The 57671-nt window shown below is 31.7% G+C and carries 48 protein-coding genes, 1 tRNA gene and 1 rRNA gene (2 of these 50 cut by a window edge); 31 read left to right on the top strand and 19 right to left on the bottom strand.

The features are described 5' to 3' along the window. The 3 genes from bsdE14_RS17985 to bsdE14_RS17995 all read left to right on the top strand — a co-directional run. Nucleotides 1-2184, top strand: a 23S ribosomal RNA gene (locus bsdE14_RS17985); it begins 724 nt to the left of the window's first position. A gap of 122 nt (nucleotides 2185-2306) precedes the next feature. Beyond that, a tRNA-Asn gene (locus tag bsdE14_RS17990) sits at nucleotides 2307-2381 on the top strand. 223 nt (nucleotides 2382-2604) lie between these two features. Further along, nucleotides 2605-5061, top strand: coding sequence for an ABC transporter substrate-binding protein (locus tag bsdE14_RS17995; RefSeq protein WP_264851377.1), 2457 nt, complete (start codon nucleotides 2605-2607; stop codon nucleotides 5059-5061). 26 nt (nucleotides 5062-5087) lie between these two features. Here the strand turns inward: bsdE14_RS17995 and bsdE14_RS18000 are convergent, their stop codons facing one another. Continuing rightward, nucleotides 5088-5966: a ComEC/Rec2 family competence protein gene (locus bsdE14_RS18000; protein ID WP_264852297.1), complete on the bottom strand. Its 879-nt coding sequence runs from the start codon at nucleotides 5964-5966 to the stop codon at nucleotides 5088-5090. Between the two features lie 129 nt (nucleotides 5967-6095). Here bsdE14_RS18000 and bsdE14_RS18005 point away from each other — a divergent pair, with 129 nt between their 5' ends. Then, nucleotides 6096-6809, top strand: a complete 714-nt coding sequence (locus bsdE14_RS18005) for a lysophospholipid acyltransferase family protein (RefSeq protein WP_264851378.1) — start codon at nucleotides 6096-6098, stop codon at nucleotides 6807-6809. Between the two features lie 26 nt (nucleotides 6810-6835). Here the strand turns inward: bsdE14_RS18005 and bsdE14_RS18010 are convergent, their stop codons facing one another. Both bsdE14_RS18010 and bsdE14_RS18015 read right to left on the bottom strand, forming a co-directional pair. Then, a complete protein-coding gene (locus bsdE14_RS18010; protein WP_264851379.1) occupies nucleotides 6836-8287 on the bottom strand; it encodes an NADP-dependent glyceraldehyde-3-phosphate dehydrogenase in 1452 nt (483 codons plus the stop codon). Between the two features lie 77 nt (nucleotides 8288-8364). Next, complete coding sequence (locus bsdE14_RS18015) at nucleotides 8365-8658, bottom strand: hypothetical protein (protein ID WP_264851380.1); 294 nt, start codon at nucleotides 8656-8658, stop codon at nucleotides 8365-8367. Nucleotides 8659-8738: 80 nt separating this feature from the next. On the opposite strand from bsdE14_RS18015, the gene bsdE14_RS18020 reads away from it, so the two are divergent. Further along, complete coding sequence (locus bsdE14_RS18020) at nucleotides 8739-9215, top strand: hypothetical protein (protein ID WP_264851381.1); 477 nt, start codon at nucleotides 8739-8741, stop codon at nucleotides 9213-9215. 5 nt (nucleotides 9216-9220) lie between these two features. Here bsdE14_RS18020 and bsdE14_RS18025 read toward each other — a convergent pair whose 3' ends face one another. Further along, entirely contained in the window at nucleotides 9221-9817 is a 597-nt protein-coding gene (locus bsdE14_RS18025; RefSeq protein ID WP_264851382.1) for a DUF1836 domain-containing protein, read from the bottom strand. A gap of 447 nt (nucleotides 9818-10264) precedes the next feature. Between bsdE14_RS18025 and bsdE14_RS18030 the strand changes: the two genes are divergently transcribed. The 5 genes from bsdE14_RS18030 (at nucleotide 10265) to nifJ (ending at nucleotide 18821) form a co-directional block, all read left to right on the top strand. Then, a complete protein-coding gene (locus bsdE14_RS18030) occupies nucleotides 10265-11725 on the top strand; it encodes an aminoacyl-histidine dipeptidase (protein WP_264851384.1) in 1461 nt (486 codons plus the stop codon). A 162-nt stretch (nucleotides 11726-11887) separates the two neighbouring features. Next, nucleotides 11888-13165, top strand: a complete 1278-nt coding sequence (locus tag bsdE14_RS18035) for an Nramp family divalent metal transporter (protein ID WP_264851386.1) — start codon at nucleotides 11888-11890, stop codon at nucleotides 13163-13165. Between the two features lie 73 nt (nucleotides 13166-13238). Next, complete coding sequence (locus bsdE14_RS18040) at nucleotides 13239-14393, top strand: amidohydrolase (protein WP_264851387.1); 1155 nt, start codon at nucleotides 13239-13241, stop codon at nucleotides 14391-14393. Between the two features lie 240 nt (nucleotides 14394-14633). Next, complete coding sequence (locus tag bsdE14_RS18045; protein ID WP_264851388.1) at nucleotides 14634-15173, top strand: hypothetical protein; 540 nt, start codon at nucleotides 14634-14636, stop codon at nucleotides 15171-15173. Between the two features lie 123 nt (nucleotides 15174-15296). Then, complete coding sequence (gene nifJ / locus bsdE14_RS18050; RefSeq protein WP_264851389.1) at nucleotides 15297-18821, top strand: pyruvate:ferredoxin (flavodoxin) oxidoreductase; 3525 nt, start codon at nucleotides 15297-15299, stop codon at nucleotides 18819-18821. A gap of 73 nt (nucleotides 18822-18894) precedes the next feature. On the opposite strand, the gene bsdE14_RS18055 is transcribed toward nifJ, so the two are convergent. After that, the gene (locus bsdE14_RS18055) at nucleotides 18895-19032 is read right to left on the bottom strand and encodes a CDIF630_02480 family spore surface protein (protein ID WP_494337214.1); all 138 of its coding nucleotides are present in this window, start codon (nucleotides 19030-19032) and stop codon (nucleotides 18895-18897) included. A gap of 202 nt (nucleotides 19033-19234) precedes the next feature. On the opposite strand from bsdE14_RS18055, the gene bsdE14_RS18060 reads away from it, so the two are divergent. The 3 genes from bsdE14_RS18060 (at nucleotide 19235) to bsdE14_RS18070 (ending at nucleotide 20980) form a co-directional block, all read left to right on the top strand. Continuing rightward, nucleotides 19235-20104, top strand: a complete 870-nt coding sequence (locus tag bsdE14_RS18060; protein WP_264851391.1) for an SDR family oxidoreductase — start codon at nucleotides 19235-19237, stop codon at nucleotides 20102-20104. Between the two features lie 93 nt (nucleotides 20105-20197). Beyond that, nucleotides 20198-20323, top strand: coding sequence for a hypothetical protein (locus bsdE14_RS18065; protein WP_264851392.1), 126 nt, complete (start codon nucleotides 20198-20200; stop codon nucleotides 20321-20323). A 330-nt stretch (nucleotides 20324-20653) separates the two neighbouring features. Beyond that, nucleotides 20654-20980: a DUF4870 domain-containing protein gene (locus bsdE14_RS18070; protein ID WP_264851393.1), complete on the top strand. Its 327-nt coding sequence runs from the start codon at nucleotides 20654-20656 to the stop codon at nucleotides 20978-20980. A 103-nt stretch (nucleotides 20981-21083) separates the two neighbouring features. Here the strand turns inward: bsdE14_RS18070 and bsdE14_RS18075 are convergent, their stop codons facing one another. Further along, nucleotides 21084-22040 (bottom strand): alpha/beta hydrolase, encoded by a 957-nt coding sequence (locus bsdE14_RS18075; protein WP_264851394.1) that lies wholly within the window; start codon nucleotides 22038-22040, stop codon nucleotides 21084-21086. A 294-nt stretch (nucleotides 22041-22334) separates the two neighbouring features. Here bsdE14_RS18075 and bsdE14_RS18080 point away from each other — a divergent pair, with 294 nt between their 5' ends. Then, nucleotides 22335-23147 carry a ribonuclease H family protein gene (locus bsdE14_RS18080; protein ID WP_264851395.1) on the top strand — a complete coding sequence of 271 codons (813 nt, stop codon included), beginning with the start codon at nucleotides 22335-22337 and terminating at the stop codon, nucleotides 23145-23147. A 64-nt stretch (nucleotides 23148-23211) separates the two neighbouring features. On the opposite strand, the gene bsdE14_RS18085 is transcribed toward bsdE14_RS18080, so the two are convergent. From bsdE14_RS18085 to bsdE14_RS18095, 3 genes are all read right to left on the bottom strand, one after another. Next, nucleotides 23212-23514: a hypothetical protein gene (locus tag bsdE14_RS18085; RefSeq protein ID WP_264851396.1), complete on the bottom strand. Its 303-nt coding sequence runs from the start codon at nucleotides 23512-23514 to the stop codon at nucleotides 23212-23214. Nucleotides 23515-23675: 161 nt separating this feature from the next. Then, entirely contained in the window at nucleotides 23676-25562 is a 1887-nt protein-coding gene (locus bsdE14_RS18090) for a YgiQ family radical SAM protein (RefSeq protein ID WP_264851397.1), read from the bottom strand. A 217-nt stretch (nucleotides 25563-25779) separates the two neighbouring features. Then, nucleotides 25780-26535: a DUF3298 and DUF4163 domain-containing protein gene (locus bsdE14_RS18095; protein WP_264851398.1), complete on the bottom strand. Its 756-nt coding sequence runs from the start codon at nucleotides 26533-26535 to the stop codon at nucleotides 25780-25782. A 315-nt stretch (nucleotides 26536-26850) separates the two neighbouring features. Between bsdE14_RS18095 and bsdE14_RS18100 the strand changes: the two genes are divergently transcribed. The 10 genes from bsdE14_RS18100 (at nucleotide 26851) to bsdE14_RS18145 (ending at nucleotide 38685) form a co-directional block, all read left to right on the top strand. After that, nucleotides 26851-27552, top strand: coding sequence for a phosphatase PAP2 family protein (locus bsdE14_RS18100; protein WP_264851399.1), 702 nt, complete (start codon nucleotides 26851-26853; stop codon nucleotides 27550-27552). After that, nucleotides 27498-28193, top strand: coding sequence for a response regulator transcription factor (locus tag bsdE14_RS18105; RefSeq protein WP_264851400.1), 696 nt, complete (start codon nucleotides 27498-27500; stop codon nucleotides 28191-28193). The genes bsdE14_RS18100 and bsdE14_RS18105 overlap by 55 nt, the downstream gene beginning before the upstream one ends. Then, nucleotides 28183-29751 carry a sensor histidine kinase gene (locus bsdE14_RS18110; protein WP_264851401.1) on the top strand — a complete coding sequence of 523 codons (1569 nt, stop codon included), beginning with the start codon at nucleotides 28183-28185 and terminating at the stop codon, nucleotides 29749-29751. Before bsdE14_RS18105 ends, bsdE14_RS18110 begins: the two co-directional genes overlap by 11 nt. 165 nt (nucleotides 29752-29916) lie before the next feature. Next, entirely contained in the window at nucleotides 29917-30696 is a 780-nt protein-coding gene (gene lgt, locus bsdE14_RS18115; RefSeq protein ID WP_264851402.1) for a prolipoprotein diacylglyceryl transferase, read from the top strand. A gap of 162 nt (nucleotides 30697-30858) precedes the next feature. Then, entirely contained in the window at nucleotides 30859-31998 is a 1140-nt protein-coding gene (locus tag bsdE14_RS18120; RefSeq protein ID WP_264851403.1) for a cysteine desulfurase family protein, read from the top strand. Beyond that, nucleotides 31995-33143, top strand: coding sequence for a tRNA uracil 4-sulfurtransferase ThiI (thiI, locus tag bsdE14_RS18125; RefSeq protein ID WP_264851404.1), 1149 nt, complete (start codon nucleotides 31995-31997; stop codon nucleotides 33141-33143). The genes bsdE14_RS18120 and thiI overlap by 4 nt, the downstream gene beginning before the upstream one ends. A 155-nt stretch (nucleotides 33144-33298) precedes the next feature. Continuing rightward, nucleotides 33299-34378: a C40 family peptidase gene (locus bsdE14_RS18130; RefSeq protein ID WP_264851405.1), complete on the top strand. Its 1080-nt coding sequence runs from the start codon at nucleotides 33299-33301 to the stop codon at nucleotides 34376-34378. A gap of 122 nt (nucleotides 34379-34500) precedes the next feature. Then, on the top strand, nucleotides 34501-35325 hold the full coding sequence (gene larE, locus bsdE14_RS18135; RefSeq protein WP_264851406.1) for an ATP-dependent sacrificial sulfur transferase LarE: 825 nt from the start codon (nucleotides 34501-34503) through the stop codon (nucleotides 35323-35325). A gap of 158 nt (nucleotides 35326-35483) precedes the next feature. Continuing rightward, the gene (locus bsdE14_RS18140; protein ID WP_264851407.1) at nucleotides 35484-36512 is read left to right on the top strand and encodes a molybdopterin-binding protein; all 1029 of its coding nucleotides are present in this window, start codon (nucleotides 35484-35486) and stop codon (nucleotides 36510-36512) included. 589 nt (nucleotides 36513-37101) lie between these two features. Beyond that, entirely contained in the window at nucleotides 37102-38685 is a 1584-nt protein-coding gene (locus tag bsdE14_RS18145) for a glycosyltransferase family 4 protein (RefSeq protein WP_264851408.1), read from the top strand. A 112-nt stretch (nucleotides 38686-38797) separates the two neighbouring features. Here bsdE14_RS18145 and bsdE14_RS18150 read toward each other — a convergent pair whose 3' ends face one another. After that, nucleotides 38798-39373, bottom strand: a complete 576-nt coding sequence (locus bsdE14_RS18150) for a flavin reductase family protein (RefSeq protein ID WP_264851409.1) — start codon at nucleotides 39371-39373, stop codon at nucleotides 38798-38800. A 114-nt stretch (nucleotides 39374-39487) separates the two neighbouring features. Next, on the bottom strand, nucleotides 39488-40144 hold the full coding sequence (locus bsdE14_RS18155; RefSeq protein WP_264851410.1) for an undecaprenyl diphosphate synthase family protein: 657 nt from the start codon (nucleotides 40142-40144) through the stop codon (nucleotides 39488-39490). A gap of 233 nt (nucleotides 40145-40377) precedes the next feature. Here bsdE14_RS18155 and bsdE14_RS18160 point away from each other — a divergent pair, with 233 nt between their 5' ends. Further along, nucleotides 40378-40797, top strand: a complete 420-nt coding sequence (locus bsdE14_RS18160) for a hypothetical protein (protein ID WP_264851411.1) — start codon at nucleotides 40378-40380, stop codon at nucleotides 40795-40797. 50 nt (nucleotides 40798-40847) lie between these two features. On the opposite strand, the gene bsdE14_RS18165 is transcribed toward bsdE14_RS18160, so the two are convergent. Continuing rightward, the gene (locus tag bsdE14_RS18165; RefSeq protein WP_264851412.1) at nucleotides 40848-41369 is read right to left on the bottom strand and encodes a 2'-5' RNA ligase family protein; all 522 of its coding nucleotides are present in this window, start codon (nucleotides 41367-41369) and stop codon (nucleotides 40848-40850) included. 268 nt (nucleotides 41370-41637) lie between these two features. Between bsdE14_RS18165 and bsdE14_RS18170 the strand changes: the two genes are divergently transcribed. Further along, a complete protein-coding gene (locus tag bsdE14_RS18170) occupies nucleotides 41638-44028 on the top strand; it encodes a VIT and vWA domain-containing protein (RefSeq protein WP_264851413.1) in 2391 nt (796 codons plus the stop codon). Between the two features lie 250 nt (nucleotides 44029-44278). Next, nucleotides 44279-44869, top strand: coding sequence for an ECF transporter S component (locus bsdE14_RS18175; RefSeq protein ID WP_264851414.1), 591 nt, complete (start codon nucleotides 44279-44281; stop codon nucleotides 44867-44869). A gap of 18 nt (nucleotides 44870-44887) precedes the next feature. Here bsdE14_RS18175 and bsdE14_RS18180 read toward each other — a convergent pair whose 3' ends face one another. Next, entirely contained in the window at nucleotides 44888-46246 is a 1359-nt protein-coding gene (locus bsdE14_RS18180) for a CCA tRNA nucleotidyltransferase (protein ID WP_264852298.1), read from the bottom strand. Between the two features lie 93 nt (nucleotides 46247-46339). On the opposite strand from bsdE14_RS18180, the gene bsdE14_RS18185 reads away from it, so the two are divergent. Both bsdE14_RS18185 and bsdE14_RS18190 read left to right on the top strand, forming a co-directional pair. Next, nucleotides 46340-47206, top strand: coding sequence for an aldose epimerase family protein (locus bsdE14_RS18185; protein WP_264851415.1), 867 nt, complete (start codon nucleotides 46340-46342; stop codon nucleotides 47204-47206). Between the two features lie 189 nt (nucleotides 47207-47395). Then, nucleotides 47396-48484: a S8 family peptidase gene (locus bsdE14_RS18190; RefSeq protein ID WP_264851416.1), complete on the top strand. Its 1089-nt coding sequence runs from the start codon at nucleotides 47396-47398 to the stop codon at nucleotides 48482-48484. 55 nt (nucleotides 48485-48539) lie between these two features. Here the strand turns inward: bsdE14_RS18190 and bsdE14_RS18195 are convergent, their stop codons facing one another. The 3 genes from bsdE14_RS18195 to bsdE14_RS18205 all read right to left on the bottom strand — a co-directional run bounded on the left by bsdE14_RS18195 (nucleotide 48540) and on the right by bsdE14_RS18205 (nucleotide 51137). Beyond that, entirely contained in the window at nucleotides 48540-48710 is a 171-nt protein-coding gene (locus bsdE14_RS18195) for a hypothetical protein (RefSeq protein ID WP_264851417.1), read from the bottom strand. A 140-nt stretch (nucleotides 48711-48850) separates the two neighbouring features. Beyond that, on the bottom strand, nucleotides 48851-50416 hold the full coding sequence (locus bsdE14_RS18200) for a DEAD/DEAH box helicase (protein WP_264851418.1): 1566 nt from the start codon (nucleotides 50414-50416) through the stop codon (nucleotides 48851-48853). 229 nt (nucleotides 50417-50645) lie between these two features. Next, a complete protein-coding gene (locus bsdE14_RS18205) occupies nucleotides 50646-51137 on the bottom strand; it encodes a QueT transporter family protein (protein ID WP_264851419.1) in 492 nt (163 codons plus the stop codon). A gap of 219 nt (nucleotides 51138-51356) precedes the next feature. Between bsdE14_RS18205 and bsdE14_RS18210 the strand changes: the two genes are divergently transcribed. Both bsdE14_RS18210 and recX read left to right on the top strand, forming a co-directional pair. Next, entirely contained in the window at nucleotides 51357-52604 is a 1248-nt protein-coding gene (locus tag bsdE14_RS18210) for a M16 family metallopeptidase (protein WP_264851420.1), read from the top strand. A 6-nt stretch (nucleotides 52605-52610) separates the two neighbouring features. After that, nucleotides 52611-53447: a recombination regulator RecX gene (gene recX, locus bsdE14_RS18215; RefSeq protein WP_264851421.1), complete on the top strand. Its 837-nt coding sequence runs from the start codon at nucleotides 52611-52613 to the stop codon at nucleotides 53445-53447. 72 nt (nucleotides 53448-53519) lie between these two features. On the opposite strand, the gene bsdE14_RS18220 is transcribed toward recX, so the two are convergent. The 3 genes from bsdE14_RS18220 to hypF form a co-directional block, all read right to left on the bottom strand. After that, on the bottom strand, nucleotides 53520-54740 hold the full coding sequence (locus bsdE14_RS18220) for a 6-phosphofructokinase (protein WP_264851422.1): 1221 nt from the start codon (nucleotides 54738-54740) through the stop codon (nucleotides 53520-53522). Nucleotides 54741-54985: 245 nt separating this feature from the next. Next, nucleotides 54986-56014, bottom strand: a complete 1029-nt coding sequence (gene ltaE, locus bsdE14_RS18225; protein WP_264851423.1) for a low-specificity L-threonine aldolase — start codon at nucleotides 56012-56014, stop codon at nucleotides 54986-54988. 282 nt (nucleotides 56015-56296) lie between these two features. Next, nucleotides 56297-57671: the 3' portion of a carbamoyltransferase HypF gene (gene hypF / locus bsdE14_RS18230; protein WP_264851424.1), read on the bottom strand. 932 nt of this gene lie beyond the right edge of the window; the window shows 1375 of its 2307 coding nt (coding positions 933-2307); the start codon falls outside the window, past its right edge; it ends in the stop codon at nucleotides 56297-56299.

A 57671-nucleotide genomic window follows, 5' to 3' on the forward strand; every position in this document is an offset into this window, starting at 1 on the left:
TATCCATGGACAGGTTGAAGCGGAAGTAAAATTCCGTGGAGGACCGAACCACGTTGGTGTTGAAAAACCATGGGATGAGCTGTGGATAGCGGAGAAATTCCAATCGAACTCGGAGATAGCTGGTTCTCCTCGAAATAGCTTTAGGGCTAGCGTCGGGTAAAATAAGTAATGGAGGTAGAGCACTGAATGGGCTAGGGGGCATTGCGCTTACTGAACTCTATCAAACTCCGAATGCCATATACTTGTACCCCGGCAGTCAGACTGCGAGTGATAAGATCCGTAGTCAAAAGGGAAACAGCCCAGATCATCAGCTAAGGTCCCAAAGTGTAAGTTAAGTGGAAAAGGATGTGGGATTTCTAAGACAACTAGGATGTTGGCTTAGAAGCAGCCACTCATTCAAAGAGTGCGTAATAGCTCACTAGTCGAGAGATCCTGCGCCGAAGATGTCCGGGGCTAAAACTTACCACCGAAGCTATGGATGTACCGTAAGGTACGTGGTAGAGGAGCTTCCTGTATGGGCAGAAGTCATACCGAAAGGAATGGTGGACTGTACAGGAGTGAGTATGCTGGCATAAGTAGCGAGAAATGAGTGAGAATCTCATTGGTCGAAAACCTAAGGTTTCCTGAGGAAGGCTCGTCCGCTCAGGGTTAGTCGGGACCTAAGCCGAGGCCGAAAGGCGTAGGTGATGGACAATCGGTTGATATTCCGATACCAGAAGTGGCGTTATTAGAGATGGAGTGACACAGTAGGATAGGATGTGCACACTGTTGGATTAGTGTGTCTAAGCATTTAGGTTTGCAGATAGGCAAATCCGTCTGCAGTAACTGAGGTGTGATGGGGAGCGAAATTTAAGTAGCGAAGTATCTGATTCCACACTGTCAAGAAAAGCTTCTATCGAGGTAACTTCTGCCCGTACCGCAAACCGACACAGGTAGGTGAGGAGAGAATCCTAAGACCAGCGGAAGAATTGTTGTTAAGGAACTCGGCAAATTGACCCCGTAACTTCGGGAGAAGGGGTGCCTACGCAAGTAGGTCGCAGAGAATAGGCCCAAGCAACTGTTTAGCAAAAACACAGGTCTCTGCTAAAGCGAAAGCTGATGTATAGGGGCTGACGCCTGCCCGGTGCTGGAAGGTTAAGGGGACTAGTTAGCGCAAGCGAAGCTATGAACTTAAGCCCCAGTAAACGGCGGCCGTAACTATAACGGTCCTAAGGTAGCGAAATTCCTTGTCAGGTAAGTTCTGACCCGCACGAATGGCGTAATGACTTGGGCACTGTCTCAACAACAAATCCGGCGAAATTGTATTGCGAGTGAAGATGCTCGCTACCCGCGATTGGACGGAAAGACCCCGTAGAGCTTTACTGTAGCTTAGCATTGAATTTCGGTATTGTCTGTACAGGATAGGTGGGAGACTGAGAAGTAGGGGCGTCAGCTCCTATGGAGTCACCCTTGGGATACCACCCTGACAGTACTGAAGTTCTAACCACAGTCCATGAAACTGGTCGTGGGACATTGTTAGGTGGGCAGTTTGACTGGGGCGGTCGCCTCCTAAAATGTAACGGAGGCGTCCAAAGGTTCCCTCAGAGCAGTTGGAAATTGCTCGTAGAGTGCAAAGGCAGAAGGGAGCCTGACTGCGACACCCACAAGTGGAGCAGGGACGAAAGTCGGGCTTAGTGATCCGGTGGTACCTCGTGGGAGGGCCATCGCTCAACGGATAAAAGCTACCTCGGGGATAACAGGCTGATCTCCCCCAAGAGTCCACATCGACGGGGAGGTTTGGCACCTCGATGTCGGCTCGTCGCATCCTGGGGCTGAAGTAGGTCCCAAGGGTTGGGCTGTTCGCCCATTAAAGCGGCACGCGAGCTGGGTTCAGAACGTCGTGAGACAGTTCGGTCCCTATCCGTCGCGGGCGTAGGAAATTTGAGAGGAGCTGTCCTTAGTACGAGAGGACCGGGATGGACTGACCTCTGGTGTACCAGTTGTTCCGCCAGGAGCACGGCTGGGTAGCTATGTCGGGACGGGATAAACGCTGAAAGCATCTAAGCGTGAAGCCCACCTCAAGATAAGATTTCCCATAGCGTAAGCTAGTAAGACCCCTTGAAGAACACAAGGTTGATAGGTCAGGGGTGTAAGCGCAGTAATGTGTTTAGCTGACTGATACTAATAGGTCGAGGGCTTGACCAAATATTCTTAATCTGTTCAGTCTTGAGAGAATAATATTCTTTCAAAGGAAACTCGCTCAACAGAGTTGAGGAGTACTGATTTGTTACCAAAATCGAAGATTTTGACAAATCATGCATACATATTCCGTGGTAGCTCAATGGCGGAGCATTCGGCTGTTAACCGAAGGGTTGGAGGTTCGAGTCCTCTCCACGGAGCCAGTTCTTTTTTTGTGGATTAACTCTAATGATACTTTGTATTGTTAGAGTTTTTTTATATTATAAAGCCGAAAAGTTTTGAATTTTGTTAAAAAAACTCAAGTATAGTAGTTTGTTTGGGACATTTATGGTATTATATATTAGATTGGATTAATTGAAAAAGTATAGCCTTATTGAGAAATACACTCATTTTGTATAGTACAATATATAATATAGGAGGATAAATATGTTTTTTGATAAGAGTAAGAAACAGAATGTTTTAGAGACAGAAAGAACAATACATGAAAAAACTATAGTAAAAAATGCTAAGGACTTAAAAGTAGTTAATAGGCAAAAATATCAAAATTTAATATCTTTAAGATTGTTTAATGAAGCAGAAGAAGTATTGGATATGACTAAAATGCTTCTAAAATCTGTTGAAGATATAAATATTGAAATGGAAAAGCATGGGGAACATGTAAATAAAACAGTTCAGGTATCTTCTGAAGTAGGTGCTTTTTCTGAGGAAGTAAGTGCAAGTGTAGAAGAAACTATGAATGAGATTGAAGATACATTAGAAAAAGCAAAACTTGGACAAATTGCAGTTAATAATGTAATAAGTAGTATAGATGTAGTTCAAAATACAGTTGAAAGCATGAAGAATGTAATATTGGAATTAGAGGAAAAGTCTAATAAAATTAAAGGTATAGTTGATACAATAAAAGGTATAGCAAAAACTACACACCTACTTTCTCTAAATGCAAATATTGAAGCTGCTCGAGCTGGTGAAGCTGGAAGGGGATTTTCAGTAGTTGCAGGAGAGGTTAAAAAACTTGCAGAAAATAGCTCAAGTTCTGCTGATGAAATAGACTTTATTATTTCAGAAATAACGAAGGTTACTGATGAAACACTCAATATTATTATGAAAGGTATTGAGAAGGTTAATGAAAGCTCATGTGTAGCGGAAGATGCAGTAACAGCAATAGATGAAATGATGAGTTCAGTGGAAAGAACGAGAAACATATCAAACAATATACATACTGCAGTAAAGGATCAGGCTGATAAAAATCAATTTATGATATCTGTAATAGATGATTTAGTTGAAGTATCAGAAAAAGTAAGGAATTTTAATGAAAATATATCTGTTAACGTTGATAGACAAAAGGCATCATTAAATACACTAAAGGGTACAATAACTAATTTAACAGAAATGTGCACTAATGATAAAAGTGAGGAAGCTTCAAAAACTATGTTCACTTTAAGTGTAGAGAGTCCAAAGTTTTTTGACCCTGCAAAGATTACAGAAATAAACGACACAAATATTGTACAAGCTATTTATATGGGCTTAGTGAGATTTGGAAGCAGTACTGAAGTTATAGGCGCAATTGCGAGAAACTGGCACTTAGAAAGTGATAATGTAACATGGAATTTTAATTTAAGAAAAGATATGAAATTCCATAATGGAAGAAATATAACTGCCAGGGATGTAAAGTATTCCTATGAGAGATTGTTAAGTAAGGAAGTTGACTCACCAAATAGATGGTTTTTATCAGTTATAAAAGGAGCAGATGATTTTTATAAAGGGAGGAGCAAAGAAGTAGCTGGTATAGTAGTTGTTAATGACTATAATATTAAACTAGTATTAGATTTCCCATATAGTTCATTTGTTAACAATTTGGCACACTGCTCTTGTTCTATACTTCCAAAGGAATGCATAAATAAAATAGAAACTGAACCAGTAGGGGCAGGACCATTTAAATTTGTAAAATGGGATAAAATAAATAAAGAAATTATATTAGAAAAATTCCAAGGATATGCACTTGGTGAGGCTTTAGTTGATACAGTTAGACTTAAAATGGAACTTGAAAATCCTGTAAATAGCTTTATTGAAGGAAATTTAGACTATATTTCTGTTAATGGAGCAAATATAAATAAAATTAAGGAAAGCAGCTATAATATAAATTTAGCGCAGTGTATAGGTTCTAGATTCATTACATTTAACTACAGAAGCAGCAATCCGCTTATTTCTAATAAAGAAGCAAGACAAGCTATAAGCTATTGTATAGATAGAGAGAGAATTATTAAAGAAGCTTTAGGAGGCAATGAAGTACTTGCAAAAGGACCATTCCCAACTAGCGTATTAGATAATCCTAATGCAGTGACTTATAGCAGAAATGTAAATAAAGCAAAGGAATTATTAAGAAGAAGTGGAGTAACATCAAATAATTTAACTTTAAATATAAATAAAACGGGTTCAAACTCTAATTTCCAAAGCATATTAGCAGGTATCCTAGGAGAAAACTTAAAAGAGATTGGAATAAGTTTGAAGGTTGTTGAAATAAACTCCAAGGAATATTATGCAGAGGAGAATTTAACAAAGTGTGATATGTTTATATATGGATGGTTAGGTGATTCTGGAACAGCAGATAATTTTATAGAACCTCTAATTGATATTAATAATGCATCTAATAGGAGTAAATATAATAATCCAAAGCTGATGGAAATGCTAAGCGAAGCTAAGAAAACTAAAAATCCATATAAATATAAAGAACTGTTGTGTAAATTAGAAAATATAATGATTGAAGATGCTACATGGGTTTACTTGTCAACAATTTGTACTTCTTTTGCATGTCAAGAAAATGTAAAAGGATTAAGAATAAATCCATTAAATTTAATAAAGTATGAAGATATGTGGATTGAATAAAAAATAGCCTGATGAATCTCATCAGGCTATTTTTTTTCAACTTTATTTCCATCACTGATTAAAAGTATACTTCCATCTAAATCAGTTCTATATATTTTAGAATTTATGCTTTTAAGGGAGGTTAAAGTTTCTTTATGAGGATGACCATAATCATTATCTTTTCCACAGCTTATAACTGCAATTTTAGGTTTTACCTTTTCTAAAAATTCCTTTGAAGTTGAAGTAGAACTACCATGATGTCCTACTTTTAGCACATCACAGGATAAATCAGATTTGTTAAGAAGAATTTCTTTTTCACTTAGTTTTTGAGCATCTCCGGTAAATAGAAATTTTGTATTACCATATGTTAGTTTAATTACTGCTGAATAGTTATTAACATCATCATACTTACTGCTATTAGGAGCTAACATCTCACATTCTACTTTGTCATCAAGCTTAAAAGAAACACCAGTCTTAGCAACATTTATTTTATTATTTTTCTTTTTTAGTGCATCAACCATGTTTTCAAAAGCGTTTGTAGAACTAGTGATCTTAGGTGCGTAAAACTTTCCAACTTGAAAATTATTTATTATTTCAGCCATACCTCCAATGTGATCTTCATGTGGATGAGTTGCAACAATGTAATCAAGTTTATTTACTCCTTGCTTTTTTAAGTAGGACTTTAACTTTTCTTTATGGTCTTTATCCCCAGCATCGATTAAGAGGTTCTTATTATTGATTTGAACCAAAATAGAATCACCTTGACCAACATCAATATAATGAACTCGCAATATGTTGCTAGGATAACTTTCATTTGATGTAGTGCTTGCCTGTTTATTTGCTGAGCATCCAGCAAATAAAATAACAGATATTAGAAAGTAAATAAGTATATTAGTAATTTTACTATTAATTTTCAAATATTTCATCTCCATCTTTAAAATGTCATAAATAGTTTATCATTAATCTCTATATTTTTAAAGGGATTTGAGCAACTTGAAAAAAATTGTACAAACTAGTATAATTTTAAGTAGATTATATTAGAGAGGAATAGAGAAATGAGGACAGTTTTATTCTTTTTATATTTAGCTGGATATTTAGTCATGACTTTATTTAAGGCTTTAAAATTGAGATTTAAGCTAAAAAGTGGAAAAGTAGAAGCGGATAAATATTTATTTGAAACTACCCGTAAATGGGGACAGGCAATGATGAAAAATATAGGAGTAGACGTGGAAATGGTTGGCATGGAAAATATTCCTGAAGGTACTTGTTTATTTGTAGCTAATCATGAGAGTTATGCAGATATTCCGTTGATGCTGGGATATCTAGAAAAGCCTATTGGTTTTATTGCTAAGAAGGAGATGGAGAATGCTCCTATAATCAGTTTTTGGATGAAAAAACTTCATTGTATTTTTATGGATAGAAGTAATATAAGAGAATCTGTTAAATCAATAAACGAAGGGATAGAAAATCTAAAAAGTGGTTATTCTATGGTTATTTTTCCTGAAGGTACAAGAAGTAAAGGAAAAGGCATGAACGAGTTTAAAAAGGGTAGTATGAAGCTTGGTATTAAAGCTGGTGTTCCAATAGTTCCAGTAGCCATTGATGGAAGCTATAAGGTATATGAAGGAAATGGCAACAAAATAAAACCTGCTAATGTAAGAATTAAGATTTTTAATCAAATAGATCCTAAAAGCCTTTCAAAGGAAGATCAAAATAATTTGGCTGAAACAATTGAAAACATGATTAAAGGTGAGTTAAGCAATAAATAAGAGTTATGCAAATGCATAACTCTTATTTATTGAATATTTAACACAGTAACCTTTGGTCTAGTCATAGCTTCAATACTGTATTTAATGCCTTGGGTTCCTAAGCCAGAGGATTTTATTCCAAGGAAAGGAAAATGGTCTGGACTTCTTTCTGGTTTATTATTTATTTGTACAGTTCCTACTTCTAGCTTTTCAGAAATTATAAAAGCATGGTTTATGTTGTTCGTGAATACTGATGATTGAAGTCCATATTTTGATTTATTGGCAATATCAATAGCCTCATCTATACTACTTACTCTTATAACTGGTAAAACGGGACCAAATGGCTCTTCCCAAGCGACCCTCATATCAAGAGAAACATTATCAAATAAAGTTGGATAGATTAGATTGCCAACTCTTTTATTTCCAGTTATAAGTTTAGCGCCTTTAGCTAGAGCATCATTAATTAAATCCTGTACGTAATCTGCAGCTTTATCATCAATGAGAGGAGTTATATAAGCCCCTTCTTGCGGCAATCCAACTTTAAGTGTTGAAATTTCTTTTACCATGCTCTCAATAAGCTTATCGGCTACATCATTCATTACTAAAACTCTTTTAACTGCAGTACACCTTTGACCAGAATTGCTAAAAGCTCCAGAAACAATTGACTTTGCTGTATTTTCTATGTTAGCATCAGATAATACAATGGCAGCATCTTTACCACCTAGTTCCATTATCATGGGCACCATTCCTGCAATGAGAGCTATATGTTTTCCAACCTCTGTGCTTCCTGTAAAATTGATAAAATCTATGGCATCACGTGTAACAAGGTAATCTCCTATTTCAGAAGATTTACCAGTTATCGAATTGAGAACTCCTTTAGGAACACCAGCTTTATTAAATACTTCACACAGCATCAAGGAGCTTATTGCACCTTGTGTAGCAGGCTTTAATACTACACTATTACCAGCAATTAGAGCTGGTGCAATTTTAGAGGCTGCTAAGTTTATAGGATAATTGAATGGAGATATAGCAAGTACAACCCCTACAGGGTGCCTAGTTATTAAAGATATTTTATTTTTATTAAAACCAGGAAAGGTATCCCCAACTAGAGTCTTACCTTCTAAATTTTTACCTGCATCAGCTGTATATCTAATAAACTCAGCAGTTCTTTTTACTTCTGACTCGGAAGATGCTTTATCTTTTGAAACCTCAAGTTGAAGCATATTTGATATTGGCTCTAGATTTTCTTCAAGTATATTAGCGGCTTCATGTAAGATTTTTGCTCTTTCATATAGTGGAACTTCAGCCCAAGCCTTTTGTGCAGCTCTAGAGTTTGTAAGTACTGTATCTACTTCATCTTTGCTTAGAGCTTGAATTTTGCCAATTGGTAAGTTATTGCATGGTGAAAAAATTTCGATTAAGTTGCCATTCTTTGAATTTATCCATTGGCCATCATAGAGAAATTTATACACGTTTTCCTTCATTATATTTTCAAACATAAAAACACCTCAATTCTATACCTTATTATCTGCAAATAATTGACTTTTATTATGCAAATAACAAATTTCTCATAGAATTAAGGTCTTTTAAGAAGTAATTCTTGAAGTATTGATATTTTTTTATTTAGGTTTTTATTGTTTTTATCTAGTAAGCCTATTTCGTTTTCAATCAAAGCATTTTCTTTTCGAATTTGTTTTAGCTCGAATAAAAGCTTGTTGTTTATTTCTATTTTATTGTTCACAATAGGCTTTAACATTTCCTGAATTGTTCTCTGTTTATTGAATATAAAGCATAATCTATTGTAAAATCTATTTATATATATAAATATTAACTTTGGAATACTAAGTATAAAATGATATAAGTTTTTCATAATATCACCACCATATTAATATAATCGGACAAAATTCATAAAAGTAAAGATAAAAAATAAATTTAGATTGGAGGTAAGGAATGGATAAGAAGGGTGCTTTTGATTCTAGAAGGGTTAATGACTATTACATAAGGGCAAAAGAGAATGAGATAAAGAAACTTGATGAAAAAAGGATAAGCTTAGAAAAACAAATTTTAGCTGGAAAAGAGAAATGTGATGAAAATAAAAAACTACTAAACAGGATAGAAACGGAAAATCAGGCACTTAAACAGCAGTATGTGAACTTGGTACGAATGGTTGAAAGCAAAGGATTAACTTTTGATATTGCTAATAACAATTATGATGTAAAAGAATGGGATAGCCTTATTCTAGCAAAAAGGGGATTAAGTTATATTGTTTTATCAAAAAAAGGTGATGAATTAGAAATACTAGATAAAGATACAAGTATTATTTTAAAAGATTTACTAAAGGAAAAAACGAACTATAGTTTTGTTGTTGTTAGGGTAACGAGTAAAACTATAAGGGCTCAGCTTAGGATAAATAAAGTATCAGAATAGATACCTTATTTATCCTTTGGGCTAAAATAATTGTCTATAAGCCTTTCTGCCATCCTTTTTTGAAGATTTGCAGAATCAACAAGCATAAATATAGTCAAAAGTAGCTTTGAAAGCTCTGCATTAGAACTATTAAATTGTGATAATTCATCTTCGATAGATTCAAACTTTTTTAAAGAATCTTCCATGAATATTTCTACATCTTTTTTTTGAAGATTTAAAAAGGCTGAATAAATGCTATCAAGATTTTCTGACTTGTTGTTTTCATCTAACGTATCAATCAAAGGGGATAGTAATTGTCCAATATCATTAATTGATAAAGTCTGCTTGAGATTATATATTAGTACTAGAAGTATGATTTGATTCTTATTGTACTTTTTTCCTTTAATTGGAGTCAAAAGCTTGTCTTTAGTATAATTGTTTATCATAGTTTTTGTCAGAATTTTATCAGTTTCATAGCGCTTAGAAGCCTTTAGTTTATCATCGAATAGAGTTGTTACTTGATCCATATAAAGATCAACACAAGGAATATCAGTTGGCTTAATTTCACCTTGATCAGAAATTTCTTTTAATAAATTTATTAGTGTAGCTTTATCTATATTCAAGTTTATCACTCCTAATTTCTTATATTATAAAAACTAAGGTAAATTCTAATGAATAAATATTAATCATAGTTAATTATAGATTTTTTTTGAAAAGTTTACAAGTAAATAAAGTGTAATAAAATATTATAAAACTGATTACAATATAAACCAAAAGTTTATAATATTTTATAATAATATTATAATGAGATAGTTTGCAAAATATAAATGAAAGAAATACAACATTATTTGTAAATTTTATATTGAAAAGCAGTAAATTTCATATGTTTCTTACTTATTATTTAAAACAAGTCTTGATTTTTGTGCAAGATTGTGTTCAAATAGAAGTTGAAGGGGTATATACTACAGACTATTTAAGCTGAATTTATCTGTATTGTAAAATACCTTTTTATTAATGTGAAGTTTTTCCTTCACAATTATAATTATTTCTGTAAGGAAAGGATGATTCGAATGAGCGGAAATGTTTTAAAAGATCTAAAGCCATATGAGGTTTTCAAGTTTTTTGAAGAGATGTGTCAAATACCAAGAGGCTCAGGAAATGAAAAGGGTATAAGTGATTACCTAGTTAATTTTGCAAAGGCAAGAAATTTAGAAGTTATTCAGGATGAAGCCTTAAACGTTATCATAAAGAAACCAGGAACTGCTGGTTATGAGAATGCTGCTCCAATAATATTACAAGGTCATATGGACATGGTGTGTGAAAAAAATACATCAACAGTTCATGACTTTGAAAAGGATCCACTACAGCTTAGAATAGATGGTGATATGATATATGCTACAGGAACTACTCTAGGAGCTGATAATGGAATAGCAGTAGCTATGTCTTTAGCTGTACTTGATTCTAATAATTTACAACACCCTCCTATAGAAGTACTTGTTACAACTGAAGAAGAAACAGGTATGGGTGGAGCTGTTGCATTAAATCCTGAACATATCAATGCTAGAACATTGATAAACATAGATTCTGAAGAAGAAGGAAAGCTTTTAGTTAGCTGTTCAGGTGGACTTAGAGCTAGAACTTCATTAAACATAGCTTGGGAAAATGTTCAAGGAAATTTTGTTCCAGTTGCAGTAAGAATAAGAGGACTTAAGGGTGGACACTCAGGTATGGAAATACATAAGCAAAGAGGTAACTCAAATAAATTGCTTGGACGTTTCTTACTTGATCTTATGTCAGCAGTTAGTTTTGACATTTGTGATATAAGTGGAGGAGCAAAGAGTAATGCAATACCACGTGAAGCTGATGTAACTTTATTAATTAATGCTGCTGATGAGGCAATAGTTAAGGAAAAGATACAAGAGTGGAATAATACATTTAAAAATGAATTTAAAGTATCAGATCCAGATGTAAATATAGAATTTGAACTTTTATCTTCAGTTCCATCAAAGAAATTCTCAAATGATACTAAAGAAAAAACTATAAAACTATTAACACTTATACCAAGTGGTGTTCAGACAATGAGCATGGAAATAGCTGGACTTGTACAAAGTTCTACTAATTTAGGTGTTGTAGCTATAGAGAATAATCAACTAAACTTTGATAGTGCTGTAAGAAGTTCAGTTAAGAGTTTAAAAGTTGATATAGTTAATCAATCAAGAGTTATATCTGAAACATTAGGTGCAGAATTCTCTACAGAGGCAGATTATCCAGATTGGCAATACGATGCTAATTCAAATATTAGAAAAGTATTTGAAAAAGTTTATAAAGACATGTATGGAACTAATCCAGAAATAGTTGCTATTCACGCTGGAGTTGAGTGCGGATTATTTAAAGAAAAATTTGGCGAAATTGATATGATTTCCTTTGGACCAAATCTATATGATGTTCATACTCCAGATGAACACATGAGTATTTCATCAGTTGAAAGAAGCTGGGATTATTTGGTTAACGTTCTTAAAGAAATAAAGTAATATATATACGACCTCAAGCTTTAGGCTTGAGGTCTTTTTTCTTGTTTGCATAATACCAAAATTAGCATTATTATATAATTATACTTTTGTATTTATTTACTTTATTAATTATGTGCATACTAAAATTATAGATTAATAGTATATATATGTATGGGGTAATATATGAGAAAACTTAGCATAAAAAAGAAAATAAAACAATATTTTGATGGTGAACACAAACCAGAATTTAGTGCAAGAGATTTTGTAAAATATATAGGACCAGGATTACTAGTTACTGTTGGATTTATAGATCCTGGAAACTGGGCTTCAAATGTATCGGCTGGAGCAGATTTTGGTTATAAGCTGCTTTGGATGGTTACGCTTTCAACAATTATGTTAATAATTCTGCAGCACAATGCAGCGCATCTTGGAATAGTAAGCGGACTATGCTTATCTGAGGCAGCAACACTTAATATGAGTAAAAGAGTATCAAAACTCATACTTTTTTCAGCAGTTTTGGCAGCAATATCTACTGCTATGGCTGAAATACTTGGAGGTGCCATTGCTCTAAATATGCTGTTCAATATTCCTTTGAAGCTTGGATCAATTTTAATTTTAATAGTTGTCATGTGGATGCTTTTTGTAAATTCATATAAAAAGCTTGAAAAGTGGATAATAGGCTTTGTTTCAATAGTTGGTCTATCTTTCATTTTTGAGTTAACTCTAGTGCATATAAATTGGGGAGAAGCTGCAAGAGGCTGGTTTATACCAGCTGCACCTAATGGGTCAATTTTAATAATTATGAGTGTTCTTGGGGCTGTAGTAATGCCGCATAATTTGTATCTGCACTCAGAGATAATTCAAAGCAGACAGTGGAATTTGCAGGACGAAAAGATAATAGCAAAACAATTAAAATATGAGTTTGCTGATACATTATTCTCAATGATAGTTGGATGGGCTATTAATAGTGCTATGATTTTAATTGCTGCAGCAACATTTTTTACTAAGGGAATTAAGGTAACAGCTTTGGATCAAGCTCAAAGTATGCTTAAACCTCTTCTCGGAAATTCTGCTGCAGTTATATTTGCTTTAGCTCTATTATTCTCAGGCATGAGTTCCTGTGTAACTGCTGGAATGGCAGGTGGAAGCATTTTTGCAGGTCTTTTTGGAGAGCCATATGATATTCGCGATAGACACACAAAAGTTGGTATTGGTATAACTTTAATTGTTGCAACTGTAGTAATATTCTTTATTAGTGATCCTTTTAAGGGACTTGTTTATTCACAAATGATTTTAAGTATACAGTTACCAATTACTATATTCCTGCAAATATATTTAACTTCCTCAAAGAAAATAATGGGAAAGTATGCAAATAGCCTTCTAGATAAAATAGCATTGTGGTCAATTGGAATTATAGTAACTATTTTAAATATAATGCTTTTGATAAGTATATTTAGGTGAAAGTGATAAAGCATGATGAAATATGAGGAGATATAAATCCTATAATTAAAAATCGGTATATGGGGGGAGAAAAATGCTATTAATAAAAAACGGTAAAATAATTACAATGACTGGAGTTACACATGAAAATGGTTGTGTATTAATTGAAAATGGGAAAATCAAAGCTGTTGGTACAAAAATTGAAGAATCAAAAGAGTATGAAGTAATTGATGCTTCAGGTGCCTGGGTATTACCCGGTTTTATTGATGCACATTGCCATATTGGAATTTTTGAACAGGACATGGGGTTTGAAGGCAGTGATGGTAATGAATCAACTGATCCAGTTACTCCTGAATTAAGAGCTATAGACGCCATAAATCCTATGGACAGTGCCTTTAAAGAAGCAGCTCAAGCCGGAATAACAACTGTAATGACAGGGCCAGGAAGTGCAAACGTAATAGGTGGCCAATTTGTAGCAATGAAGACAATGGGGGTAAGCATTGATGACATGATTATTCTTGAGCCCGCCGCAATGAAAGTAGCATTTGGAGAAAACCCTAAAAGAATATATTCATCAAAAAAACAAATGCCATCCACTAGGATGGGCACTGCAGCTAAACTTAGAGAAACACTCATAAAGGCCCAAAATTATAGAATGAAGAAAGAAAGGGCCTCTAAAAAAGACGAAAGCTTTGATATAGATTTTAAAATGGAAGCACTTATCCCTGTATTAGAAAAGAAAATACCTATAAAAGCACATGCTCATAGGGCAGATGACATACTTACTGCTATTAGAATTGCAAGAGAATTCGACTTAAAGATGACACTTGACCATTGTACAGAAGGACATTTAATAGTGGATTATATAAAAGATTGTGGTTATCCTGCGCTAGTTGGACCTACACTTACAGCAAGAAAAAAGGTAGAAACTAAAAACAAGACATTTAAAACTCTAGGAATATTATCTAAAGAAGGAATAAAGACTGCGATTATTACAGATCACCCAGTTGTTCCAATTAATTATTTACCTCTATGTGCTGCTATGGCTGTGAAGGAAGGAATGGATATGGACGAAGCGTTTAAAGCTATTACTATAAATGCTGCTGAAATATGCAATATCGAAAAAAGGGTAGGTAGTATTGAAGTTGGAAAAGATGCAGATATAGCAATTTTTGATGGAAATCCAATGGAGATATTTACTAATACGCTTTATACAATCATTAATGGAAAAGTAGTATATAATAGATAATTTTAGGTTCATATTGATTATAAAGCATTAGAATTTTATCATAATATCAATATGGCAGCGAAATGAGGATTAAATCTAATTTTTTAGTAATAAAAGGGATAGGAGTTAGAAAAATGAAACTCCTATCCTTTTGTTTTTATGCTTTACTGTTATATATAAAGATGGACAAACATATACTTAGGTATAAACGTTTATTATTAATTACTGATTGAGGGTAAGTGAGTAATAGGAGGAAAGAGAATGAACAGTGAGAAAATTACATTGAAGTGTACATTAACAGGCATTTTGGGGGAATTAATAAAAAAAATTGTGGCGTTTATTTTAATTATAGTGGGTTGTATTATAACAAACGGTATAAGAAGCTCATTACTTAAAAAGCATGGTTCAACGCTTTTTTCACTTGATGCCTCAAAGTTTGGTGCATTAATAGTTACAATTTTAGTACATATATTATTAATAGCTTTTATTATTGCTGCTATAATCATATTTTTGAAAATTATTGGACTGCTCTATGAGCTTAATACTGTAACAATTATTGACTTTGCTAGAGAAAAGATAATAGTAGAAAAGACACTTTTTCCATTTTCTAAGGAAGTAGACGAGAATAAATTTAATGAGATAATTGAAGTTGGAATATGTCAGAAGGGAATTGACAGGTTAGTAAACTCCGGTGCTTTATATGTTGAATATCTAGCCTATAATAGAATTGATTCAAAGATGCGTTCAATTTATATCCCATATATAGAAAATCCCTATGAAAAAAAACAGATTTTATTTTAGTACCATCCAAAGGATGGTATTTTTTATTAAAAATTAATGAAAACATGTATAGGAATTTTTTATGAACAAATAATAAAAAATGATGTATAAATGAAAATATTATTTGATATGGAGGCCAATTATATGAAAAAACATATGAAAACCATGGATGGAAATCAAGCAGCGGCATATGTTTCCTATGCATTTACGGATGTAGCAGCTATCTATCCTATTACCCCATCTACTCCTATGGCAGAGGGGGTAGACGAATGGTCTGCACATGGAAAGACAAACATATTTAATCAAACTGTAAGAGTTGCAGAATTGCAGTCTGAAGCAGGAGCAGCAGGTGCTGTTCATGGCGCTCTTCAAGGAGGAGCCTTAACTACTACATATACAGCATCTCAAGGACTATTACTAATGATACCTAATATGTATAAAATGGCTGGTGAATTACTACCAGCAGTATTTCATGTTAGTGCTCGTGCTGTGGCTGCTCATGCACTTTCAATATTTGGAGATCATCAAGATGTAATGGCAACAAGACAAACCGGATTTGCCATGTTGGCATCTTCAAATGTACAAGAAGCTATGGATCTTGGAGCTGTTGCTCACTTAAGTGCTATAAAAGGAAGAGTACCATTTCTTCACTTTTTTGATGGTTTTAGAACTTCTCATGAAATACAAAAGATAGAAGTTCTAGAATATGAGGATTTAGCAAAGATAGTTGATCATAATGCTATAAAAGCTTTTAGAGATAGGGCATTAAATCCAGAACATCCAGTAGTAAGAGGAACTGCTCAAAACCCAGATATATATTTTCAAGGAAGAGAAGTTTCAAACCCATTTTATCTTGCGGTTCCAGACATAGTAGAAAATTATATGAAGGAAATAAAAAATATTACTGGTAGAGAATATCATCCATTTGATTATTATGGAGATCCTAATGCAGAAAACATCATAATTGCAATGGGTTCTGTATGTGATACTATAAGCGAAGTAATAGATTATTTAAGGGCAAAGGGAGAAAAAGTTGGTCTTTTAAAGGTGCATTTATATAGGCCATTCTCTGAAAAGTACTTTTTTAATGTATTACCAAAGTCAGTTAAGAAAATTGCAGTTCTTGATAGAACCAAAGAACCAGGATCTATTGGCGAACCACTATACTTAGATGTAACTAAGCTTTTCTTTAATAATCAAAATGCTCCTGTTATTGTTGGAGGACGATATGGACTTGGTTCAAAAGATACCACTCCTTCACAAATAATTTCTGTCTATAATAATCTGAAGCAGCAAGCTCCTAAGGATGAGTTTACCATAGGCATAGTTGATGATGTTACTAATACATCACTAAAAGAAGAAGAAATTGTTGAAACCAGTCCTGAAGGAACTATCAGCTGCAAATTCTGGGGATTAGGTTCAGATGGTACGGTAGGAGCTAATAAGAGTGCAATTAAAATTATAGGTGATAACACAGAACTATATGCACAAGCGTATTTTTCCTATGATAGTAAAAAGTCAGGTGGAAGTACTGTTTCCCACTTAAGATTTGGGAAACAGCCTATTCGTTCTCCTTATTTAGTTTATCATGCAGATTATATTGCATGCCACAATAAGTCTTTTATATACAATATAGAGGTTCTAAAGGGACTTAAGAGTGGAGCAACATTTGTATTAAATTGCCCTTGGAATAAAGAAGAACTTGAAGATAAGCTTCCAGGACATATGAAGAGATTTTTAGCAAATAACAATATTAATTTTTATACCATTGACGCAGTATCTATAGCCCAGGAAATAGGACTAGGAGCAAGGATAAATATGATTATGCAGTCAGCATTCTTCAAACTATCAAAGGTTATACCAGTTGAGGATGCTGTAAACTATCTTAAAAATTCTATTGAGCATATGTATGGTAAAAAAGGTGAAAAGATAGTTGAGATGAATAAAGCTGCAGTAGATAGAGGACTTGATGGTCTAGTTAAAGTTGATATACCTGCAGAGTGGTCAAATGCAAAAGATGTTAATGAAACAACTAAAAAAGTTCCAGACTTCATTAATAAAATACAGGCACCAATCGCAAGACATGAAGGAGATGAACTTCCAGTAAGCGCTTTTGTTGGCATGGAAGATGGAACATTCCCATTAGGTACTGCAGCCTATGAAAAACGTGGAATTGCAGTAATGGTACCTGAATGGCAAATAGATAAGTGCATTCAATGTGGTCAGTGTGCTTACGTATGTCCACATGCTACAATTAGACAATTTCTTGTAACAGAAGATGAAAAGAATAAAGCACCGGAAAGATTTGTCTCAAAGAAAGCAGCAGGAAAAGGATTGGAAGGCTACGAGTATAGGATACAAGTAGCACCACTAGATTGTACTGGATGCGGAAATTGTGCAGATGTATGTCCTGCTCCTGGAAAAGCTCTAATAATGAAGCCGGCTGAAGAACAAATTGTTGAACAAACAGAGAATTGGGAGTATGCAATGTCTCTTACTCCTAAGGAAGATGTTATGGATAGAAACACCCTTAAAGGAAGTCAATTTGTAAGGCCGCTGCTTGAATTCAATGGTGCTTGCCCAGGCTGTGGAGAAACTCCATATATAAGACTATTAACTCAATTATTTGGAGAAAGAATGATGATTGCTAATGCTACTGGATGTTCATCAATTTGGGGAGCAAGTGCACCTTCTATACCATATACTACAAATCATGAGGGAAAAGGTCCATCATGGGCAAATTCATTATTTGAAGATAATGCAGAATTTGGTTATGGCATGTTCCTAGCAGTAGCTCAAATGAGAAATAGGTTAGCTGACATTATGAGAGAAGGGCTTCAGTCTGACTTAGATGATGAAGTTAAAGCACTGTTTAATGAATGGCTGGATAATATGTATAAGGGCCAGGAATCTAAAGTGGTTAGTGCTAAATTATTAGACTTAATAAATGACAGTAAATATAATAGTAATACTATTATAAAAGAAATCTTAGATAAAAAGGATTTTCTTGTTAAGAAGTCTCAATGGATGATTGGAGGAGATGGATGGGCTTATGATATAGGCTTTGGCGGATTAGACCATGTATTAGCTACGGGAGAAGATGTAAACTTGTTTGTTATGGATACAGAGATTTATTCAAATACAGGTGGTCAATCCTCAAAATCCACACAAACTGGAGCAGTGGCAAAGTTTGCTGCAGCAGGTAAAAATGTTAGAAAGAAAGATTTGGGACTCATTGCAATGAGCTATGGATATGTTTATGTTGCTCAAATAGCAATGGGAGCGAATATGAATCATGCTATAAAAACAATTATTGAAGCTGAAAAATATCCGGGTCCATCACTTATAATAGCGTATGCTCCATGTATAAGTCATGGAATCAAAGTGGGAATGGGAAGCAGTATAAAAGAAGAGAAGAAAGCTGTTGATTCAGGATACTGGCACCTTTACAGATATAACCCGGTATTAAAAGAAGAAGGGAAAAATCCATTTGTGCTTGATTCAAAAGAGCCTACTGAATCTTATCAGGATTTCATAAAAGGAGAGATTAGATACGCATCTCTAATGAATGTATTCCCTGAAAGAGCAGAAGGATTATTTAAGCAATCTGAAAAGAATGCAAGAGAAAGATATGAGACTTACAAGCGTTTAGCTGAAATGAAATATTAGAAGATTCATATTTTATAAATTAAATATGAACTCAAACAAAAATAGTAAGGATTTTGTCCTTACTATTTTTGTTTTACTTTTCGTTGCTGTCAACATATTCTTTAGCGTTTCTAACTTCAGTTTCACTTGGAATACTAACCCTAGATACTGGTTTTAAGTTTTCCATGTTTGCCCATGAAGCTGTATCATGTTTTTCAATAGGAACAGTCATTGATTCCCTTTTTATTGTATCGTTTATATTACTTTCATCTTTCATTTTATCTCCTCCTCAAATATAGTATCTCTATTTATATAGCAAGATATAAATAATTTAAAAAATAATTAAAGAATAATTTAGGAATTTTTATAAAAACTATATTTGATATTTAATAGAAAATTAAATTATCATAAACACTTAGAGAGGAGAAATATGAATGGATGTAAATAGAGATTTTCCCACAAAGATTTCACCACAAAAGCAAAATAAACAACCTGGGCATGAAAAAGAAATGAATCCTCCACCAGTTTTTGATGATCCTGATTATAAAGCTTCTCAAAGGCTTCTTAATAGAGTAGCAGTAATAACAGGCGGTGACAGTGGAATTGGAAGAGCAGTTGCAGTAGCTTATGCTAAGGAAGGTGCAGATGTTGCAATTATATATTTGGATGAACATGATGATGCAGAAGATACAAAAAAGTATGTAGAGGCACAGGGTAGAAGGTGTTTGTTATTACCTGGAGATATTGGGGATGAAAAGTTTTGTGCTGATTGTGTAGGAAAAATTATTGATGAATATAAAAAAATAGATATTTTAGTAAATAATGCTGGGGAGCAGCATCCACAGAACAGTATAGAGGATATTTCTAAAGAGCAGCTTGAAAGAACCTTTAAGACTAATATTTTCGGTATGTTTTTTATAACAAAAGCAGCAATGCCACACTTAAAGGAAGGAGCAGTTATTATTAATACTTCATCTGTAACTGCTTATAAGGGAGATGAGAGACTTATAGATTATTCTGCAACAAAAGGGGCAGTAACAACTTTTACAAGGTCGCTATCTCTTTCCTTAGCTAAAAGAAAAATAAGAGTCAATGCAATAGCACCTGGACCTATTTGGACACCGTTAATACCTTCTTCCTTTAATGAAGAAGAGGTTGGAAAATTTGGGAGCAGCACTTCTATAGGAAGGCCAGGACAGCCAGTGGAGTTAGCGCCAGCTTATGTATTATTAGCCTCTGATGGATCAACTTTTATTAATGGAGAGACAATTCATATTAACGGTGGAGAAATGTTAAATTCATGATATATAAATAGATATATCATGATGAATTTACTTATAATAATAGGCATTAAATAATTACTGCTGGGAATTCTAAAAAAGAGAGGAGTGATAATAATGGGTAATAAGAAAAACAAACAAACTAACGACAATAAAACTACTAATCCAAAATCCTCTAACCCAGTTACTCATGAAACAGATCCTAATATGAGAAAACCTGTAAGGGGACTTCCTAATATTTAAAGTGAAAAATAAATTAGTGTTTAAAGCACTTGTAATGGAGGATAATTATGAGTAAAGGAAAAAAGAGTGAAGTAAATAAAAATTCAGTAAACATTGGAACAAAAGATACAGACCCAAGTAATGTTCAAGATAAAAACACCAAAAATAGAAAAAAATCATAAAGTTAAACGAAGTCATCGGTTATTACTGATGGCTTTAATTTATTCGAAAAATATTTTTTAATAATTATCAGTATTTGCTTCTTAATTATGGTAAAATTAAGTTATAATTAAGAAATTTCATTAGTTAACTAACATAATATATATGGTAAGTAATTTATGGAGGAGCATTATGCCTAGTACAGAACAAAAACTTTTAGCTGCATTATCACATGGTGGAGTATTTCTTGCGGCTCCAATATTAATTCCCTTAGTCGTTATGCTTATAAGTAGTGATGATTACGTAAGAACTCAAGCAAAGGAAGCTCTTATTTTTCAGCTTGGACTAATAGTAGCTGGAGCTATTTCAGGAATACTTGTGATAATATTAGTTGGATTTATAGGTCTTATATTTGTAGGAATAGTAGCTGTGATTATGCCAATAATTGCAATAATAAACGTATTAGATGGAAAGGATTATTCATATCCTATAACTGGCAGGTTCGCAAGAGGTCTTTAATTCTATTATATAAAATTTATAAGGACTTTTTTAGTATGGAAATTATATAAAAATTAAAGCTTAAGTACTGCAATAGTTTAATTTGCTATACTTAAGCCTTTTTTTATTTTGACATAACTGAATCAAGAAATTCATTTAACTTCTGCTTATAATCATTTTTGTTATATTTTAGTGTTGAAGCATGTCCTGAATTTGAAGAAATATATATTACTTTCTCACCTTTTTTAGCATTATATAGGGTTTCACTCATATAAGATGGAATAATTAAATCATCTTTGCCATGAATAAATAATATTGGAGCTTTGCTGGATTTCACTGAGGATATAGGAGAAACCTTATCGAAAGTAAAACCAGATCTTAATGATGTAACTTTATTAGAATAAAATAAAGCTAATTTTTCCACAATTGAGTTATCTATTTTATAATCCTCTTTTAGTTTCATACCTATTAATGTATTTAAATCTGAAAAAGGACTGTCGGCAACATAAAATTTAACTCTATTTTTATCGCTATCTATTTGAGAATGCATTATTGCAGTAGAAGCACCTAATGAAACTCCATGAACTCCTATAACGCCATCTTTATTCTTTTTCTGTAGCCATGTAACAATAGTATCTAAGTCATACTGTTCATAATATCCATAGGAGATATTTTTACCACCGCTAGTACCACAAGCTCTTGAATCATATATAAAAACGTTAAACCCACGATCTAGGTATAAGTCAGCATATTTCATAGAGTCCCATCTATTTTGACCAATTCCATGTAAGAAAATAACTGTATTTTTTGTAGCTTTGGAATTTTTTATATATGTACCTCTAAGTTTGTAGTCGAATTTGGAACTTATATTTATATCCTCCCTTTGAAGTGTAGAAAACCTACTGTCGTTAAAAGTTGTTTTGGCAGTTTCATAAGGATTATTATCTTTTGATTTTTCTATAATAAATAATTTATTATAAATTTCATTTCCAAAGTATAGACCCAACGCGTTAAACGAAATAAACAGTATGAGAATCAAGATAATAACCTTCTTGATTGGACTGCTTTTTTTCTTTCTCATATGATTGTGATCAAGTTTAGAAAACTGTATATTTACCCCCATAATTTTCACCTCTAAATTAGACTAACAAATAATATTTTAACATTAAAAAGGATTTTTTGCATTGGTTAATTTTTGATTATACAATTAGTATAATTTAAGATAATAAAAAGACTCAATATTGCATGATTTTTGTAGAATTTAATATTTTATCATGAAATGGCAATAATTTTAGAATGTTGATTTGTAGAACTCTATAAACTAAAATACTAGTATAATATATTTTTGTGGAAAGCAATAAATAGGAGAGATAGTGTGGAACATGATGTGATTATAAATACAGATGGGGTATGTTGTGGGAACCCTGGAGAAATGGGGATTGGAGGAGTAATAATTGATGCTAGATCAAAAAAAGTACTCCAGATAATTTCTCGTTCTAAGGGAATAGGAACTAACAATAAATCGGAACTGTTAGCTATAAAAGACACATTGGAGATGCTGGAAAAATTTAATTTTCCCATAAAAAATATAGTTGTTCAATGCAGTTCCCATCTAGCTTTAATGCAATTGATTAAAGAAAGTTGTTTTGATGATGAAAAAATAGTTGAACTAAGAAGTGAAATAATGGAATATTCGAGTTTAAAAAACTATAATATTGAATTTTCTTGGATACCTAATGAACGAAACAAAATGGCATGTGCTCTAGCAGCTAAGGGTGCAAGGATGCCGATAGCTTATTTTGAAAATGAGACAATGGTAGAGTGGAATTCTAGTGTAAGCAATTACATTAGTAAAAAAAGTGTTGAAAAGCTTCCAGAGGTTAATACAAATACTAAAAATCAAATAGAAATACTAAATAACTCAAAAGTACCAAATATATCTAACATTTTTTCTTTAATGTCTTTTGGAATTGATAAATATAGTAGGGTAAAAATAAATGAACTACTGAACTATATTCAGATTAGATTTGATGATTATACTAAAGAGTATTTGATAAGAACCCTTGAGGATATAAATTGTACTTATAGTAAAAATGTTCTAAGATGGGTAGCAAGGGGATTAAACCCAAACTTAGCCTTTATTAAAGCTACTTTAGAATTTGAAATAAAAGAAAATGAAGATAAGTAGTAATTTGAAATAAAGCTTTGGTGAAGGATTAAGGCACCTAAAGATAAGGTGCCTATGACAATAATTATCTCATGTCAATTTTTATATTAGTATCTGTATTAGGTTCTTCTAAATTGCTGAATTCTGTAATTGGCTTATTGCCTTCTGAGGTATTAACAGGCGTAGTTGCGTATCCTGTAACTGTCTTAGTTTCTATAGTATTAAAGGAAGTATTGGTAGCTGCAGAAGTTGAAGCTTTTTGTGAAGAATTTGAATTACTGGAGGAATTATTGGTATTATTATCTTTGCTCATTTGTTTATAAGCATAAATTCCAGCTGCAGCTCCAAGAATAGCTGAAGTTGTTATAAGTTTACTAGTATGTCTCATAAATGTTCACTCCTTTTAAAATTGTTCAATATATGTTTTAACATTTTCGATAAAAATATACATAAAAAAAGCCTGCATCTAATATTAACGAGAAAATCAGTTATATAGATGCAGGTTTTATTTCTTTAATATTGCTAATGCATTAAAATTAACATTGTTTGTTATTTACTTCTTTTTACATTCTTTTGGCCCTTGTTATTATCACCATTTTTATTATTATTATTTTTGTATCTTCTTGCTGGAGCTTTAAATGGTATTAGGCACTTAGAACCAGATCCAATTAAATCTTCTCTATGAGCTTTAATAAGTGCTTCCTTTACAAGATTGTAGTTCTCTGGAACATTAAATTGTAACAAAGCTCTTTGCATACTTTTTTCCTTTTGCTCTACTGGTACATATACCTGTTCCTTTGTAAAAGGATTTATACCAGTATAGTAAATAGTAGTAGACAGGCTGCCAGGGGTTGGATAAAAGTCTTGAACTTGTTCAGGAGTGTATCCCATTTCTTTAATATATAATGCCAATTCTATTGCAGCATTAAGATCGCTTCCTGGATGACTTGACATTAGATAAGGAACAAGAAATTGCTTTTTACCCAATTTATTATTTATTTCGAAATACTTTTTGGTAAACCTATTATAAACTTCTTTACTTGGCTTTCCCATCTGTGCTAATACTTTATTACTAATATGCTCAGGGGCTACCTTTAGCTGTCCGCTTATATGGTGTTTACATAACTCCTCGAAAAATTCGGTGTTCTTGTCATAGATTAAATAATCATATCTAATTCCCGAACGGATAAACACTTTTTTTACACCTGGTAGCTTTCTCAGCTTTCTAAGTAAGCTGAGGTACTCTCTATGATCTACAATAAGATTTTTGCATGGAGTAGGGTGTAAGCACTGCCTTGTTTTACATACTCCTTTTGTTTCTTGCAGTTTACAGGATTTATGTCTAAAATTTGCAGTTGGTCCGCCAACATCATGAATATAGCCTTTAAAATCTTTATCTATTAACATAAGTTCTGCTTCTTCTAGTATAGAATCTTGGGTTCTATTTTGTATTGTACGGCCTTGATGAAATGTCAAAGCGCAAAAGGAGCAGCTTCCAAAGCACCCTCTATGACTAGTAATTGAAAATTTAACTTCGTTTATAGCGGGGATTCCGCCTTGTTCTTCATAAATAGGATGATATTTTCTTGTGTAAGGAAGCGAATAAACTCTATCCATTTCTTCTTCAGTCAAAGGATATTGTGGAGGATTTTGAATAACATATCTATCACCATGTTTTTGAACTAATGCTTTGCCTCTAATCGCATCCTGCTCATAAGATTCAAGCTTAAAACTTTCAGCATAAGCTAGTTTGTCAGAAGAAACTTCTTCAAAAGAAGGAGCTTCAACAAAGTCCTTTATGTTCTCCTTATCCTTAGATAAATACACAGTTCCGCGAACATTAGTCATGTGCCCAATGCTCATTCCATAATTAAGGAGATTAGCTACTTCAATTATAGGCTTTTCTCCCATTCCGTAAATTAATAGATCTGCTTTAGAATCAACAAGTATGCTTCTTCTTACTTTGTTATCCCAGTAATCGTAGTGTGCAAATCGTCTTAGACTTGCTTCTATTCCGCCAAGTATTATAGGTACATCCTTAAAAGCTTCCCTAGCACGATTAGAGTACACTATTAAAGCTCTGTCAGGTCTAAAACCAGATTTTCCACCAGGAGAATAAAGATCATCATGCCTTTTCTTTTTTGCTGCGGTATAATGGTTTACCATTGAGTCAATATTGCCTGAATTTATTAAAAAGCCTAAACGAGGTTTACCTAATTTTCTAAAGTCGTTAACATCATTCCAATTTGGTTGAGCTATAATACCAACACTAAACCCCTCATGCTCTAAAAGTCTTCCAATTATTGCAGTTCCAAAGGATGGATGATCAACATATGCATCTCCAGTAATTAAAACAAAATCTAGTTGTTCAATGCCTCTATCCTCAAGATCCTTTTTAGAAATAGGCAAAAATTTATTATTAATTTGATTCTTCATGAACATTATCCCTTCTATATAAAGCAATGAATATCTACTTTAATGTGTTAATATCATTTACTTATTTATACTATCATAAATAGTATCAAAAAGAAAATTTAAATTATTGAAAACAATTTATAATAGTATGTAATTTACTGTATAATTAATTTTAGTAGCTATATATTGCATAATAAAAACGCCAGCCTATTAGCTTTGGCTAGCGTAGTATATTGCTTTATGGAGATACAATAAGGTAATCTTTCACATAGTCATATGGAATAGTAAATTCTTGAGGACCATCTGCATAAGGAGTAATTTCATATAAACCATAATAAATCACTATTCCAGTATTAGTAAAATAGAATGGTTGAGTATTTGGCAAACTTTTAATGGTATAAGCAGCGTCATCAAAATAATGTACTTGTTTTTGCTTCATTTGCTTTTCTATTTCTACACTTAAGAGTTTTTTATAATCAGTACCTATTTTGAATATATCTTTTAATTCAAGTTGTCTACCAGAGGTTAAATCAAAATTAAATGGTTTTTTTCCATGCATGCCATGTGCGCCACCAGTGTACTGATAATAGTTAATATATAAACTGATTATTGATTTACCTATGTGTTTCACTTCAAAATCAGTAGTAGCTGTGTATGGTGTTAATGGAGTTTGATTTTCAGTGTTATTTTTACTATTTTTCAGTGAACATTTTTTCATTTCATTACTTATTTTATCAATATAATTTTTAAAAACAGCATTTATTTGATCTTGTTTTGCTTTATTCTCGAGACCAGATAACACAGGATATTTTAAGTTTAGCTCTAGGAAAGAGTCTTTGCTTTGTATCTCCTTGGACATAAATTTAATACTGCTGTCGCTTAAGCTTGTTGTCATAATTGAAGCTTTATCATTATAACTTGTATTGTTTAGTGGAGGTGATATTGGAATAATACTTAGAAAAATAATAGGGAGCAAATATAAAAACTTTTTCATGGTTGTTCCTCCAAGCATAAAATTAGTTAAGTTCCTATATATAACATATCCATTTTAGACAAATTTAGTCTTAAAAAGGTTGTACATTTTTTTCTGCTTAACTAAATAATAATTTAAATTTCTTAAGAAATAATTAAGGATTTAATAGATTTTTTCTTAAGAAATTTATTTTAGAATATATATGTAGCATAAATTAACAGTTTTTAGGAAAAAAGTGCAACGGATAAACAAAGAAGATTTGTGGATAAATATATATAAGACTGTGGCGAATTTAGTGAATTTTCATATTTTAGTATAGTAATGGAGGAACAGAAAATGATTAATATAAGAGCTGGAGAATATAGTAGAAAAAAGGTAATAAGAGAGAATTTTATGGCTTTTAGCCTTGTACTAACTATACCACTATTAACTACTTTTTATATTTTGCTAAATAATTCTAAAAGGGGTGTGTATAATTTAGTTACTGACATAGATAAGGCAATACCGTTTATGAGCATATTTGTAATACCGTATATTTTATGGTATGCATTTATAATTTTAACTTTCTTATATCTATGCATTAAAGATAGGGAAATGTATTATAAAACCTTAATAAGCTATGATATAGGTATGGTGGTATGTTTTATAATATACTTTATTTTTCAGACCACTGTACCAAGACCTGAAGTAGCAGGAAGTGATATTTTTTCACGTATAGTAATGCTCATATATAAATATGATCAACCATTTAATTGTTTTCCAAGTATACATGTATTGAGCTGTTATCTTATGATAAAAGCAATAAATGAAAGCAAAGCTGGTAACTTAATTAATAGAATTTTAGTATTTAGTGTAGCTAGTGCTATAATATTATCAACACTATTTATAAAACAACATGTGATTTTAGATGCTTTTAGTGCTATGTTTATTAGTAGTATAGTATTTAATTTTGTAAAGAAAATTGATTTGGAGAGGATTTTGGGATGGATAAAGAAACAGTACTCATTGTTGATGATGAAAAAGAAATTAGAGACTTAGTGGAAATCTATTTAAAAAATGAAGGTTATAATACCCTTAAAGCAGAGACTGGAGTTGATGCTTTAAATATATTGGAACACACAACTGTAGATTTAATCGTGCTTGATATAATGATGCCAAAAATGGATGGAATACAAGCATGTATGAAAATAAGAGAAGAAAAAAATATGCCTATAATAATGCTGTCAGCTAAGAGTCAGGATATGGATAAAATAAATGGTTTAATAACTGGAGCAGATGACTATATGACAAAACCCTTCAACCCACTAGAACTTATGGCAAGAATTAAATCTCAACTAAGGAGATATAAGAGATTAAATGTGCAGCATTATAACGATGTGGATGTTATAGAGGTTGATGATCTATTTATTAATATAGCAACTCATGAGGTTAAGATAGATGGTATAGAGGTTAAATTAACTCCTAGAGAATTTGATATATTAGAACTATTAGCTAGGAACAGAGGGATGGTTTTTAGTATTGAAAAAATATATGAAAGGGTATGGAAGGAAGAGTTTTTAGAATCTGATAATACTGTTATGGTACATATCAGAAAGATAAGAGAAAAAATTGAAAAGGATTCTAGAAAACCCAAATATATAAAAACTGTTTGGGGGGTAGGTTATAAAATTGAAAATTAAAGTTCCACGATTAATAAGATGGATTTTTAAACCTATAGAACTTTTACTGAGACCTTTATGGTTTATGCTTAAACCTTTAAGAAAATTATATAATACTATGATGGAGAAAGTTGAGAAGAGTATTAGGGCAGAGCTGGTGTATACATTTGTAGTATGCCTATTGGCAGCTATGTTTATTTTTAGTATTAGTAATTCATATTATAGAAGAAATAATAAAATTGCTACAATAGACTATCAAACAGATATGCACCGTATTGCTAATGTTGCTGTTGATATTGTTAATTCAATAAATCGTGAAAAATATTCAATAAATCAAAAAGAAGAAATAGAAAAATTGATTCAAAATAAGCAAAGGAACTCCAATGAGATTAAAATCATCATTGTTGATTTGGATGGAAAAGCTATTTATAAATCACAAAATGCAAGTGAGTCTCAGGTTGATATGTATAACTTAATTAAGAATGCTATGGAAGTAAAGCAAGATCAACCTCAGCCCTATGAGGCTAATGAAAACAGTTATGAAACTAAAAGAAAGGAATATGTTAGCTTTTACCCAGTTAATTTTAGTGATACTAGGGCTTATGTTATTGTCAAAGGAATTCCACAGGGTCAAATTGAATACAATCAGACTGGGGGTACTTCTTTTGTTGCAGTACTTATAGCAATAGCTTCATTTGTTTTTATATTTCTATATTTAACTAAAAATAAAATGGCTTACGTGGAGAATATTGCAAATGGTCTCATGGAGATATCTAAAGGAAATTTAGATTATAGGGTTGAAAGGTCTGGAGAAGATGAATTAGCTTCTTTAGCGGATAATATTAACTTTATGGTAAACGAACTACAGGTTCAAATAGAGGCTGAGAGAAGTGCTGAGAGGACAAAGAATGAACTCATTACAAATGTATCACATGATTTAAGAACTCCTCTTACTTCAGTTATGGGATATTTAGGCCTTGTTAAGGATGGAAAATATGAAAATGAGCAGCAGATGATTGAATATTTAAATATAGCATATAACAAAGCTGATAAACTTAAAGTCTTAATAGAAGACCTGTTTGAATATACGAAACTTACAAATTCAGGAATAAAGTTGAACAAAGAAATTGTAGATATAAATGAATTTGTTGAGCAATTAATTGAGGAAATGGTACCAATGGCTGAACAAAATAATATTACAATGATGAAGGAAATACCAAATGAAAAAGTAATGGTAAACGTAGATGTAGATAAATGCTTAAGAGTGTTCGAAAATCTTATTTCCAATGCTATAAAGTATAGTGAAAAGCCTGGAGATATATGGGTTCGAATAATAAAAAAAGAAAATTCTGTACTAGTATGTGTTGAAAATAAAGGGGAAAACATTTCAAAGGAGGATTTGTCAAAGATATTTGATAGATTCTATAGACTTGAGAAGTCAAGATCTTCATCTACTGGAGGCAGTGGACTTGGACTAGCTATAGCTAAAAACATAGTAGAGTTGCATGAAGGAAATATATGGGCAGAAAGTAAAAATGAGATTATAAGCTTTTATGTAGAATTAAACTTAGAAAGATAAGGAAAAAAATCACAGTACAGTAGGACTGTGATTTTTTTCTTTAAATATATATTACTTTCATATAATATTCATAAATTAAAGCTATAATCATAATAACATTGACAAAATTTCATATGGAAGATACTATTTTAATAACAAAAGTTAAAAGACTTAGGAGGAAGCTTTATGAATCCAGTAGCATTTACATTGTTTGGTATTCAAATAAGATGGTATGGAATACTAATTTCTACAGGTATGATTATAGGAATATTACTTGCAAAAAAGGGCTGTGATGTAAAGAAGATTAGTTATGATACTTTAATTGATATAATCTTAATTGCTTTGCCGCTTGCTATCATTGGTGCTAGACTTTATTATGTTTTATTTAATTTAGATTATTATTTTCAGAATGCTGGCGAAATATTAAATATTAGGCAGGGAGGACTTGCTATTCATGGAGGTTTAATTTTTGCTATAGGCTCTGCATATTTGTATTGCAGAAAAAAACGGATAAGTTTTTTAAAATACGCTGATGCTGCAGCACCTTCTATTATAATTGCACAAGCATTAGGAAGGTGGGGAAACTTCTTTAATCAAGAGGCTCATGGAGGACCTGTAACTAAGGAATTTATTAGTCATTTTCCAGCATTTATACAAAAAGGTATGTACATAGAAGGTACTTATTATCATCCAACTTTTTTATATGAATCTATATGGAATGTGTTGGTGTTTATTTGTCTAACCTATGTATTAAGAAAATCTAAGAAGGATGGTACTACAATATTCACATATGTTGGATTATATTCTATAGGAAGATTTTTTGTTGAAGGTTTAAGAACAGATAGCCTAATGATAGGAACACTAAGAATAGCTCAAATAGTAAGCCTCTTAGGAGTGGCTATTTGGGTAGTCTTCTTGTATTTTGCATATATTAAGAAAAAAACTATATTGCCACATAAACAATAAAATAGTATTATATTAGTATGGTTTTAGGTTACAAGCATCTTGAAATAGGTAAAACTCCTAGGTCAGGATGCTTTATCTATGAAAAAACATATGTTTATTTCAATGATATGAAATAAATAAGAAAGTATAGATATAATAAATTACAAATACAGGAGTGATAACATGGAAGTATACTTGGATAATAGTGCTACAACTAAACCGTATGAAGAGGTTATAGAAGCTGTTGCTAGCACTATGAGTAATTATTATGGCAACCCATCATCTATACATAAATTAGGAATGCAAGCAGAAAAAAAACTCAATGAGTGCAGAGAAGTGATTGCTAAAGCAATAAATTGTACTAGAGATGAAATTATATTTACTTCTGGAGGAAGTGAAAGCAATAACTTTCTAATTAGAGGTTTTGTAAAGCCAGGCGGAAATATTATAACTACTAAAATTGAACATCCTAGTGTACTTAATACATTTAAGGAAATGGAAAAGGAAGGCATTAATGTTTTATATTTGGATGTAGATTGTAATGGCAGAATTAATTTAGAACAGTTAGAAAATAACATAGACAAGGATACTATGCTGGTAAGTATTATGCATGTTAACAATGAAATTGGATATATTCAAGATATTGAGAGCATAGGTAATCTTATAAAGAAAAAGAGTTCTAGGGCTAAATTTCATGTGGATGCTGTACAAAGCTATGGTAAACTTCGTATTGATGTAGTTAAGTCAAAAATAGATTTGCTCTCAGCTAGTGCACACAAAATTCATGGACCAAGAGGAGCGGGATTTGCTTATATTAGAAAAGGACTTGTACCAAAACCGCTTATAATTGGAGGTGGCCAAGAAAGAACATTTAGATCAGGAACTGAGAATTTACCGGCTATTGTTGGCTTTTCAAAGGCTTCTGAAATAATTAATAAGAATAGAGATAAAAACTTTGAAAAGGTTAAACAGTTAAAAAGCCATTTTATTAATGAAATTGAAAATATGGAAGGTGTGAAAATCAATAGTCCCTTAGAAGATGAATTTTTGCCTTATATACTGAATGTTTCTTTCATTGCTGTACGTGCAGAGGTTTTGCTTCATTTATTAGAGGAAAAAGGTATATACGTTTCAATGGGGTCAGCTTGCTCCTCAAAGGACACAAAAGATAGCCATGTTCTTAAGGCAATAGGACTTAAAGATGTAGAGCTTAAGGGAACTATTAGATTTAGTTTTTCAGAATTAAATACACTTGAAGAAATAGATTATACTATTGAAAATCTTGAGAAGAGTTTAAAGTTTTTAAGGAGAGTTGCTAAATGAGAAAATTAATATTAGTGAAATGTGCTTCAGAGATATTTTTAAAAGGATTGAATAGAAATAAATTTGAAAAGAAGCTAAAGGACAATATAAAAAAAGTGCTAGAAGGTATGGAATATGAATTTATAACTGATTCTGGCAGATGGTTTTTATATTCTGAAAACCTTGAAGAAGTGTTAGATAGGGTGAAAATAGTATTCGGAGTTGCAGAAGTATGTATAGTTACAGAAGTTGAACCTAACATTGATGCCATAAAAACACAAGCAGTAGAAGAAATTAAAAATAGTGAATTTAATACATTTAAAGTTGAAACCAATAGAGCTAACAAACAATTTAGTGAAATGAATTCTTTGGAGGTTAGCAGAAGTGTTGGTGCACATATTTTAAAAAATGTAGAAGGTTTAAAAGTTGATGTGCATAAACCCCAGTGCATAGTAAATGTTGAAATAAGGGAAAAAGCATATGTATATTCTAAGAGAATAAAAGCAGTGGGTGGATTACCTTATGGAATGAATGGCAGTACTATGCTTATGTTATCCGGAGGGATTGATTCACCTGTAGCTGGATATATGATGGCAAGAAGAGGAGTAGAGGTTAGTTGTGTATACTACCACAGCCATCCATATACTAGTGAAAGAGCAAAAGAAAAAGTGAAAGATTTAGCTAGAATTTTAAAAGGTTATACAGGTTCAATTAAACTCTATGTAGTACCTTTTACAGATATTCAAATGCAGATAATAGAAAAATGCAGAGAAGATGAACTAACCATAATAATGCGAAGATTTATGATGAGAATTGCCTGCAGCTTAGCAAGCAAATATGGTATTCAATCAGTTTCAACAGGTGAGAGTATTGGTCAAGTAGCTAGTCAAACTATGGAGGGGTTGGTAGTTAGTGATGATGTGTCTGATAGACCAGTATTTAGGCCTCTTGTTGCTATGGATAAGGTTGATATAATGGATGTTTCAAGACAGATTGGAACCTATGAAACCTCTATATTGCCTTATGAAGACTGCTGCACGATATTTGTTCCAAAGCATCCGAAAACAAAACCTATCTTAGAGCAAATGAGAAAGGCTGAAGGTGTATTAGAAATAGATAATTTAGTAGAAGAAGCTATAAATAATATGGAAATTTATGATTTATAATATGTTTTTTTGAAAGAAGCAGAGTGTGGACTCTGCTTCTTTTTTATTGTACAATATAAATATATGGAAAATATTTACATATGTTTAATATATGCTATAAATCTTAATTTATAATCATATAATTTTATATAACAATAATAGGGGGGGCGAGTATTTTGAATAAAAGGCTAAAGAGTTTAATAATTACTGTTATTATCATATCCTCGGTTAATGTGAGAATTAAAGCAGATCCGCAGATAGAAAATGGACAAAGTAATAGAATTCAAATTTTCAATGAAAGCACTCAAGGTCAAAGCTTGGAGGAAAAAAAACAGCAATTAGAAAGGGAAATTGAACTCTTAGATTCCCAAATTGAGGACCTGATTCAGAAAATAAATATTGATAATAAGAACATTGAACAAATTCAACTTGAAATAAAAAATTCTGAAGAACAATTAACGCAACTGGAAAAAGAATTAGAAGAAGAGAATGTTCTGTTTAGCAAAAGAGTTAGAACAATGTATATGACTGGAAAGGATAGTTACCTAGAAGCTTTATTAAGTGCAAAAGGAATAAGTGATTTTGCATCAAAGGTAGAAGCTATAAAAAGTATAATGGACAATGATAAAAAGATTTTAGCAAGTTTAAACAATAAAAAGCTTGAAATAAAAAATAAGCAAACTGTTCTTAGTGAAAAAAATGAAAAGTTGCTTAACTTAAAGGCAGATAACGAGGAAAAGCTAAAAAGTTTAAATGATTCTAAGAATGCCCAAAAGCTTTTATTAGATCAAATAAAGACTGAACAGCAGTCATCACAAGCTAAAGTGGAAATTCAGTTTAATGTGGATGATATATTAAAACAAATAGATAGTAATCAGAATGAAATGGAAGGGCTAAGCTCAGAGAGGAAGGACATTTTAAAGTTTGCAGTGAAGCATATGGGAATTCCATATCATTGGGGCGGAACCAGTCCGGAAATTGGTTTTGATTGTTCTGGGTTTACGCAATATGTTTTTGGTAATTTTGGTGTTAGACTGGGCAGAACAACCTACGATCAATTGAACAATGGCATACAAGTAAGTAAAAGTGAATTAAAACCAGGGGATTTGGTATTGTTTGGATATTCAGGAAGCCCGCATCATGTAGGAATTTATATAGGCAATAATTGCTATATTCACTCTCCTAGAACGGGAGACGTAATAAGAATTGCACCTTTGGACCGAACAGATTTTTTGATTGGAGTAAAGGTTTTATAATCTTATAAGAAGTATCATTTTGTAATACTAAAAGTTATTGGTAAAGTATAAAAGAATATTGACTAATTTAGTAGAGATTTCTATAATGGACTTATGCAGTTAAAGCATTAGGAGGACTAAAGATGAATTTAGATGAAAAATTTCAATTACTAAAAGAAAGTATAATAAATTTAGGAAGCGCAGCTATAGCATATTCAGGAGGCGTTGACAGTACTTTTCTATTAAAAGTTGCTTATGATGTTTTAGGTGATAAGGTTATAGCAGTTACAGCCAAATCTTCTACATATCCTGAAAGAGAGTTTAAGGAGGCTACTTCATATATTAGCCATTTAGGAGCAAAACATATTGTTATTATTTCTGAAGAATTAGATATACAAGGATTTTCTAAAAATCCAACTAATAGATGCTATTTTTGCAAAAAGGAACTTTTTACTAAGATTAAGGAAGTAGCGGCTAGCCATAATATTAAATATGTATTGGATGGATCTAATTCAGATGATACAGGTGATTTTAGACCTGGGATGAAAGCTGCAAGGGAACTTCAAGTCATTAGTCCTTTAAAAGATGCAGGACTAACTAAAAAAGATATTAGGGAATTGTCTAAACGATTAAATGTTCCTACATGGAATAAACCTTCTTTCGCTTGTCTTTCTTCACGAATTCCTTATGGAAACGAAATTACCGTAGAAAAGTTAGGAATGGTAGAAAAGGCCGAGCAGATGCTTTTAGATATGGGATTTTGGCAGGTAAGAGTTAGGCATCATGGAGAAATAGCAAGGATAGAGGTTAGTCAAGAAGAAAGAGAAAAATTTTTCAGTATAGAGATTATGGATAAGATAGGAACTGAATTTAGGAAAATAGGTTTTAAGTATGTAACTTTAGATCTATTAGGATATAGAACTGGTAGTATGAATGAAGTTTTGACAGAAGATCAAAAGACTATATAATAGTAAAATATAAATTAAAATTTTATATAATTTGTAAAAGAATAGCTTAGCTATTCTTTTTTTATTAATATAAAAGCTATTTGAAGAATATATTTATAATGCATACATTTAAAGTATCCAAAACAAAAGTTACTATAAAAACGAAGGGGGATAATAGAATGAGAAAGGTTAAAATAGAGGATGCAATTGGACTTGCAATAGGACACGATATGACCAGGGTTATACCAGGAACGTTTAAAGGTGTGGCTTTTAAAAAAGGACACATTATTACTGAAGATGATGTTATTGAACTTAAAAAGATAGGAAAAGAAAATGTATATCTTGACACTATACCTGAGGGGTATATACACGAAGATGATTGTGCAGTAAGAATTGCCAGTGCTATAGCTGACCAAGATAGTTTTACTTTTTCTGAAGTTTCTGAAGGGAAAATAAATATAATATCAAAAGCAGATGGAATTTTAAAAATTAATAAGGAAATGTTATATAATTTAAATACTATAGAACATGTTGCTATTTGTACCAAATTTGAGGATACACCAGTAAAAAGAGGAGACATAGTAGCATCAGAGAGAATTATTCCTCTGTATACTAGAAAAGAAAACATAGAAGCTGTTGAAGAAACCTGTAAGCAGAGTGGAAAACTAATTAATGTCGTCAAATATGTACCACAAAAAATTCATCTAATTATCACTGGTAATGAGGTCTTTAATGGGCTTATAAAAGATAGGTTTTACGAAGCTTTAAAGCCTAAAGTAGAGAGTTATGGCTGTAAAATCAGCAGCGTAATAAAGGCGCCAGATGATAAGGAATATATAAAAGAAAAGATTAATGAAGCAGTTGAATCAGGTGCTGATATCGTTGTCTGTACCGGAGGCATGTCTGTAGATGAAGATGATATTACTCCAATTGCTATCAAAGAAGAAGCTGATAATATGGTAGTTCACGGATTGCCGGTTCAACCAGGAAATATGTTTTTGCTATCCTATAAAAAGAATACACCTATTATAGGAGTTCCAGGAGCAGTAATGTATTACAAAGCAACTATATTTGATTTGATTTTTCCAAAGCTTGCATGTAAGCAAAAAATAAGTAAGGATTATTTTATTAATCTTGGTTTAGGAGGACTATGTGACTTCTGTAAAGTTTGTCATTATCCAAATTGTAGCTTTTTAAAGGGAAGATAATTATAAAAATATCCATTTAAATATAAGTTACTATTAAAAGAGTTATTAAAAGTAATCACCTTCAAGTGTTTAAAAAATATTAAGTAAAACTAAAGTGAAATTAATTAGTTTAGCATATTTTTAATTATATGCTGAACTTTTTTATTAGAAGTGGAATTTTATGATTTAATTAAATATGAAATTTTCTATGCGTTATAAATTCATATAATAATACATGGAAATGTTTACATATTATAACAATTGAACCGTACTCAAATTAAATGTGCTTATTATGCAAGAGTTTGTATTTAATATTGCATAAAAAATAAAATTATAGGGATAAATGCAGAGAAAAATTCAGAAGAATGAAAAAGTAATAGATGATAATTTCAAAAAAACATGTTGAAATAAATTGTAAAATATATATAATATAAGTTATAGGATAAAATTTCCAAGGGCGTTTTGAAAGAAATGACTTACCGTATTTCATAAAATAACTTCATACCTAACAGATTTAAAATCAATTTAAGGCTTCATTTTTAACTATATCTTGAATTAATTACATAATGGACAATGCATGAACTAAATAAATTTTAGGAGGAAGGTATAAATGAAAATTCTTATTTTGTCTTGGGAGTATCCACCAAAGAATATTGGGGGTATATCTAACCATGTGTTTTTTATTTCGAAAGCATTAGTTAAATTAAATCATGAAGTTCATATAGTAACTTGCAAGGATTCTGTAGATAAAGATTATGAAAATTGCGAAGGGGTTCATGTCCATAGAGTAAAACCTTATAATATCCATACTGAAGATTTTACTAAATGGGTTATGCATCTAAATTATGCAATGATCGAAGAAGGCGTAAAAATAGCTGCAAGTACTGGGAATTTTGATATAATCCACGCACACGATTGGCTTTCGGCATATAGCGGTAGAGCATTGAAATGGATATTACGTATTCCTTTAGTATGTACTATGCATGCCACTGAGTATGGTCGTAATGGTGGTTTGAGGAATGAAATGCAAAACTATATTTCAAATACTGAAAAGATGCTAATTGAAGAGTCTTGGAAAGTTGTAACTTGCAGTAGATATATGAGAAAAGAGGTTTCAGATTTATTTAAAACAAGCTGGGATAAAATATGGGAGATACCTAATGGAGTCAATACAGAGCAATTTGAATTTGAATTCAATAAAGAGGAATTCAGAAGAAAATTTGCAAATAATAATGAAAGGATAATATTGTTTGTTGGAAGACATGTATATGAAAAAGGTATACATATATTAATTGATGCTGCAGCAAATATTGTAAAAAAATATGGCGGTGTTAAATTTATAATAAGTGGAAAAGGCTCAATGACAGAAGAACTAAAAAGAAGAGTAAGAGATTATGGACTTGACGAAAAAATAATATTTCCTGGATATGTGGAGGATGAGACTAGAAACAAACTTTTCAAGATATCAGACGTAGTGGTTTTTCCATCCATATATGAACCATTTGGTATTGCTGCATTAGAAGCTATGGCTGCAGGCTGTCCGGTTATTGCATCGGATGTTGGTGGGCTTTCTGAGCTAATCCAAAATAGAGTTAATGGATTAAAATTTGAAAGTGGCTCTAAAGAAGATTTAATTAGTAATTTAATTGAGGTTCTTGATGATAAAAGCTTAGCTAATTATTTGGCAGACGGTGGAATGAATACTGTTAGTGAAAAATACTCTTGGAGAAAAGCGGCAGAACTAACCGTAGAGATGTATTCACTTATTCAGAAGGAGGCAAAAAATACTGAATGGATTGGGGCGGAAGAATTTAAGAATATCTCTGCCAAAGATGAACTAGTGAAATTTAAAGAGACAGAAAAGAAATTTAATAATCATATCGATAACCTGACTAAAGAGCTAGTTCAAAAGGATAATGAGTTAGAAATTATGAGTGATGAATATAAAAAGAGCAGGGAACAGTGCGAAAAAGAACTAAAGTCTCTTGCTAGGGAGTTAAAAAAGAAGGATAAGTTACTTAAAAACTACGAAAAAGAATTAAATAAAATTGATAGTAAAGAAACTAAAAAAGTAGGTGAAGCTTTAACGGTTGAACACAGTGAGGAACAAAAACCAAAGAAAAAAAGAAAAGCACCTGCTAAAAAAAGCAGCAAGAAGAGTGAAAATGAAAAGGAAACTGTAGTTGAGGAATAAGCAATTCTTAGTGAAAAATTTGAGAATGCAGAGAAAATTAATGGTTATTTGATAAGAAAAATACAATGCATTTCCCAACACTTTAAATAGGAATAAAAAATAAGGTGCTACCTTATTTTTTATTCTTTCTTTTTACAGAAAATCCAAATTTACCTATAGACTTTGAAGGCACTGGAAAATATTCACCATGGGAGTAGCACAATAAATTGGCTTTTTCTAAATGTATTTTTCCATTTTGATCTATCAAATTTTCTTCTACATGCACTGAAATTATTTCTGCAATAAGTAGATTATGACTTCCTAAAGGTATATTATTAACAACCTTACATTCTAGTGCCACTGGACATTGAGTTATTATTGGAACAGATATTTTTTCAGAAGGTTCAAGTTTAAAGTTCATTTCTGCTATCTTATCATTAATTCTACCAGACTTAACACCGCAATAATCAACTTTTTTAACCATATCGGCAGTAGGAAGATTAATTGCAAATTCTCCATTTTCAGAAATAAATTCATAGGATAATCTCTCCGGCCTAACTGCAATTGTAACCATAGGTGGTCTTGTGCAGGCAGTACCGGTCCAGCCAACAGTGAATACATTTACTTTTCCTTCGGTATTCCTAGAGGTTACAAGTACCACAGGAACTGGATTTAGCATTGCACTTCCTTTGAAAATTTGTTTGGTCATAGTGTATCACCCTTATCATAAATTATATACTAAAAAATCATATCAAGAATACACTTTAAATACAATAGGCTTGTCTTAAGATTTCTAAATAAAGACCTATATTTAGGTCTTTATTTATCCGCCTAGAGTAATATCTTGTTTATCATACCAAGAAAGTGCATCGTGTAGGTGTTCAGGTTTGAAATCTGGCCAATAATCGTCAACAACATAGAAATCAGAGTAAATTGATTGAACTGGTAGAAAACCGCTTAATCTTCTCATGCCTCCCCAACGAATAATTAAATCGACTCTAGAAACATCATAAGAATTTAGGTAGTAGCAAATGCTGTTTTTTATACTGCCCTTAATAGAACTTTTGTTTGATGCAATATTATATAAATCCCACTCCCAACCGTAATTTACAAGAAAATTAACTTTCATGCCGCCTTTTCCAAATTCTTTTCGTTTAGTGTAAGGTAAAAGCTCTCTTGGAAACATTGGTGAATCGGTATTTCCAACCACTAGGAGAGATGCATCTTCTTTAGCCAACATTTCTACAGCCTTTATACATGCATTTGTAAATGCTTTTGTTTGAATAGAAGGACGTTTTGTATTATCCATTGTAAATCCGTAGTATGTAAGCTCCTTTACTCCTAACTCCTTGCACATTTTGAAAAGCTTAACACCAGGATAAAGTCCCATATTGTAGCCCTTTTCTTTTGTTAGACCCATTTTTACAGACCATCTTCTGTTGCCATCAGGTATGATGCCAATATGATTAGGGATTCTCATATTATTCCTCCTTATGATAATTCTACTTGTATTATTACCACCATTTTCTTGCTTTATCCAAATAAAATTTTTAGTAAGCATATTAATTATAATTTTGCAAAAAATATAATTACAACATGAAAAAGGTGTATACAAAACAAGAAAAAACTCTTCAGTTAAATATTCCATAAAGCTGCAGCAGGACTTTGCACCAATAGATAATACAGCGATAAACACTGAAAGGAGGAAAGATTATGCAACTTAAGGGTTATTTTATGAGCATGGAAAGGGCAAACTTAGTTCTTACAAAATTAAAGGATCACGGTTTTAATAATTCGCATATTGAGATAGATAACAATAATGGGAACATACAAAGAAATTTAGCGGATACTGATTCGGCGTTTGGTCTCTCAAATATGCTAGTAGATTCAAGTGAAATAGGAAAATCACCGATTACTGCAGTAAGTCCACTAGTAAATGTACATGGCGGATTTACTGAATTTAGTGACGATAACTATAAAGTTGTTGTTGAAGCAACTTCGGGAAATATGCAAAAAGCAAAGGATATTATTAAAAACATGGGTGGAAAGTTCAAAGAAAATCAGGTAGTTATAGGAGGATATACTGAAGAAATAAGAGAGCTTAATAAAAGATTAAAAGATATAGATGTGTGATGTTCTAGTTTATAATATAAAAACTCCTTGTGTTAAAAACACAGGGAGTTTTATAGCTTAAATTCTTCATAGATACCCCATTTATCTTTTTCCCATCTTAACACTGTTATATTGTCAAAGAATGTATTAAAATGAAATTTAAACTGATTTGAGTAATTCCAAATTCCTTGAAACTTACCTTTAGGTATTTTTGAAATCAATGTACAGTGAAATATTCTTCCCGTGCCTTCATTTTTTTTCCACTCTAACCACTTAATAGTTTTAAGTACATCAATTAAATTATCATAAATTTGAACTGCAGCAGTTGATGGATAAACAGACATATAAACCACATCTTCTCTAAAATGACCATAATTCTTAAGTTCAATTGGAGCTTTAGAGTTTTGAAAACTAAATTCTTTAAGAATGTGCAATAGTTCATCAATGTTATCTGTTTCAAAAGGAGCTTTTAAAGTAAAATGACCTGGAAGTCTTTGACGCTTAACTTCGTATTTTTTGCATATATCATTTGTAAGATTTTCATGAAAATTTAATGCTTCATCACTTAATAAGCATGCAATTACATATCTCATAATAATCACCCTTATCTATTGTTTAGTTTTTTATTTAATAATATACATCTAAATAAAAGAATATGGAATAAAAAGCAATTAGGTGGTATAATTTGGTTATATCATAATTTTATGAATTTATTCTATATTATTAAACTTTAAATAATTTCATAAGTTTTTGGAAAATATATATTAGTGAATTGTCTATTTTATAATTAATAATATGAAATTTTTAGAATAAAATAATATATAATAAATTTTATGCTTTTAAAAAGCGGGAGGGATATTAATGCTTGGATATGGACTTAAAGGCAGCAAGGAATTTCGAAATAATGTAGCTTTAAAGCAGGTAGGACTTCAAGGAAACATTTGTGGTGAGTTTGTTGAGCTAAGTGTAAATCAAGTTTATGAAAACATAGGGGAGCAGAATATTGATGGAATTTACAGCTTTCCAATTCCTGATACCGCAGTAATTACTGGTTTTGAAGCTACATTGGGTGGAAGAACACTTAAAGCTATGGTGGAGGATCAGAAGGAAGCAGCTAAACTATACGATGAGGCTGTATTAAAGGGGATAAATACCCTATCCTTAGAGGAGCCAAACTCCGGAATGTTTCAATTCAGCATAGGTCAAATCTTACCGGGAGAATCTGTTAAAATAAAGTTATCCTATATGGATAGACTGATATATGAAAATGATAGTTTGAAGCTTGTTGTACCAGCAATTTTAGCACCAAGATCCATAGAGCATAATTCAAAGCAAGAAAATTACATACAAGATAATTATAAAGTGAGCCTAAACCTTTTAATTGAACCATTGAGCAAGTTAAAGATTGAATCCCCAACTCATGATATAAAAATTGAATGGGAGGAAGACATAAATTTAGCAAAGGTAACTTTTAGTGATGACTTATTTTCCTTAGATAAAGATTTAGTGCTTATAATGAAAGAGGAAAAGCTTCAGGAAGCTAGCGGCATGATTTATAAATACCAAGAAGATGGTGAGGAAAAAGGGATCTTATATCTTAGGTTTATACCCAAGTTAACCAGTAGTGAAGAGGAAAAACCTAATAATTATATGTTCCTTGTAGATATTTCCGAATCCATGCAGGGAGAGAAGCTTGAAGAAGCGAAAAATGCCCTTCAATTATGTATAAGAAATCTATCGGAAGGTGACAGCTTTAATATTGTTGCTTTCAGCTCAGAACTTGAATACTTTTCTGAATTTGGTAAAGTGCCATTTAATGAAGACAATCTAAAAAGAGCATCAGAATGGATTGAAAAGCTTTCTGCTAAGGGTGGGTCTAATATACTAGAAGCATTAAAGTACTCGCTTTCAGAAAGTAATTTAATAGGACACAGCACTGTTCTTCTTTTTACTGACGATATGATGGAAGATGAAAATGAAATAATAGAATATGTGGATAAGAATATAGGGGATAACAGGCTATTTACATTTGGAATTGATACCTCAGCGAACAGTTATATGATTAATAAGCTTGCTAATGTTGGATTTGGAAGACCTGAATTCATATATGAAGATGAAAGAATAGATGATGTAATATTAAGGCAGTTTAGTAGAATAGAAAATCCGCAAGTAGATATCACTGAAATTGACTGGGGAGAGGTTAAAGTCGAAAGTACTTATCCTAGAACAATTGACTACCTCTACGATAGGGAACCTTTTGCAATATTTGCTAAGGTAAGTGGAAATATCACGGGTAAAGTTACTGTTAAAGGAAAAGTAGATGAGAAAGAATATATTAAATCTATTGACTTAGACAGTTTAGATTTGGAAGAAAATGCTCAGCTAATATTAAAGGTTTGGAGTAGAAACAGAATTGAATCAATTGATGAGCATTTAAAGGGAGAAAGAGGAAGTACAGCTGAGGCTATGCATAATAAAATTATTGAATTGTCTAGAGAGTCAGGTATTATAAGTACTGCAACTTCCTTTGTAATGTTAGAACAGATGGAAGATTTAGTATTAGGCATGCCAATTACAAGAATAATTCCACTTAAAGCCTCTGAACAGACTATTAAAAATATTGCAGATGCAAAATTCATTGAATCACCGGGATTTGTATATAAATCTGCAAATAAGATAATTTCTAATAATGAAAGAAATAATCTTTTGCTTGATAAGAAGTATCCAAGGGAAGCTATTCTTAGAATTTTGGCTTTAAATCAATATGCAGATGGAAGTTTTTCAAATATAAATGAAGAAGATAATTATAAAAAAATAGCCACTACTGCCAGTGTACTGCTTGGATTTACAATGGGAAAAGAAGATATTCTGCTATATATGAATCAGTTAAATAAGTCTATCAAATACTTGCTTCAAAGCATTCAAAAAAATAGCAATGAATATGACGTACCTTTATATACAATAACAGCATTAGCTTTAAAGGCAGCGCTGGAAAAAGATATATTAAAGGGAACCATGGAGATGCTTGTACAAGATAGCATTGAAATGATTAAAACAAAGCTTGTGGGAAAAAGTAGTGAAATGGTCTTAAAGATACTTAATAGCTCTATAAGATCATCTTTAAAGGATATAGCAAGATGTCTATTTAAAGTATCAAAAGATGGCAAGTATATTGAAGAAGTTTTGAATATTAAAGATGAAAAAAATTCTATTGATAGTCTAGCTAAATTGTCAATATTAAAAGCTCTTTAATATTATGTAAAAGTTAAATTATAAATGCAAAAAACTGTTTATATTTTAGACAGTTTTTTTGCTGCGAAAAATTAGATAAAAAATAATTTATTAAAGTTAATTTATAATATTTTATTTTTATGAATAATTTATCTTTAAATTATAATAAAATCATGTTAAAATCACATTGGCGGTATTCTTAGGAAACCGAACATATTTAATTTTATTTATTTCGACTTATATCCAATTCGGAATAAGAACGGAGGGTTTTATGAATTACAATTTGAGCACACAGAATAAGTTTGGAACTAGACAGCTAACTGTCGTTGGAATGCTTTCAGGTATTTCAATTATGCTTGGATTAACTGGATATGGATTTATTCCACTGCCTTTAGCTAAAGCAACTATTATGCATATACCAGTAATTGTGGGTACCCTTATAGAAGGGCCAGTAGTAGGCATGCTTGTAGGGCTAATTTTTGGAATCTTTAGTGTCATTCAGAATATAACAACTCCATCATTATTATCTTTTGCATTTATGAATCCGCTGGTTTCAATTTTACCAAGGGTACTTATAGCAATTACTACTTATTATAGCTACAAAATAATGCGTGGAAACCAAGGAGTTAAAGCAGGAGTTGCTGCTGCTATAGGTTCACTTACAAATACCTTTGGAGTGTTAACAATGGTATATATCCTTTACGCAGCTAGATTTGCTCAGGCTAAACACATAAGTGAGTCATTAGTTGCTAAGACTATATATCTAGGTATTGCAGTGCCAAACGGAATACCTGAAGCTATTATTGCAGTTATAATAACTGTACCCTTAGTAATGGCTGTAAAGAAGATGAAAAAACAATAAGCAAAAAGACTAGTACTACTAGTCTTTTTTTATTTCACTATAAGTATTAAGAGCTTGATTTAATAATATACTTCTATTATTTAAATGAGGATTTTCGATTACAGCATCAAGAAGATTATTTAGTATAATCCCTATTGTCTTTCCTTTAGGTATTCCAATATTAATTAAATCTGTACCATCAATAGCTAAATCTTTAATATTCAATGGCTGCTGTTCACTTATAATCTTTGCAGCTTTTTCTCTTAAATCGTATACAATATCAAAGGTATGAGGTGGCATGTGAGCCTTTATATCGGCAATCTTGAGTTCAAAAAGACTATTTAGGTTTTCAGTTCCAACTCTAGCTATAAGTCTTTTAATTGATGAGGTTTTAAGGCTGTTATTTCCTTGCATATGTTCTTTAATTAAAATGCATACTCTTTTAATGGTATTATTATCAAAACGTAATCTTTTGAGTATTTTTTCAGCATCTATAGAGCTTTCTACTTCATGCATGTAAAAATGACCATTGCCATTTTCGTCCATAGTAAAACATTTAGGCTTAGCAACATCGTGAAAAAGAGCCGCTAGTCTTATTATCAAATCCTCAGGTGTAGTGTCTAGGACTAGCATTGTGTGTTCAAATACATCTAAGTGATGATGAGGATTATGTTGCTGAAAGCCTACGCACTTGTTAAGCTCAGGTAATATGTATTTGAGCAATCCAGTGTGCTGAAGTAATCTAATACCAATGCTAGGTTCACTGCACATAAGAATTTTACATAATTCATCTCGGATTCTTTCCATACTTATATTTTTAATTAGTGAATTATTAAGGATAATAGAGCTAGTGGTAGCTTCATCTAAATGAAAGCTAAGTTGTGTACTGAACCTTATAGCCCTTATCATCCTGAGGGCATCCTCATTAAAACGTTCACTTGGATTACCAACACAGCGAATAATTTTAGTGTTTAAGTCCTTTTGACCATGAAATATATCTACTAGAGATTCAGATTTGTTATAGGCCATAGCATTAATTGTAAAATCCCTTCTGCTCAAATCTTCTTCAATATTAGAAGTGAAAAATACTTGATCTGGGTGACGATTGTCAGAATAAGTACTTTCAATTCTAAAGGTAGTTACTTCAAAATGTTCATTATTAATAACCACTGTTACAGTACCATGCTTCAGACCTGTAGGGATAGTTTTATTAAATAGCTTCATAATCTGGTGTGGAAGAGCACTAGTAGTAATATCCCAATCTTTTGGAGATTTTCCTAAAAGAGAATCTCTTACGCAGCCACCTACAATATAAGCTTTGTAATTGTTACAAGTTAATGTATTTAATATTAATGCCACAGAAGGTGGTAATTGAATGTCCATAAATTTCTCCTTTATACTACTTTTATAGAATCAGTTTATCATAAAAACTAATATATGTTAAAATATAAATAATAATTCAGTGTCTTAGAAAGCGAGGAGGATATCAATATGTATGAAGTAATTTGTTATAAGGATAAATATGATATTTATGAATTGAAGGATAAGAATACAAATTCTTGGGTAAAAGTATGTCCTGAACGTGGTGGAATAATTATTGCTTATGGAGTAAATGGCAAAGAAATGCTGTATTTGGACTCAGATACTTTTTATGATGAAAAGGCGAATATAAGAGGGGGAATTCCAATCCTATTTCCAATATGCGGACAGCTTGCTAATGGATGTTATGAGTTTAATGGAAAAAGCTATACTATGAAAAACCATGGAGTAGCTAGAATATCTAAGTGGATAGTTGTTAATAAGGAAGATAGGGATCAAGCTTCAATAACTATAAAACTCGAAAGCAATGAAGAAACTAGGGAAATGTATCCCTTTGATTTTGAACTTATATTTACATATATTTTAAAAGATGGGAAGCTTCAAATATTGCAGCAGTACAAAAATAATTCAGATGTAAAAATGCCAATATATGCAGGTTTTCACCCATATTTTTATGCTGAAAATAAAAATGTTAACTATAGAACTGATGCAACGAAATATATCGATTTAAATGATAATAAAATAAAAGACTTCAAGGGTGCTATAGATTTAAGCAAAATGAAGGAGTCTGCAGTATTTATAAACGCAAAGAAAAGGAGCATTTCTTTTAGAATTGAAGAGCTAAACAGCAATATTGATATGCAATATGGGGAAGAGTTTAAATATGTTGTGCTTTGGTCAGTAGAAAATAAGAATTTTGTATGCGTAGAACCTTGGATGGCAATGACAAATTCCTTTAATACTAAGCAAGACATTTATTTCATAGAATCAGGAGAGAAAGTTAATACCTATTTAGATATTACAGTATCAAATTATTAAAATAAGGGGTAACCCCTTTATTTTTTTATAAACATATTTGGATTTATTATTTTAGCTTGGAAATAACTTATCATATATTATCCTTTGGTTTGAGTGTATAATAACCTTACTGAACATATTTTATTAGTTAAATCCTAATAGTGTAAAAAGTTTAGATACAAATTTATTTCATGGAGGGTGAGAATAATTATGATGTATTTTAATAGATTTCTTATTATACCAATATCTCTATTTCTTATTATTAATTCTTACTTTCCTAGCGTGGGAATAAGTAATGTTATTAAAGAAAAGCTAAATAGCTCTTATTTACAGAGCACAACTACATTAGAAAATAAATTAGAGAGTCCTGAAATTAATGATCCAGATTTTGAGTTTCAATGGGCAGTTACTTCTACTGAAAGTAATAAGGCTTGGAAGTTAGTAAATCAAAAGAGAACTGTAAAAGTGGCTATAGTGGATACAGGAGTTGATTACAACCATCCTGATTTAAAGAATAGAGTCCTTACAGAGCTTGGTTATAATTTCATAGACAATAATAATGATGTTATGGATGATAATTGGCATGGAACACATGTAGCAGGTATTATTGCAGCTGAAATGAACAATAACCAGGGAATTACAGGGATAGTAGGACCACTGGACGTAAAAATAATTCCTGTTAAGGTGCTTGATAAAAATGGACAAGGTGATTCACCTATTATAGCTGAGGGTATTAAATATGCTGTTGATAAAGGCGCAGATATAATTAATATAAGCATAGGGTTTAAGGTAAAGGACACTTATATTGAGGAAGCAGTTAATTATGCAAAACAAAAGGGAGTGCTGGTAGTTGCTGCTGCAGGAAATGATAACAGTAATTGTGATTCATACAGTCCTGCAGGAGATAAGGGTGTTTTCACAGTATCCGCAGTTGATAATTCTTATAATAAAGCAAGCTTTTCAAATTATGGATCTACTGTTATGGTTGCAGCACCTGGAGTTGATATTATTAGTACAGTACCTGATAATTCTTATGAGTATAGAAATGGTACAAGCATGGCAGCACCTACAGTGGTAGGAATTGCTGCAATGTTAAAGGCAGAAAATCCAAAACTTACTTCTGATGAAATTGAAAAAATATTGATTTCAAGTTCAAATGACATTATGGCTAAGGGTAAAGATGACTATTCTGGATACGGTTTTGTAAATGCCTATAAAGCATTGCAAATGGTGCAAGCTTTAGAAAAAGAGAATGTGTTAAATAAATTATTAAATATAAATTATACTAAAAAGTTTTAAAATGAGGAGAATATAATCTCCTCATTTTTAAATTCATAATTATGAACATATTAAATTAAAAGTTGTAATTGACATCATATAAAACCATGTAGGATTCTTTGTTATATTTATCGGTTTCCCCTGGTGCGCTGGTTTTTAAATTAGTTCTATATCCTATGTAAATCATTAATAATTCTATAGCAAGTATGAAAAGTAAAATAACTAATAATTTCTTAAATTTAGACATACAACCCCCCTAAAGTATAAATTGCTAAATAATAAAAAATTAGAAAACTTTATATATAGATAGTATATGATTTTAAAAGTTTTATAATTATCATTAAGAAAAGTTTAATAAAAGAAAAGGATGCACCTGCATCCTTTTCTTTATTTTTTATTTGCTATTTCAATATTAACTTTTCTATTGTTTAATTTCTTTCCTTTTGATTTTTTCATAAGAACTTCTATAAAGCGCTCAGGAATATCTATAAAAGAGAATTTATCAAGAATAGTAATATCACCAATTTCTTGTTTAGATATTTCTGCTGTTGAAGTAAGGAATTCTATAATGCTCTTTGGATTAACACCATCTTTTCTGCCAACAGATAAAAATAATCTTATTTTAGATTCAACAGATAAAGAGTTTTCGGTATAATCATAGGTAAGCTCTTTATCAAATATATTTTTCATAAGAGCAGCAGCCACGTCTACTAAATTGAATTCATCATCAAGCTCAGCAGCTAAAGGAATAAACTCTTTATAATCATCATTTAAAAGGGTTTCCTTAACTCTGTTTAATATATTTCTGTGTTTTATTTCATAAATATCTTCAATAGTCGGTATTTCTTTTCTCTTTATTTTACTTTTTGTAGTTTTTTCAATTTGTTTTAAAACTATATATTCTCTTGGAGTTACAAGGCTGTAAGCCAAGCCTTCTCTGTTTGCTCTTCCTGTTCTTCCTATTCTATGAACATAGGATTCAGCATCTTGAGGCAGGTCGTAATTTATTACATGGCTAACATTTTCTATATCTATGCCTCTTGCTGCTACATCTGTAGCAACAAGAAAATCTAAATTTCCTTCTTTGAACTTTTTCAAAGTATTCATTCTTTGGTTTTGCCCCATATCACCATGCATACCTTCTACAATGTAACCTCTAGCCTGCATACCTTCTACAAGCTCATCAACACCCTTTTTTGTTTTACAGAAGATGATGGAGCTTTGTGGCTCATCAACATCTAAAATTCTGCACAGGGATTCAAATCTATCCTTTTGCTTTATCTCAAAGTAGAACTGTTTAACAGTAGAAACTGTCATAGTATTTTTTACTATAGCAATATGCTTAATGTCGTCTTTCATATACTTTGAAGCAAGTTTTTTTATTTCGTTTGGCATAGTCGCTGAGAATAACATTGTCTGTCTATCCTCGTTTAAGTTTTTAATTACTTCTTCAATATCGTCTTTGAATCCCATATCAAGCATTTCATCAGCTTCATCAAGTACAAAGAACTTTATTGAGCTAAGCTTTAAAGTGTTTCTCCTTATATGGTCAAGTATTCTTCCAGGAGTACCTACTATTATGTCAACACCCTTGCTTAAGGATCTAATTTGTCTATCTATTGGCTGACCACCATATATAGGTATTAAACTTACTCTTGAAAATTTTGCTATTCTTCCAAGTTCTTCAGTAACTTGAATTGCAAGTTCTCTTGTTGGAGTAAGAATTAGTGCTTGAGGTTCACCTCTTTTAGCACTCAAGTTACTTATTATTGGAATACCAAAAGCGGTAGTTTTGCCGGTACCAGTTTGCGCCTGACCTATCATATCATAGCCTTGTAAAGCTACAGGAATAGCTTCGGCTTGAATTTGTGAAGGTTCTTCAAAACCCATAACATTTATAGCTTTAAGAACTGTTTCGTTAATACCTAAGTCGCTAAATTTAATATTTTCCATATTTTCATCATTCCTTTATATATAAATAATCGCATTTTTATTTTGTCCATTTCTATTTTAAATAATAATGCATAATTTTGGTAATCAATTATAAACAAATGTTTATATAGTTGATAATTACTATTAATCACAAAACATAATTAATCATAGCATAACATGCTAGTATAATCAATAAAATTAAAAACTTCTGAAAAGCAGTTATAAATAAAGCTCATCAGAAGTTTACCAACTAAGCTAAAAAACTTTTAATTTTTTTGTTCTTTTCAATAAAAAGTAGTAGTGGAAGACCTAAAATGTAACAAGCTGCGGATTCTCCTAAGGCGACCCATAGCATAGTTATAAAAAGTGGAACTTGAATAGTATATTTTAAAACGAATGCTACAATAACTGCATTTACTAGTACTGCAGGAAGTGGTGCAAGATAAGTTTTAAACTTTATATTACTTTTCCCAATATAATAGGTTATAAGTGCTGCAATTAGAGTTGCTAGAGAACCAAATACAATATCAATAATTCCAAGTCCACCAGCTAAATTAGAAACAATACAGCCTATAAAAAGTCCCCAAACCGCATAGGGTGAAAAGAAGGGTAAAACTGTTAGTGCTTCAGCTATTCTTACTTGAACTTGACTATAGCTTATTGGAGCAAACAATATGGTCATTACAGCATAAAGAGCACCAATTATTCCTCCAAATACAACTTGTCTAGTTTTGTTATTCATAAATAATTACCTCCATAGTTTTGATTTAAGGCAGGATGGTTACGAACTGCCTGTATTTTTGCATACTTGCATATTATAGCATCATTTTATGAGGCAGTCAAATAAAATTTAGCATGAGTGCTTAATTTAGGAAATAACTTGTAAGAGATTTTTAGTGCTTTGCGTTATAATTTATGTTATTATATAATGATGTACATTTGTTTTTTAAAAGGAGAATATATGGAGGAAAATATTTTTGATTCAAATATAGAAATTTTACCTAACGGTATAAAATTAATTACTGTGAAAAGGCAAACAGGAATGTGTTCAATTCATGCTGGTATAAAAATTGGATCGCTTTATGAAAAAAGCAATGAAAAGGGTATATGCCATTTCATTGAACATATGCTTTTTAAAGGTACATATTCAAGAACCAATGAGGAACTTAATAATGATTTAGAGCAAAGGGGTGGAGAATATAATGCATATACCAATTACGATAGTACGGTGTATAGCATAACAGCACTATGTGAAGAATTAGAGCCATCAATTGAACTTATGGCAGACATGCTTCAAAATTCTAACTTTCCTATGGAAGAACTAGAGAAGGAAAGAGGAGTAATTTTATCAGAAATAAGAACAAGCAAAGATGATATTGAAGATTACTGTTTTAGGAGACTTCATGAAATTGCATTTGATAAAAGTCCTTTAAGATATGATACCTTAGGAGATGAAGGAACTGTAGGTAGTTTAACAAGAAAGCAGCTTGTTGATTTTTATAGAGCATATTATGTCCCTAATAATTGTGTTATAACAATTGTTTCGCCATATGAACATGAGGCAGTTATAAAACTAATAAATGAAAACTTTAAATTATGGCAAGAAAAAGATTTTAAGAGGGAAAAAATTATAATAGAAAAAAATAATGAATGTAAAGAAATTACCTATAAGAAGGATATTGAGCAAGCTGCAATATCATATGCATTTTCTTTTCATAATTTAAATAAAGAAGAAGAGCTGGCGCTTAGAATCTTAAATCATAAATTTGGAGAGAGTTCAAATTCTATGTTGTTTAGAGAATTGAGAGAAGAGAGAGGACTTGCTTATGATATATATTCTGATTTAGATTTGACAACAAATGTTAAGATGCTCTACATTTATACTTCAGTAGTAAGCGAATCTGTTGATGAGGCTATAGAGGCGATAAAAGATTGTATAGATGAAATAAAAAATGAAGTAGTGAAATTTGATGAAAGTACCACTGAGTTAATGAAAAAGGTTCTTAAAACTGCTGTAACTGCTACACTTGAAGATTCTACTGATCTAGGAAACTATATACTTCATCAAGTACTAGAAAATGTAAGCATATATGAATTTGTTGAAGATATGAAAAACCTTGAAAAAATAGAAGCAAAAAATATTTATGAAGTTGCAAGAAAAGTGTTTGAAAATCCTTCTATTCATATTTTACTGCCTGAAATGGAGTGATTTGTTTTGGAGAAAACTATTACTAAAATAGAAGTGCAAAAGAGAAATAAAAATAGGGTAAGTGTGTTTTTGAATCACGAATATATGTTTTCATGCAGCTCGGAATTAGTGTATTCCTATAAATTAAAAGTGGGCAATAAGGTTGACTTAGAATATTTAAAGGAATTGGCTCAGGAAGATAATTTTTTATGCTGTAAAAATGACGCTATGCGCGTTATAGAAAAAAGCTATAAAACGGAAAAGGAAATGTATGATAAGCTTATAAACAAAGGCTACGATGAGTCAGTAGTAAAGAAAACTATAGAGTTTTTAAAAAGCTACAGCTTTGTGGATGATTTAAAATATACTGAGCTATATATTAAAGAAAAAATAAGGAGTCAAGGGAATAACAAGATAAAATATTCCTTGTTAAAAAAGGGAATTGATGAAAAGCTAGTAAAGGAAAAGCTAAGTCAAGTAGACAGTGACATTGAATATTCAGTTGCTGAAACACTAGCTATAAAAAAATATGAACTGATTAAGAAGACTGAAAAAGATTGTAGAAAACAATATAAAAAGTTGGGTGACTATTTAATAAGAAATGGTTATGATTCTGAGATAGTAAGCAGCATAGTAAAGAAAACAGTGGTTAATGATAACAGTAATGAAGATATTCATGAAAAAGACTCAGGAGAAATAAGTTTGCTTGCTCAAAAGAGATTAAAAGTGCTCATGAAGTCAGAGCAGGATCAAAAGAAATTATATAAGAAGCTGGCAGACTATCTATTAAGACGAGGTTATAGATGGGAAGATGTAAAGTCATCACTAAAAGAATTAATGGATAATGTAGATTTTGAGGAATAACAAAAAGCTAGGTATATATCGCCTAGCTTTTCTTTTTTATAATTTATTTAAAACCAAAGGAGTAACTTAAGTTTATTTTTTTATAACTGAGAACTTTGGAAGTCCATTTTCCAAAGGTATTTCTGGAGTACCCTGTATTAATGGGGAAATATATTCAGTAACAGCATCAGTTACATTGTTACCTTCCTTATTAATCCATTCAGTTGGAAAGTATTTTATATTATTTGCAACCTTTGAGGCTTCTATAAGGAAGGTTTCAGAGCTATAAGGACAGCTTGAATTTCTTTTAATAGCTACCATATCACCAGAACAATCCGTATTAGAATATTCTAATGCTTTTTTACCAACCATATATGCCTCTTCTATATCTGTATTAGAAGCACAGTGCATTGCACACCTTTGGGTTACTCCAAGCTCCAAAGTTTTAACTCTAGAGGTTATGGAGTTTTCTATTATGAGCTCTTTTAATGTATTGCATACTCCACCAAGCTGAGCATGCCCAAACTTATCATGAGCTGCACTAGACTTTTGTTCTCCTAGAAAATGTCCCTCTGCATCTCTAATTCCTTCTGAAGCAACTATAAATACTTGGTTCTGTTCTAAGAATTTGTTTCTTACATCTTTTATGAATTGCTCTTTACTAAAAGCAACCTCTGGCAGATAAATAAAGTCAGCTACAGGCTTTCCATTTATTTTGGCAAGGTAGCTGCTAGCAGTAAGCCATCCTGCATCCCTACCCATAGCTTCTATTATAAAAATTCCATTATTGCTATATACAGATGAATCTAAGTAGCACTCTAAAACAGTTGTTGCTATAAATTTAGCAGCGCTTCCAAAGCCAGGGGTATGATCCGTATACATAAGATCATTATCAATAGTTTTTGGAATACCTATAAATTTAATTGCTATGTTGTGTTCTTTAGCATAGCTGCTAAGGGATTTGACAGTATCCATGGAATCATTTCCGCCGATATAGAAAAAAGCTTCAATTTCGTACTCTTTAAATATTTCTATAAGCTTTTTATATTCTTCTTCGTTGGTGTTAAAATCCTTCATCTTATACCTGCAGGAGCCAAGTCCTGAGGCAGGTGTATACTTAAACCCTTCTAATTCATGGTATGGAATTTCAGAAAGATTGACTATTTTCTTAGCTAATATACCTTCTATACCGTTAAGTCCGGCATAAACATTATCATAGTAATTTAATTTGTTATTTTCATCCAATACTCCTAAAAAACTTGCGTTTATAACTGAAGTAGGTCCTCCTGATTGGGCAACTATGCAATTTCTCATAATATGATTAACTCCCTTCAATGTGCTTGTACATATTCAATAAATTAATATACAATAATATCGAATATTATACATATAATCTTCAAAAGTGGTCAATTAGTTTTAATTAATATATACTATAAAATTGTAATATATAATTTTGTGTTATACAATATGTTTTTGTTTCAATAACAATACTTTTTTTACCTTTATGTAAATAGAGTATAATAATAAAAAAATCAGTGCAGTAAACTGCACTGATTTTTTTATGCACTAAGAATTTCTTTAAAGGTATCAATTACAAAATGTATATCTTCTTTTGTAACCCAGTAGTTAGTAACAAATCTCATTTCTCCATTCTCGGCTGAATTTATTTTAATTCCTTTATTATAGAAGTCTTGTACTAGTTTATCAGTATCATAGTTAGTTTCACTCATATCAAAAAATACCATATTTATATGTACATTTTCATAATTAACTTTAATTCCAGGTATTTTTGAAAGCTCATCAGCTAGAATTAATGCATTTTCATGATCCTCAGTTAATCTAGCTCTCATTTCTTTTAGTGCTACTAAGCCAGCAGCTGCAAGAAAACCTGCCTGACGAAGCCCGCCTCCCATAAGTTTTCTGCCTTTTCTTGCCCTGTCAATAAACTCTTTAGTTCCAGCTAAAATAGAACCAACTGGCGCACAAAGTCCTTTTGAAAGACAGAACATAACTGAATTGCAATATTTTGTTATATCTTTAGCATCAACCTTTAAGTAAGCTGCAGCGTTAAATAATCTTGCACCGTCAAGATGGACTGGAAGGTTATGCTTTTTTGCAATACTATATATTTTTTCCATATTTGAAAGAGGAATTACTCTTCCGTTAGAATGAGCATTTTCAAGGCATATAAGTCCTGTGGAAGGAAAATGTATATCAATGCCTCTAATCTTGGATTCTACTTCATCAGGATTAAGTTGTCCGTTAGAACTTTTCAGTGTTCTAAGCTGAACTCCAGCTATAACAGATGGAGCACCAACTTCATGTACAACTATATGTGAATCGTCGCCTAAAATTACTTCATCACCTCTTCTACAGTGAGTGAATAGTGCTAGTTGATTTCCAAAGGTACCACTTGGTACAAATAGAGCTGCTTCCTTTCCAACTAATTCGGCTGCAAAACACTCAAGTTCAGCAACAGTTGGATCATCTCTATATACATCATCTCCAACTTGCGCATTATACATAGCATCTCTCATTGCTTGAGTAGGAACTGTTACAGTGTCACTTCTTAAATCTATAAATTTCATGTTAACCCCTCCTTAACTATATTATATATTTAAAATTAAATAAACTAAAGGTTTACATATGGTTATTATAAAGAAAATGGCCAAGGATTTTGGTGGAAAAAGAAATTGAGGGGCTTCACCACCAGTCCTTAGCCAAAGTGAGGGTGTGTATAATGGGGAGGAACATAAATATCTAAATAAAGATAATACGCATGTGTGATAGTTATAAATGTATTTAAGAAAAGTTTTAAATTAACTCTCTTAATATAATATGTGAAATAGTGAAAAATGACACAACTTATTTTATAAAATATTTGGATTGTTTTTTATATAACTATCAGCTATAAGTAATTGACCTAGAGAAACACCTCCATCATTTGAAGGTATCTTTGAATGTGTATAGACCTCAAATCCTAGTTCCTTTATAGCATTACTTAAATTACTAAGTAAATAGGAATTTTGAAATACACCTCCACTTAATACAATCTTTTTTATTCCTGTAATAGCACTAATTCTTGTACATAAATTTACTGAAGAATTAATTACTGTATTGTGCACTTTTGCAGCCATAATTGATTTATCAGTACCTGAAAGTTTATCTTTGAGCAGTTCAGCTATTGTTTTATCAAAGTTTATTTCATATATAACATCATCATTATCAATAGATTGATCTATTTTATAGTTATAGTGTTCGGAGCAAGTTTTAGCTATTGCAGTTTCTAATTCTATAGAAGCTTGGCCTTCGTAGGTAATATGATTGATGCCAAGAATTATGCTTGCAGCTGCATCTAAAAATCTTCCCATACTTGAAGTGCTGACACAATTTATCTTTTTATGGATTAGTTTTAGAAATTCAGCAGCAGTTTCACCGAAAAAATTTTCTACAACATTGTGAGAGAAGTCATAGCCAAGCGCTTTATATATATATGATATAGCCATCCTATAAGGCTCTTTTATTGATTTTTCTCCTCCACACAAGTTTGCGTAGGAAAGATGCCCAATTCTCTTGAAATTCTTAAAATTGCATATTAAGAATTCGCCGCCCCAAATAGCGCCATCTGTACCGTAACCAGTACCGTCAAAGCTAATTCCGATTACTGTTTCATTTAGCTTGTTTTCAGCCATGCAGCTAGCTATATGAGCATGATGATGTTGGACTTCAAGCTTTGGAATATCAAATTCCTCTGCAAAATGGGTTGAGGTATACTCAGGGTGCATATCGTGTACTAATAATTTTGGTTCGAAAGAAAAAATTGTTTTAAAATGATTTATATTTCTTTTATAATGCTCATAGGTTTCTAAATTTTCCAAATCCCCATTATGCTGGCTCATAAAGATATAGTCAGATTTGGAGAGCGAAAAGGTATTTTTCATATTTGGACCTAAACATAGTATTCCGTCTTCAGCACTTTGAATTATAGGCTCTGGTGCATAACCTCGTGCCCGTCTTATTAGTCTCTCCTTGTCATTGATGACTTTTACTACTGAATCATCAACAGGAATAAAAATATCTCTATTATGAAGTAAAAAATAATCAGCAATACTATTAAGATTTCTTATTGCAGATTCATTTTCAAATTCTAGTGGAAGTCCATTAACATTAGCGCTAGTCATTATAAGAACCTCTAAACCATTTTGGAATAATAATTCGTGCAATGGAGTATAAGGCAGCATTACA

Origin of the sequence: Clostridium omnivorum, from assembly GCF_026012015.1 — a bacterium.
GTDB classification, from domain to species: domain Bacteria; phylum Bacillota; class Clostridia; order Clostridiales; family Clostridiaceae; genus Clostridium_AX; species Clostridium_AX omnivorum.

Excerpts from the sequence above, each read along its gene's own strand:
- bsdE14_RS18070 (WP_264851393.1), top strand. The coding sequence starts at position 20,654 with ATGCCTAGTACAGAACAAAAACTTTTAGCTGCATTATCACATGGTGGA.
- bsdE14_RS18010 (WP_264851379.1), bottom strand. The coding sequence starts at position 8,287 with ATGTTTGAAAATATAATGAAGGAAAACGTGTATAAATTTCTCTATGAT.
- bsdE14_RS18210 (WP_264851420.1), top strand. The coding sequence starts at position 51,357 with ATGGAGGAAAATATTTTTGATTCAAATATAGAAATTTTACCTAACGGT.
- thiI (WP_264851404.1), top strand. The coding sequence starts at position 31,995 with ATGAGAAAATTAATATTAGTGAAATGTGCTTCAGAGATATTTTTAAAA.
- bsdE14_RS18190 (WP_264851416.1), top strand. The coding sequence starts at position 47,396 with ATGATGTATTTTAATAGATTTCTTATTATACCAATATCTCTATTTCTT.
- bsdE14_RS18100 (WP_264851399.1), top strand. The coding sequence starts at position 26,851 with ATGATTAATATAAGAGCTGGAGAATATAGTAGAAAAAAGGTAATAAGA.
- bsdE14_RS18060 (WP_264851391.1), top strand. The coding sequence starts at position 19,235 with ATGGATGTAAATAGAGATTTTCCCACAAAGATTTCACCACAAAAGCAA.
- bsdE14_RS18090 (WP_264851397.1), bottom strand. The coding sequence starts at position 25,562 with ATGAAGAATCAAATTAATAATAAATTTTTGCCTATTTCTAAAAAGGAT.
- bsdE14_RS18020 (WP_264851381.1), top strand. The coding sequence starts at position 8,739 with ATGGATAAGAAGGGTGCTTTTGATTCTAGAAGGGTTAATGACTATTAC.
- bsdE14_RS18045 (WP_264851388.1), top strand. The coding sequence starts at position 14,634 with ATGAACAGTGAGAAAATTACATTGAAGTGTACATTAACAGGCATTTTG.
- bsdE14_RS18030 (WP_264851384.1), top strand. The coding sequence starts at position 10,265 with ATGAGCGGAAATGTTTTAAAAGATCTAAAGCCATATGAGGTTTTCAAG.
- bsdE14_RS18145 (WP_264851408.1), top strand. The coding sequence starts at position 37,102 with ATGAAAATTCTTATTTTGTCTTGGGAGTATCCACCAAAGAATATTGGG.
- bsdE14_RS18205 (WP_264851419.1), bottom strand. The coding sequence starts at position 51,137 with ATGAATAACAAAACTAGACAAGTTGTATTTGGAGGAATAATTGGTGCT.
- bsdE14_RS18120 (WP_264851403.1), top strand. The coding sequence starts at position 30,859 with ATGGAAGTATACTTGGATAATAGTGCTACAACTAAACCGTATGAAGAG.
- lgt (WP_264851402.1), top strand. The coding sequence starts at position 29,917 with ATGAATCCAGTAGCATTTACATTGTTTGGTATTCAAATAAGATGGTAT.
- bsdE14_RS18085 (WP_264851396.1), bottom strand. The coding sequence starts at position 23,514 with ATGAGACATACTAGTAAACTTATAACAACTTCAGCTATTCTTGGAGCT.
- bsdE14_RS18105 (WP_264851400.1), top strand. The coding sequence starts at position 27,498 with ATGGATAAAGAAACAGTACTCATTGTTGATGATGAAAAAGAAATTAGA.
- bsdE14_RS18175 (WP_264851414.1), top strand. The coding sequence starts at position 44,279 with ATGAATTACAATTTGAGCACACAGAATAAGTTTGGAACTAGACAGCTA.
- bsdE14_RS18005 (WP_264851378.1), top strand. The coding sequence starts at position 6,096 with ATGAGGACAGTTTTATTCTTTTTATATTTAGCTGGATATTTAGTCATG.
- larE (WP_264851406.1), top strand. The coding sequence starts at position 34,501 with ATGAATTTAGATGAAAAATTTCAATTACTAAAAGAAAGTATAATAAAT.
- bsdE14_RS18095 (WP_264851398.1), bottom strand. The coding sequence starts at position 26,535 with ATGAAAAAGTTTTTATATTTGCTCCCTATTATTTTTCTAAGTATTATT.
- bsdE14_RS18015 (WP_264851380.1), bottom strand. The coding sequence starts at position 8,658 with ATGAAAAACTTATATCATTTTATACTTAGTATTCCAAAGTTAATATTT.
- bsdE14_RS18170 (WP_264851413.1), top strand. The coding sequence starts at position 41,638 with ATGCTTGGATATGGACTTAAAGGCAGCAAGGAATTTCGAAATAATGTA.
- bsdE14_RS18140 (WP_264851407.1), top strand. The coding sequence starts at position 35,484 with ATGAGAAAGGTTAAAATAGAGGATGCAATTGGACTTGCAATAGGACAC.
- bsdE14_RS18195 (WP_264851417.1), bottom strand. The coding sequence starts at position 48,710 with ATGTCTAAATTTAAGAAATTATTAGTTATTTTACTTTTCATACTTGCT.
- bsdE14_RS18150 (WP_264851409.1), bottom strand. The coding sequence starts at position 39,373 with ATGACCAAACAAATTTTCAAAGGAAGTGCAATGCTAAATCCAGTTCCT.
- bsdE14_RS18000 (WP_264852297.1), bottom strand. The coding sequence starts at position 5,966 with ATGAAATATTTGAAAATTAATAGTAAAATTACTAATATACTTATTTAC.
- bsdE14_RS18055 (WP_494337214.1), bottom strand. The coding sequence starts at position 19,032 with ATGACTGTTCCTATTGAAAAACATGATACAGCTTCATGGGCAAACATG.
- bsdE14_RS18035 (WP_264851386.1), top strand. The coding sequence starts at position 11,888 with ATGAGAAAACTTAGCATAAAAAAGAAAATAAAACAATATTTTGATGGT.
- bsdE14_RS18040 (WP_264851387.1), top strand. The coding sequence starts at position 13,239 with ATGCTATTAATAAAAAACGGTAAAATAATTACAATGACTGGAGTTACA.
- bsdE14_RS18155 (WP_264851410.1), bottom strand. The coding sequence starts at position 40,144 with ATGAGAATCCCTAATCATATTGGCATCATACCTGATGGCAACAGAAGA.
- bsdE14_RS17995 (WP_264851377.1), top strand. The coding sequence starts at position 2,605 with ATGTTTTTTGATAAGAGTAAGAAACAGAATGTTTTAGAGACAGAAAGA.
- bsdE14_RS18160 (WP_264851411.1), top strand. The coding sequence starts at position 40,378 with ATGCAACTTAAGGGTTATTTTATGAGCATGGAAAGGGCAAACTTAGTT.
- nifJ (WP_264851389.1), top strand. The coding sequence starts at position 15,297 with ATGAAAAAACATATGAAAACCATGGATGGAAATCAAGCAGCGGCATAT.
- bsdE14_RS18200 (WP_264851418.1), bottom strand. The coding sequence starts at position 50,416 with ATGGAAAATATTAAATTTAGCGACTTAGGTATTAACGAAACAGTTCTT.
- ltaE (WP_264851423.1), bottom strand. The coding sequence starts at position 56,014 with ATGAAATTTATAGATTTAAGAAGTGACACTGTAACAGTTCCTACTCAA.
- bsdE14_RS18220 (WP_264851422.1), bottom strand. The coding sequence starts at position 54,740 with ATGAGAAATTGCATAGTTGCCCAATCAGGAGGACCTACTTCAGTTATA.
- bsdE14_RS18185 (WP_264851415.1), top strand. The coding sequence starts at position 46,340 with ATGTATGAAGTAATTTGTTATAAGGATAAATATGATATTTATGAATTG.
- bsdE14_RS18075 (WP_264851394.1), bottom strand. The coding sequence starts at position 22,040 with ATGAGAAAGAAAAAAAGCAGTCCAATCAAGAAGGTTATTATCTTGATT.
- bsdE14_RS18065 (WP_264851392.1), top strand. The coding sequence starts at position 20,198 with ATGGGTAATAAGAAAAACAAACAAACTAACGACAATAAAACTACTAAT.
- bsdE14_RS18165 (WP_264851412.1), bottom strand. The coding sequence starts at position 41,369 with ATGAGATATGTAATTGCATGCTTATTAAGTGATGAAGCATTAAATTTT.